The sequence below is a fragment of the Vitiosangium sp. GDMCC 1.1324 genome (assembly GCF_003044305.1).
In the GTDB taxonomy this organism is placed as follows: Bacteria; Myxococcota; Myxococcia; order Myxococcales; family Myxococcaceae; genus Archangium.
In genome coordinates, this window is the sequence record NZ_PZOX01000004.1 from 227261 (window position 1) to 283631 (window position 56371).

Here is a 56371-nt window from a genome sequence, read left to right on the forward strand (position 1 = left end):
GCGAGGCAGCTCCGGGCACACGCGCGAGAGCGGCTCCCAGTCGCCCCGTACCAGCGCGGTGTGGCGGGAGATGAGCGTGGGGTACGAGTCCAGCGGGCCCACGCCCGCGGCGAGCTGGTAGAGGGTGACGCCCAGCGAGAAGAGATCGCTCCTCCCGTCGAGCAGCTTGCCCATGGCCTGCTCCGGGGAGAAATAGCCCGCCTTGCCCTTGGTGGTGCCTGCGCGGGTGAGGTTGCGGTTGGTGGCCGCCTTGGCGATGCCGAAGTCGATGAGCTTCAGCGAGCCCCCCGCGGTCAGCAGCAGGTTCTGCGGCGACACGTCCCGGTGCACCAGGTTGGGCCGGGCGTGCACGGCCTCCAGGGCCGCGCAGGTGGCGATGCCTATCGCCAGCAGCCCCTCGTCCGTGAAGCGCTCGCCCCGGGAACGCAGCGCTTTCTCCACTCCCGCGAGCGACTCACCGGGCACCAGCTCCATGGCCATGTAGAGGAGCCCGTCCGCCTCACCCACCTCGTAGATGTGGACGATGTTGGGGTGGCTCAGCGTGCAGGCGGTGCGCGCCTCGTCGAGGAACATCTCGCGGAAGTCCTCGGACTCGGAGAACTCCGGCCGGATGACCTTCAGCGCGACGGGGCGGGTGATGCCCCCGGTGAGGGCCTGCTCGGCGCGATAGACCTCGGCCATGCCGCCCTGGGCGAGAAGGCGGATGACTCGGTAGCGGCCAACGATGGTCCCAGGCTCGATGGAGGACAAGGCCCCCAGAGCCTATCACCACAGCATGTCTTGATCCTCGGTGACGCCCGGCACCCCGGACAGGGTGTGCGTCCGGCCCTCCACTCGCACCGTGCCCTCGAAGAGGCCGAGCGGCTGGGCGAAGTGGCTCACCACCACCTTGAAGTCGTGGTCCTCGCGGTGGACGTAGAGGGGTTGGAAGCGCAGGTCCACCGCCCCGTCCTCGGTCCGCATGCGCCAGGGGCTCATGAGCTCGCGAGGGTCGTACTCGAAGCGGGCGCGGGCCAGGGGGTAGAGCCGCTCGCCGAGCCAGAGGGCGTTCTCGTTGGCGCCGGCACTCTCGTTGAAGCCCTCGACGAGGTTGAGGCTCACCGGAGTGCCGTCCGCCAGCCGTCCCGCGAGGAAGGCCCAGCGCCAGGTGGTGTGCCGGGCCATGTAGCCCTGGGTGTAGTCCGTGCCGCCCACCCCACCATCCAGCCGGAAACGCTTCCCCCCGGCCTCCAGGCTGCCGAAGGCCAGCATCCCCCCGCGCTTCTGGGTGACGTTGACGAAGCCATCCCCGCCCACGGGCGCAATCACGGTGAGCGCCGGAGGGCCACCGGCCACCAGCAACTCCCCGTTCCACTGGAAGGACTGGAGGCTGCCGGTGCGCAGCCGGCTCACGTCCACCAGCAGGCGGTAGCGCTCGTCGTCCTCGCCGCGGCGCGCCGAGAGCCGTCCGCCCAGGGTGCGGAACGAGGCCGACAGCCCCGCGCCCGGCTTGTCACTCACCTCGGCGAGCGGGCCCGGGGCGCCCAGGAAGCTGACGTCACAGAGGAGCCGCTGCTCCTTGAGGTCGAGCGCCACGGCGAAGGCGTTGGCCGAGTAGCCCACGTCCACCACCGCGAAGAGCGCGAGCACCTCGGGCGTGGCGGCCAGGGTGTAGTGCCAGCGCTTGCGCTTGAGCAACCGTGCAGGAGCTGCCGCGGGAGCCCACCGGCCCTTGAGCCGGGAGAGGTCCACTTCGGGCAGCTCGCCCTGGTAGGTGCCGAATCGGGGTTCACCGGACGCTGTGGCCACGGAGGCCGGCGCCGCAAGGAGACTCACTTCTCGCTCCGGAGTCATTTCATTTCTCAAGGTGGGCCATGTCCTTCCCATACGCCACCCGGCCCTGGGGTGCGACGGATCACTCGAGCACAGAACGATGTCCCCCGTGTGAACGGAAGGACCCTCCTCGAGCGGCACGCGGGGCACCCAGCTGGAGCGCCCCATGAGGCCACCCCCGAGCATCACATCCCGTGAAACGCGATATACCGGGAGTGCAGCAAACTCATGAAACACACACCCAGGAGAGACACGTGCGAGCGAAGTTCATGGGCGGAATGGTGTTGATGGCGGGCCTGCTGTCGGTGGGCTGTGGCGGCGCCGTGGCGAACGTCGAGGAGCAGTCGGACCTCGGCACGCGCGAGGACGCGCTGCCCGCGTGCGGCGGCCAGCAGTACGAGCGCATCTTCTACGCCGAGCCCGAGCACATCACCGAGATTGGCACCTGGCTGTGCTTCTGCGGCGACAGCAGCGCCTACGTGTACGGCCGGTCGAGCGCCTATTACGAGTACACCTACAAGAGCTACTGCGCCGCGGCTCCCGCGGACCCGCGCTAGAGCACGCCTCACGCTGCGCGCGCGAGGCCGTGGACATTCCAGGACGCTTTCATCACGGCCGGGTGTCCACGGACTCGAGGCGGCTCAGGAGCGGCCGAAGATGATGCGCTCGTCGCCCAGCAGCCGAGCCGTGCAGGCCAGGAACACGAGCGCCAGGGTGCCGCAGCTCACCAGTCCCAACAGGAAGGGCAACGCGCCCATCGACTCGCCGCGCATGAGCTCCTGCACGAGCATCTCCTGACCCAGCACCGGCACGGCGAACATCCACGTCTTGCTCTGCACGGGCGAGAGCACCAGGACCATGCCGGGCAACGTGGGGAGGAAGGTGAGCAGCTGCATGTACGTCTGCGCCTCCTTGAAGGAGCGCGCGAAGGTGGACAGCAGCATCTGCGCCGACGAGGCCATCAGCGCCAGGGGCAGCACCGCCGCCCACAAGCCGAGCACCGTCGCCGCGTCCAGCCGCACCTTCACACCCAGGTCCTGCAGCGGCACCCGGTGCATCACCGCCATGAAGCCCATCAGACACACGGTGGCCGCGGCGCAGGCGAACACCACCGTGGCCAGCCACTTGCCCGCCACCAGCGCCTCGCGCTGCACGGGGTTGAGCAGCAGGGACTCCAGCGAGCCGCGCTCGCGCTCGCCAGCCATGGCGTCGATGGCCACGTTCATCCCGCCCGAGAAGGCGGCGAGCACCAGGAAGATGGGGATGATGGTGAGCAGGTTGGCCGCCAGCCGCTCGGGCGTGGACAGGTCCACCTCCTCCACCTTCACGGGCGCGGCCAGCTCCGGAGCCACGCCGCGCGCCAGCAGCCGCTGCGAGCCCAGCATCCCCGAGTACGCGTTGAGCAACTGCTCCACCCGATGAATGGTGGAGCGCGCCTGGTTGCGCGAGTTGTCCATCACCAGGTGGACCGACGCCGTGCGTCCCGCCTCGAAGTCCTTGCCGTAGTCCTCGGGGATGATGAGCACCGCGTCCAGCTTGCCGGCCTGGATGCGGGCCTCGTAGTCGGCGGGCGGCTCGGTCAGCGTGGCGCCGGAGCGCTCCAAGAAGGCGATGAGGCTCGGGGCGTGTGCCCGCCCCACCACTGGCAACTCCAGCGGCTTGTCCTTGCTGAACCAGGACGCCATCACCGTGAACATCACCCCGAAGATGATCGGCCCCATCAGGGTGAAACCCAGCGCGCTCATCACCGAGCGCCGGTCGCGCAGGTGGTCGCGCAGCTCCTTGCGGAACACCGTGGAAAGGAGCGCTCTCACTGCATCAACCCCTGGTCAGTGCCAATGACCGTCACGAATGCCTCCTCGAGGCTGTCCTTGCCCGTGCGAGCGCGCAGCTCGTCCGGAGTTCCCTCCGCCACCACGCGCCCGCGAGCCACCACCACGATGCGGTCGCACAGCGCGGCCACCTCCTGCATCACGTGGCTGGAGAACACGACGCAATGTCCCTGCTCACGCAGCCGGCGGATGAGCGTGCGGACCGCGCGCGTGCTCATCACGTCCAGCCCGTTGGTGGGCTCGTCCAGCAGCACGTTGCGAGGCCCGTGCACGAGCGCCCGCGCCAGTGCCACCTTCATGCGCTCGCCCTGGCTGAAGCCCTCGGTGCGCCGGTCGGCGATGTCCTTCATGTCCAGCAGTTCCACCAGCTCGCCGATGCGCGCATCGAGCGCGGCGCCGGACAGGCCGTGCAGCTCACCGGCGTAGCGCACGTGCTCGCGAGCGGTGAGGCGTGGGTAGAGACCTCGCGCGTCCGGCAGCACGCCGATGGCGCGGCGCACCTCGAGCGGACGCTCGGCCACCTCGAGCCCGTCCACCTTCGCACTGCCCTTGTCCGGCCGGATGAGCGTGTAGAGCATGCGCAGCGTGGTCGTCTTGCCCGCGCCGTTGGGCCCGAGCAGACCGGTCACCACGCCGTCCTCGGCGCGGAAGCTCACGTCCTCCACCGCCGTCACCGCGCCGAAGCGCTTGTGCAGGTTCGTCACTTCAATCATGTCAGGGCACCGGGCCGGCAAAGGAGGTGAAGAAGGGCGGACGCTTGAGACCCTCGCCGCACTTCGACTCGAGCCCCTCCACGCTTCCGCGCGTCACGAAGTCCGCCATCAGCGCGCGGGCACAGCCGATGGAGCTCGTCCCATGTCCCACGCCGGGCAGCACCACGTGCAGGCTGTGCGTCAGCGTGCGCTTGGCGTCCTCGGCCCACGAGGGCGGCGTCACCGGATCCAACTCACCGGACAGCAGCAGCACCGGCACGTCCGACTTCACCGGCTCGCGGTAGTCCTTGGGCAGCTCGCCGCGCGGCCAGAACGCGCACGGCTTCAGCATGTTGCGCACGCCCGCCTCGCCCAGCCAGGTGCCCTTCGTCTCGCGGGCAATCGCCTCGTCCGGCATGTGGGGCGCGTCCTCCGCGCACACCACCGAGAAGAACATGCCCTGGCTCAGGTTGCGGCTGAAACCACCGCTCATGCTCTGCTGGATGGCGACGAGGGGGCGCCAGTCGCCCTGGGTGGCCCGGTCCAGCACCAGCGGCACCAGCGCCGCCGCCTCGGGCATGTAGAGCAGCCCGCGCAGCACCCCGGTGAAACCGCCATGGGTGATGGTGACGTCCTCGGGCACACCGGTGAGGGGGTGCTCCACGCGCGAGTGGGCCGGTGCCTTCTCGAGCTGGGCCAGCAGCGACGTGAAGCGGCCCCGCAGGTCCGGGTAGCGCTTCGTGCATGCCGCGTCCTGCTCGCAGTGGGTGAAGAGCAGGTCCAGGGCGCGCTGGCTGTCGCGAGCCACGTAGAGGGGCAACAGGAGCGACATCGGCGCCACGCCCTCGAGGATGACGGTGCGCACGTGCTCCGGGTGCTGGCGCAGGTACACCAGCGCGGCGCGCGTGCCATAGGAGACGCCGTACAGGTTCAGCTTCTCGTAGCCGAGCGCCTCACGCACCTCGTCCAGGTCGTCCATGGCGATGGGCGTGGTGTACAGGCGCACGTCCGCGTCGTAGCCGGCGAGGCACTTGCGGAACGCCGCCTCGAGGAAGGCGTCGTCGAACTGTTGGGCCAGCGGCGCATCGGGAGGCACCGGGTCGCAATCGAGCGGCCGCGAGTCCCCCGTGCCGCGCTGGTCCACGAAGACCAGGTCCCGGTTGCGCTGGATGCGATCCAACAGGGGCACCACCTGCCGGGCCAGCTTCGCGGCGCCCTGCCCGGGACCACCGGCCAGCAACACCAGCGGATCCAACTCGGGCGAGGACGCGAGCGCCGGCACCACCACCACTTTCAGCGGCACCTTGCGCCCCTGCTTCGCCGCGCGGTCCTCCCACACCTCGTAGGTGCCACACAGGGCCTGCCGGCCCACCCCCTCGAGCCGGCACGGGGAGAGCGCCACCTTCCGCCCCGGCTCCTGGGCCGCACTGCGCGTACAGGCGGGCAGGGACAGCAGGGCGCAAAGGACGGCGGGCAGCAGCCGGGATGCGTTGTGCGTTCTCACGGTGGCGAAGGAGTACCACCCCTGCCCAGGCCCGCGCACGTCCCCGGATGGCAGCCCACCCCTCAAGCGGGTTTGAATTGCTCCGCGGCCCGCGCGTCCGCTGCTAAGCCCATGACCATGAAGAAGAACCGCTCGCTCCTCGTCCTCGCGACCGTCAGCCTGGCCCTGCTCGCCGGCTGCGCCTCGCTGAACAAGTTCCTCAAGAACGCCTTCAAGAAGCCGCAGCTCACCTTCAAGACGGCGCGCTTGTCGAAGGCCTCGCTCGCCGACGCCACCGTCGACCTCGTCTACCAGTTGGACAACCCCAATCCGCTGGGGCTGAGCCTGGCCTCGGTGAGCTACGCCTTCTTCGTCGAGGGCAAGCAGGTGGTGGCGGGCACTCCGGCCAAGGGCCTCAACATCGCCGCCAACGGCAAGTCCGAGCTCGTCTTCCCCGCCAACGTGAAGTTCGCGGACATCGTCCCCGTGGTGCAGACGTTCCTCAACAAGGACTCCGCCCAGTACAAGGCCCAGGGCAGCGTGGGCTTCAACACGCCCATCGGCGTCATCAGCTTCCCCCTGGAGCACGAGGGCACCTTCGAGGTCCCCAAGATTCCCCAGGTGCAGTTCGACTCGCCGCGCATCTCCAACGTCACCCTCCAGGGCGCCACGGTGGAGTTCCCCCTCATGGTGAAGAACCGCAACAGCTTCCCCCTGCCGGTGGCGAGCATCAACGGAGCCCTCAAGGTGGCCGGCGCCAGCGTGGGCAACCTCTCCACGGGCGACCTGGGGACGCTCGAGGCCGGCAGCACCCGCCAGCTCACCCTGCCCCTGAAAATCAACTTCCTCAGCGCCGCCGCCGCCGCCAGTGCCCTGCGCTCGGGCGGCAATGCCCAGGTGAAGATGGACGGCCAGCTCCTCTCGGGCGGGCAGAACGTCCCCCTGGATATCTCGCAACTCCTGAATTTCAAGCGCTAGCGGGGCTGACAGGAGGGTCGCCGGGCGGACGAGCTATTGAAGGTTGTCCCCCGGCGCGCCACCCGTTACGGTTGCGCGGCATTCCTTCGGGCCACCCATGCGCCGCATCTTCTTCAAGTCGAAAATCCACCGCGCGACCGTCACCCAGGCCGACCTCGACTATGAGGGCTCGGTCACGATCGACAGCAACCTGCTGCGCGCCGCCGACATCCTTCCCTACGAGAAGGTAGCGGTGTGGAACGTGACGCGGGGCACGCGGCTGGAGACGTACGCCCTGGAGGGCGAGGCGGGCAGCGGCGTCATCTGCATCAACGGCGCGGCGGCGCACCTCAACAAGCCGGGGGACCTGGTCATCCTGGCCACGTTCGCCGAGGTGGAGGCGCACGAGGCGGCCAACTGGAAGCCCACGGTCGTCTTCGTGGACGAGAAGAACCGCATCGTGCCGGGGAGGACGGAGGAGATTCCGGGCCCGGCGCGGCGCATCGCCTGAACGGCGCCGGACGCTCGCGTTCCGCGCGGCTTTACGCTCTCGCGCGGGCTTGCCATGCTCGTGCTCTCCTGCGAGGGGCGATGGCGCCCCGGAGGCGAGGACGCGATGAAGTGGACGTGGGCATGCGGAGGCCTGCTGCTGGCGCTGGCGGGCTGTATCACCACCAAGGAGGCCTTCCGGCCCAACCCCAACGACGAGGATCCGTTGGTAGGCGCCATGCCGATGGTGCGAGCGCCGCTCAAGGACCGGTGCGTGCAGCACGGCACCTCGGCGGTGCGCAGCCACTGTGACGATGCGAAGTACCTGGGGACCGAGTACACGCGGCGGCTGGCCGTGGGGGACGAGATCTGCCTGGAGGGAGGCTATGGAGATGAGCCGGGGCAGGCGTGCAAGGCCCGGGCGGCGGTCATCGACACGGCGCCCAACCAGGTGAAGATCGAGGTGCGCACGGCGAGGCCGGACTCGCGCTGGTTCAACGCGGAGATGCGTCACGCCTGGTACGAAGAGGGAGCGCTGGTGGACCTTTACCTCGCCGAGCGGGGTTACTGAGGGGAGGAGACACGCATGGCCTTCTATGACCCCATCGCCGACAAGGTGAAGAGGCTCACCCCGGCGGAGCTGAAGAAGCTGGCGGACACGAAGCTGTCGGACCTGGTGCAGCAGGAGGTGCCGCGCGCGCGCAAGCGGGTGCTGGAGCTGGAGCAGCGCTACCCGTCGGCGGGGGTGCGCGAGAAGGCCCAGCGGCTCGTCGACGAGAAGAAGCACGTGGCGAGCATGACGGGAGGCATCAGCGGGGTGTTCGGGCTGGTGGGCCTGCCGGTGGACCTGACGGTGATGGCGTGGCTGCAGCTCACGCTGCTGGTGGACCTGGCCACGCTGTACAAGGTGAACCTGAAGAGCGAGCGGTCGCGCGACGAGCTGTTGGACCTGTACGGCTACACGACGGGCGTGGGGCCGGTGCAGCGCTCGGGGCCCCGGGTGCTGGGGAAGGTGGCGGAGGTGCTGCTGAAGAAGGGCGGCCTGCACACGTTGGGGCGGGCGATGCCGCTGGTGGCGGCGCCGGTGACGGCGTACCTGAACAACCAGCACATCCAGAAGGTGGGAGACCACGCGGTGCGCTTCTACGAGGGCTTCGACAAGGCGCACGCGAAGACGAAAGCGGCCTCGCGCAAGGCGAGCTGAGTGTCCGAGCACGCGCCACAGGTGTGTCCGTTGACGGGGGCGTACCTGCGCCCCCACTTCGAGTCCCTGCTCGCGAAGGCAGTGGCGGACGCGCACCTGGCGAAGATGCCACTGACGGTGCTCTGGGTGGACGTGGACGAGACCCAGGAAGGCAACGACACGCGCGGGCGCGCGGCCATGGACGCGGCGCTGAGCGGACTGGTGGACGAGCTCGCGGCGGAGCTGGACGGGCGAGGGCCCATTGGCCGCATGGAGGGAGACGCCTTCGCGGCGAGCCTCTACGCGGTGACGCAGGACATGGGCGCGCGGCTGGCGGAGGGGCTGCGCCGCCGGCTCTCGGCGAGGCGCTTCCGCTCGGAGTCAGACACGTTCCATCTCACGGTCTCGGTGGGCATCGCGGGGCTTCGGCCCGGAGAGCCCTACGGCAACCTGCTGGACGCGGCGGAGGCCGCGTGCGTGCAGGCGAAGCAGGCGGGACGCAACCAGGTGGTGACGCGTTAGCGGCGTCACTCGATGCCGAGCACCTTCATCCGGGCCTTCAAGGTGTTGAGCGCCACGCCGAGTGACACCGAGGCCCGGGTCTTGTTGCCCTGGTGCTTCTCCAGGGCCCCCCGGATGTCCAGCTCTGTCAGATCGCTGGGGCGCTTGCGCACCACCGGCGGCGGCTCCTCGGAGAGCGGGGAGATCCTCGCGGGAGTCGTGGGCACCGCGCCTCCGAACCCCAGCTCCCGCTGCTCCAGATAGGACTTCACCGCCTCCAGCGTCACGAGGGTCCGCTGGCGCTCGAGTCCCTCCAGTTCCTGCTGAGCCGCCTCGCGCGCCACCACCGTCTTCACCGTCGACTCCAGCTCGCGGATCTGCCCCGGCCAGCTCGACCGCTGAAGGAAGGCGATGGCATCCCGGGTCAGCTCGGCGTCGTACTGCTGCTCGACCTTGAGCCGGTGCAGGAACACTTCCACCAGGTGGGGGATGTCCTCGCTGCGCTCCTCGAGCGTGGGGAGGATGATGAAGTCTCCCGCCGCGAGCCGCTGCGCGAGATCCGGCCTCAACGCCGTCTGCCGCAGCGGCACCTTGGACGCGGAGATGAGTCGGAAGCGGGGCGGTGGCTCGCGGAAGTCCGCGGGAGCCCCCAGTGGCGCCAGGCTGCCCGTGCCCTCCAGCACGTCGATGAGGAAGTCCTGGGCGATGCGGGGCAGGAACTCCACCTCGTCCAGGAAGAGCGTGCCCCCGTTGGCGCTGTAGAGCTTGCCCACCCGCGCGATGGATGCCCCCGTGTACGCGCCCTTCACGTGTCCGAGCAGCTCGCTCTGCAGCGCGGCCGGGTCCTGTGGCAGCCGCCCACAGTTGAGGATGACGAAGTTGCCCTCGAGCCCTCCCCGGCTGTGGATCTCCCTCGCGATGAACGTCTTCCCCGTGCCGGAATCGCCTCGGAGGAACACCGGCAGGTAGTGACGAGCGCAGCGGTCGATGGAGCGCTCCAGCCGCGTCGTGACGGGTGACGTCTCCTGCTTAGCCCGAGGCCCCACTCCCAGGCCCAGCGGCACCTCCGCCAGCAGGGTGATGCGGCTCTTGCTGTTGCCGAGCAGCACCACGTCCCCCACCTCGAGCACCCAGTCGCGCGAGGGGCCCACTCGCTGGAAGTGCAGGCGTGCGTCCACCGGGGCCTGTTCCTCCTCACGCCCCATGAAGCTGCCATTCTTCGAGTTGAGATCCCGGAACACCCACCGGTGATCCTCCCGGAACGACAGCCGCCCGTGCTGCCGCGACACCGCGTCGTGGGGAAAGACCACGGTGCACTCGGGCGCCCGCCCGAAGACATAGGAGCGATCCGGGTACAGCGGCACCGTCAGATCCTCGATGCCCTCTCGCTGCACGAGCAGCGCCTTGGGCTCGCGGTAGGGCGCCGCCTCCCAGTTCCGTCCCACCTCCGCGGCCTCTCGCGCCCGGGGCTCCCGTCTCAACCGCTCGTTGCGCGTGTCGATGGCGGGGTCCTCCTCCTGGGGCCCGCTCGCGGGGACGGCCTGGTGGGTCCTCCGGCGCGAGGGACGGCTCGAAGGGGATGGCCTCTCCTGACCTTCCACTCCGCCCGACGCCTCGTCTTCGCTCGTCATCCACGCTCCCACAAGCAGTTCTGCTGTCACGATTGATAGCAGTTTTGACAGGCTCCCGTCGCCGGAGAGATGATAAGAGGCGGCACCCGTACCCCGAAATACCTGGGAACACGGGGCCCGGCATGGGGGGGCAGCTGCTGGCACGCGGCGTGCTTTGAAATCACGCCGGCAGCCGGATGGACCGGCCCTCCAACCCCAGGAGCACGCGTGTTCAACATCACTGTCGGGCTCATCGGAGAGCGCAACACGAAGACGGGGACCCTGTCGTCGCGAGAGATCGCCATCGGGAGGGACCCCACCAACGACCTCGTTCTCGAGAGCGGGAGCGTGTCGCGCACTCACTGCCGGTTGGTCGCAATTGAAGGAGCCACCATCGTGTTGGACGAAGGCTCGAAGAACGGAACCTGGCTCAACGGCAAGCCCGTGGCCCATCCCTCTGTGTTGAGATTCGAGGACGAACTCGTGATCGGCCCCTATACCCTGCGTGTGCAGTCGCTCGTCGGAAGGGGTACGGCTGGGACGCTGGAGGTCGGGTCCTGGCAACCCCAGCACCCCCCCGACGACGCCAGCGCCGACCAGGAGAGCACGGTGCTGGCCCGGGGCCTGTCGACCCTCGAGGAGCGGCGCCAGGCACTGCGCTGGCTCATGCGCGAGCCGGCCTCCAACCCCCGCTTCGACGAGATGCTGCGCGCCGCCCTGCGCGACTCCGACCTGGAAGTGCGCATGACGGCGGTGCTGGTGGCCGCGCGCCTGCGCGCCCGCGAGGTCCTCCCAGCCATCCAGTCCTCCGACATGCCCTCCCTGCTCCAGGAGGTCGACGAGCCTCGCGAGCGCCGCTACCTCGAGCAGCTCTGCCATGGGGTCATTCGGTACCTCCAGGAGCGCCGTAACCCAGGGGACAGCCTGCCGGGGAGGGACCCGCTCAAGCCGCTGTGGCGCCTGCTGGCCGGAGACCTGGAGGTGACGGACGCGGCATCGTTGCTGCTCCACGCACTCACCACACCGCTGGAGCCGGCGATGAGGCCGACTCGGCTGCCCACGGGGGTGATCGAGCAGGACGGCCGCTTCCTGCTGGAGCGCTCGGGGCTGCCGCTGCGGTGGGTGGCCCCCGTCGAGCACTGGCTGGGCTCCGGCCCCGCCCGCCGGGTGCGCTCCCCGGGCTTCTTCGTGGCCCAGGTCCCCATGGACAGGCCCCTGGCGAAATGGGTGGGTAATCCCCTACCCACTCGTGTCGTGCTTGACCACGAGCAGGTATGGCTCGGTTCCTTCAAGGAGGCCGAGCGGATGTGCGAGGAGCTCTCACAGATTGAAAACGCGCACATCCGCCTCCCAACTGCTGACGAGTGGGAGATGGCGGCGCGGGGAACGGATGGGCGGCGCTACCCATGGGGGAACCTGCCCCAGGAGGACTGGGAAGAGTGCGCCTCGCCCTGGGGAGTGGAGTACCTGGTGGGGGACGTGCCGGAGTGGACGTTCGAGCCCGAGAGCGGCAACCAGCTGCTGCGGGGCGGAGTGGAAGCACGCACGTGGGTGCGCCACCCCGTCTACGAGGGTGAAGAGGAGTTCGCCGCGGCGCTGAGGCCCATCATCCCCGGCGTGTGAGCGGAAGGGTCGGGCCGCCGCGGCTCACGGCTTCAGCTCACGCCTGCCAGGACACAATCCGAGCCCTCGGGCGCGAGCCTGGGTCTCCGGGCCCGCGGTGAGCCACTCGCGCACCGCGTCCACCCGCGCCTGGAGTGTGGCGCTGTCCGCCGCGCGCTCCAGCTGCGTCACGTCGTGCGCCGTCAGCGCCCAGCTCAGGGGCGCCGTCTCGCTGAACTCGAAGATGGCCGTGGTGAAGAAGCACGGCTCGCTGGCGTTCAGCTCGTCCTGCACCAGGCTCAGCAGCTCGTCGTTGCGGAAGGACATGCTGGACTCGCGCGCCCGCAGCACCGCTTCCACCGGAGACATCAGCCCGCCCAGCAGCTCGCCCCCGCTGGCCGCCTGAAGCTTCGTGCGCCGGCCGTTGCCCAGGTGGTCGCGAATCTGGACGAGCACCACGCCCGAAGTGCACTCGTGCACCCACTCGCGATGCGTGTGCAGCCAGAGCACCGCCAGGTCCACCCCGTAGTTGTCGTAGTAGCCCGCGTCCACCACCCGCACGCGCGGCGACGTGGGCAACGCGCTCGCCGGGCTCATGTAGGGGAACGACGCGCTCATCCGCGCCGCCGCCGCCACCGGGAACACCTCCTGCTTGTGGGGGAAGAGTTGGAAGAGCTGTACCCCCGACAGCGACAGCCGGGCGCGCGAGTCCTCGCGGGGCTCGTCGCCGTGCTGCTCCATCACCAGCGAGCTCGCCTCCGACGTGGTCAACACCGACAGGTCCAGGTTGCTCACCAGCAGCCGCCGCCCGTCCTCCACCAGCATCGGCGTGTACACCAGCGACGGCAGCCAGCCCTCCGCCTCGCCCGCGCGCAGCTCCTGGAAGGAGCGCCCCAGGAGGCCGTTCGTGTACTTCACCCAGGCATGCTCCAAGGAGCGCCCGCGGTTCTCACCGAAGGGCAGCAGCAGCGCGATCGCCGCCGCGGAGAGGCTGTCCTGCTGCATCATCGTGGGGAGCGACACGTCCTCCGGCAGGCCCTCGGGCCGGAGTCCCGCCACCCATGCGCCCGCCCCCACCATGCCGCCCGAGGCCCCGGTGACGAGGCGCACGTAGCGGTGGAAGCCCGGCACGCCCTGGGGGCCCTGCAGTTTGGAGAGCACGTGCGCCGTCCACGCCGCCGCGCGGATGCCACCGCCACTGGTGGCCACCAGCGCCAGCCGAGGCCTCGGCCCCGGAGCACAACGCAGCTCCGTCCGCCCCGACGCGGGCTGCGTCTCGCCCTGCGTGGGCCACGTCACCCCCGGAGGAGGCTCCGCCCGCATCCGCGCCAACCACGCATCCAGTGCCGCATCGTCTCCCAGCAGCCCCGCGTCACGTGGGGACACGAGGCTCGTGCTCGCGTACGCGGGGGGCTGGGGCAGGGTCAGCTCGTCATAGAAGGACGTGTCCGAGCACCCCCGCCCGACGAACACCACCCCCACCCCCACGATGATGAGCGCGCCCATGTGGTGCTCGGGGAAGAAGAAGCGGAAGGCCCCGTAGACGGCTCCGCACAGGCCAATCGCCACGCAGATGACCACCGCCGGTGACACCCACCCATGGTCCCCCGTGAGGGCCACGTGCACGGCCACGAGCAGGTAGCCCAGCACGAACAGCGCCAGCAGTCCGGCCTGCAGCACGTGCAGCACCACGACGTGCGTCGAGCGCTTGCGGAAGAACGTCACCTCGATGAGCCGCATCCACCGGTGGCGCTTGCGATCCGACTCGTACCAGCGCTGCAGCCGCTCGGCGCCGCGCGTGAGGAGCAGCGTCACCCCCACCGCGGCCAGCACCCCGAAGAGGAAGGCGAAGTGCCGGTCGATGAAGCTCGGAATGCTGAGCACCACAAGCAATGCCGGATAGATGCCGGTGCGGAAGAGGTACCAACGGATGGTGGGCGGAACCCCCGCCGACTTGCCCTTGCGGGAGGCCAGGCACCAGAGCTCGTCCGCGTCGAGCAGGTAGCCGATGAAGCACAGCTGCCCCAGCAGCATCGCCGCCATGAAGGCCGCGACGAACGTCACCCGCGGCACATCGTGGAAGAAGAGGCTCGGCAGCCCCAGCGCCTCGAACCCGCCCCAGACGATGCTCACCGGTATGGCCTGGAGCACGAGCAGCAGCGGGCAGCGGCCCAGCCACTCCACCAGTGGACGCAGCGGCTGCGCCGTCTTGCCCCGCCACCAGGACCGGACCTGTTGCAACGCCATGACATCAAGCCTGCCTCAGAATGGCCCCGCTCCGGTAGGCGGGGACTCCGAGCTGTTCAGCTTGCCGCACCGGAGGCCGGTCAGGCGGTCAGGCCTTCGTCGCGTGGTTCAGCGACGCCCCTCCCGCGACGAAGCAGGGCCCGCGGTGAAATGCAGCAGCTCGCCCAGACGCTCGATGCGGGCATCACCGTCCAGGCCCAGCCCCACGAAGTGCACGCCAGCAGCCCCGGCCGCGCCCCGATCAAAGCGCGAGTCGCCCACCATCAGCGCCGCTCCCGCTTCCAGGCCCAGCCGGTCGAGCGCATACAGCACCAGGTCCGGCGCCGGCTTCGCGTTCACCACCAGGTCCGAGCACGCCAGCACCTCGAAGAAGTCCAGCAGGCGCGCGGCCCCGAGCAGCGTCCTGGCCAGTGCGGACACCGAGTTGGTCACCACCGCTCGCCGCACGCCCCGCGAGGCCAGGGACTCCAGCAGCTCGCGAGCGTCCGGGTTCACCCACACCTCGCCGGCGTGGCGAGGCAGGTGCTCCACGTAGAAGGCATCCAGCTCGGCGGGGGTGCAGCGCAGACCGAAGACGCGCACGTCCTCGGCTGTGCCCTGCCCGAAGGTGGGCGCGAACTCCTCGCGCGTCACCGGACTGCCCCGGAAGCGCCGTCCCGCGTCCTCCAACACTCGCAGCCAAGCCTCCTCGCTGCGCACGAGGACTCCATCCATGTCGAACAGAACGGCGCTCGGAGTCATCTCAGGCCTGCGGCTCCTGGGCCTTCTTGCGCTTCTCGATCTCCTGGCGCACCTCGTTCATGTCCAGCGCGCGCACCTTGCCGATGAGCTCATCCAGCACCGGAGCCGGCAGCGCCCCGGCCTGCTCGAAGAGCAGGATGCCGTCACGGAAGATCATCAGCGTGGGGATGGAGCGGATCTGGAACATGCCGGAGAGCTCCGGCTGCGCGTCCGTGTCGATCTTCCCGAAGGTGATGTCCGCGTGCTTCTCGGAGGCCTTCTCATAGACGGGCGCGAAGGCCCGGCAGGGGCCGCACCACGTTGCCCACCAATCGAGCATCACGATGCCCTGCTTGGACACCGTGGACTCGAAGTTCTCCTTGCCGATTTCGAGCGTGGCCATGGTGGGCTTCTCCTAACGGACCGCCAGCAGTTCCACTTCGAAGACGAGCGTGGAGTTGGGGGGAATCACGGGGGGAAAGCCGCGAGCGCCATAGCCCAGCTCCGGCGGGATGGTGAGCTTGCGCAGGCCCCCGACCTTCATGCCCGCAACTCCCTGGTCCCAGCCCTGGATGACCCGGCCGGCGCCCAGCGGGAAGGTGAACCCCTCGTTGCGGTCCCGGCTGCTGTCGAACTTCGAGCCGTTGGTGAGCGTGCCCACATAGTGCACCGTCACCGTCTTCCCCGCAGTCGCCTCGGCGCCCGTGCCCACCTTCAGATCTTCCACCTTCAAGCTCATGAACTGTCTCCCGTGAAAGCCCTCACCTTAACGCGCTGGCCTCGCGCGCGCTGCACCGGAACGCGAAAAGCGCGGCGCGGTGCTCGCTCGCCGAGTCACCGCGCCGCCAGACTGTCAGACCGCCATCACATCCGCCGCGTCAGAAGGTGCCGCCGATGTTGAGCGAGCCCATGTACCGGCCGGAGCCCGCGTTGTTGTTCACGCTCGGGAGGAAGTTCTGGCTGAAGAGGAAGTTGTAGTCGCCGCGCAGGTCCGCCGTGAAGGCGCCCACCTGCGTCCTCAAGCCCACGCCCACCGGCACGCTGCCACTGGTGTCATCCTGGAAGCCGGCGTAGAAGCCGTGACGGACGTTGTACCAATCCACGCCGATGCCGCCGAGCACGTAGGGCTGCACGGGAGTGGCAGCGAGACCGACCGTGAGTGCCGCCTGGCCGCCATTGCGCACGATGTCCGTGCCGTTGGTGTTGGGCCCGAAGCGGCTGTCGATCTCATTCACCGCGCCGTTGTAGCCAACCTCGATGCCGAGCACACTGGTGGGCCGGATGGCCACCCTCACGTTCGCCGCCGCGCCGGGGTTGACGTTGGGAGCGAGCCTGCCCGTGTAGCCCTCGACGCCGCCACCGATGCCCACGCTCACGCCGCGCAGGTGCTCGTTCTTCTTCTCCTCGTAGCCAGAGCCGCCAACGGCCTTCTCCGCCTGAACGGGCGCGGGCTCGATCACAGGCGCGGGTGCGGGCACGGGCGCCGGCGCGGGTGCGGCTTGGCCTACGTCGTATTCTCGCTGCAGCGAGGACTGCTCGTTGCCCTGGAGGGAGGAGGGCTGCTGGGGCTGGTTGAACTGGGACTCACCGGCGCCGCCAGTGCCCTGCTGGTTCAACGGAGTGCAGTAGAGGGTCATCCCGCCCTGGCCCTGGATGGTGGCGCCGGGGAGAGGCTTGGCCGCGGGGGGTGGTGGAACGGGGGCGGTCGGGCCCGAGCCGCCCACGCCCTGGTCCTGAGCAGCACCAGGCTCCGCCGGTGCGGGCGCGACATCCTGCTGCTCGAGGGTGTTGATGTCACTCGGGTTGGGCTTCTCCAGCCCGGAACCACCAAGATTGTCTGGCGACTTCTGCTCAGTGTCGCGCTGCGTTTCGTCTACATCCTGAGCCATCGCGGCACCGCCGCAGATGAGCGCCGAGACAACGCCAACCAGAATCTTCGCTTTCATCCGAACCTCCGTACGTCGGGTGGCTGACGGGAAGTTCGTTACCGGGAAGACATCCGGCAAGGCGGAGGTCCAGTGATGGACGAAGCCGGGACCCCGGGCCGAGGAGTACCCGGCCAGGCGGGGCGGATGGTACTGATGGGGGGGTTGACCCCTCGAGGCGCGGACTGGACTACCCGCGCGTCCAGTCGCTGCTGGTGACCACGGGGAGTTGCAGCGCGCGCTCGCGGTCCAGGTCCAGGTTGCCGATGTGCAGCGACAGCGGGGCCTGCACCCACTTGTAGATGGACTGGAGGAAGAGCCGGGTGAACTTCTCCACGTAGCCCTGCAGCCGCGCGCGCTCCACCTCGGGGAACATGGCCTCCAGCGCGACGAGCATCTCCGCGGGCACCAGCTTCTCTCCGGCGAACAGGTAGAAGCAGGCATCGAGGATGGGGAAGGGCATCAGCTCGTCCTCGCCCACCTGGTTGTGCGCCAGCTCCGGCCCGGCGGGCTTGGCCAGCACCTTGCGGATGCCCTCGTAGCCCGTCTTCTCCAGCAGGTAGTCCAAGAGGTACATGACGACCGTCTTGGGCACGTTGGCGATGACGGCCAGGGCGCCCATGAGGTCTCCCCCCGTGGTGGTGTAGCCCACGGCGCGCTCGCTCATGTTGCCCGTCTGCAGGAAGAGGCCGCCGCTGGAGTTGGACCAGTTCCACATGCGCTGGGCACGCAGACGAGCCTGGATGTTCTGCTCGGTGATGGGAGTCACCTCGCCGCCAGCGAGCATGGTGCGGGCGATGTTCAGCTCGCGCTCGAAGGCCTCCTCGATGGGGACGACCTGGAAGGGCACGCCCAGCTCGCGGGCAATGGTCTCCGCGGCCTCGCGGGTGGCATCGCTGGAGTAGCGGCTGGGCATGTAGAAGGCGCGCAGCAGGCTGCCCGGGTTGTCCGGCCGCGCGCGCTTCGCGTAGCGGTGGGCGATGAGCAGGGTGAGCAGCGAGTCGCGCCCGCCGGACAGCGCGATGCCGATGACCTTGAAGGCGCGCGTCTTCTCGAAGTAGTCGCCGATGCCCAGCGCGAGCGCGTCGAGGATGTCCTCGCACAGCACCTCGCGGGAAGAGCGGCGCGTGTCGGGGCCGGGGAGGAAGAAGCTGCGGTGCGCGGGCACCGGGTAGCGAAGCTTCTCGCGGCGGCTGGTGAAGGCGCTGGTGCAGTCGACGGTGGGCACGAGCTGACCGCCCGCGCGCAACCACGCCTCCCGGTCATCGCGCCAGGTGGTGTTCTCCGCGCGCAGACGCAGCGTGCGGTCGAGGTCCACCACGGATGAGGCGAAGCCCTCCTGGAAGCGGGGCTCCTCCGCCATGGGCTTGCCGTTCTGGTTGATGAAGCCGCCGCCGTCGAAGATGAGGCCGTCGTTGCTGCCCAGGGCGTTGGAGTAGGCGATGGTGCACTGGAAGTCGGAGGCGCGGGTGGCGAGCAGCTCGCGGCGGGTGTCCACGCAGCCCAGGCGGAAGGGCGAGGCGGACAGGTTCACCACCAGCTCGGCGCCCGAGTAGGTGCGCCGGCGCATGGGGCCGTCCGGGCTCCAGATGTCCTCGCACACCTCGGGGGCGAGCAGGCCGAAGTCGAAGCGGAAGAGGTAGTCGCCGAAGGGGATGCCCCGGTACTGCTCGCGCATGCCGGGGATGCCGCGGGAGTAGGTGCGCCCCTCGTAGAAGATGTTGTAGGTGGGCAGCTTCTCCTTGGGGACGAGGCCCAGAATCCTGCCACCGGCCACGAGCGCGGCGCAGTTGTAGCGCTGGCCCTGGTGATTGATGGCCACGCCCACGAGGAACAGGGTGTGCAGCGAGGCCGTCTCGCGGGCGAAGCGCTCGAGCTGGGGCCACTGGTGCTCGACGAAGCCCTGCCACTGCACCAGGTCCTCGGTCGGGTAGCCGCCGACGAGCTGCTCCTGGAAGACGGCCACGGTGACATCGTCGGCGGCCATCCGACGCGCCATGTCGAGCGCCTTGTCCACGTTACGAGCGAAGGCGCCCACGGTGACGTTGACGCTGGCGAGCCCAATCTTCACGAGCCGCATGGAAAGTGTTCCTCCCGGAAGTAGAGATGGCGCGCTAGCAGACGCCCCGGCCTAATTCAACGGCCCCACCGGCTTCACGGGGCTGAGGCGGGAGATGAGCTCGCCTACGTCGTCCAGCACCGCCTCGAGCCGCGTGCGTACATCCAGCTCGCACAGCAGCTCCTGGCGGCGCTCGGGCTCGGGGACGACGGCGGCGGCCACCACGTCCGCCAGGGCGCCTCCACTGGAGCGGGCCACCACCGGCAGCAGGTTCTCGGCGAAGGAGGCCGGCACGCGTCCCGCCAGCTCGAAGACGGCCTGCCGGAGCCGCTCCTCCTCGGGTCCCTGGTAGACGGGGTCGGGCAGGAGCTGCACGCGCACCTCGCGGTAGAGCTTGTCGGTGGGCGGCTCGGCGAGGAGGCGGGCCCGGGTGATGCCCTGCAGGAGGATGTTGTAGCGCCCGTCTGGCAGCTCCTCGTGCCAGATGATGAGCCCAGCACACATCATGGGATGCATGGGGGGCCGCTCGCCGTACTGGCCCTCCCACCCGGGCTCCAGCTGGGCGAGCGCCAGCACCTTGTCCCCGGCCAGCGCATCGCGCACGAGGGCGCGGTAGCGGGGCTCGAAGATGTGGAGGGGCAGGGCCGCGTGCGGGAAGAGGACCGCGGAGGGGAGCGGGAAGACCTTCAGCGCCTGGGTAGCGCGCTCGATGCGTTCGAGGGCCGTCGTCATGGGATGGGACACCGTACCCCGGTAATAGCGGCGGGGTGAATGCGGCGCATCCCCAGCCGCCGGGCAGGCGTCGGAGCGGGGACGGAAGGCTGGTAAAGCCGCCACTTTCCGCTAGGGTGCGCGGCCGAGATGACCGACCCCAGCCCCGTGGCCGCTCCTCCTGCGAAGCTCTCCTGGTACCGCAGGCTCTACCTGCGCGTGGAAGCCCTGTCCTCCACGAAGCACGCCCTGGCCGCCATGTTGGTGGTGTCCGTGGTGGACGGCTCGGTGTTCCCCATTCCACCCTTCGCGCTGCTCGTCCCCATGGTGCTCGCGCAGCCGCGCAAGTGGCTCCAGTACGCACTGCTGGGCACGGTGGCCAGCCTCTTCGGTGGCTTCATCGGGTACTACCTGGGCACCCTCATCAACCAGGGCGCCATCGGGTTTTTGCACATCGACCTGAACGCGACCATCAACTCCCCGCGCCTGGGCATCGAGAACGCCACGGTGGGAGACCTGCTGGGGCGCAACTTCTGGGTGCTCTCGCTGCTGTGCTCCATCCTGCCCACGCCCTTCAAGGTGGTGGCCATCGGCAGTGGCATGGTGGGAGTGCCGCTGGACCGCTTCTTCCTGGCCGCGGTGCTGGGACGCTCGGTGCGCTTCTTCCTGGTGTCGGGCGTGATGCGCTTCTTCGGGCCCACCGCGCGCAAGTGGCTGCGCGTCTGAACCGGCCCCCCGAGGCGCTTCAAGCCGCCGACATGGAGGCGAGCGCCTCGTCGATGGTGGCCAGCAACTCGTCGGGCCGCACCGGCTTCTCCAGTATCCGGTTGCGCACCGAGCGCACGAAGTCGCGCGTGGCCTGGGTGTAGGCTCCGCCGGAGATGAAGACGAGCCGCTCGGCCAGCTCCGGCGCGTGCTGGCGCAGGTGCGAGTAGACGTCCATCCCCGTCGTCCCGGGCATCTGCAGGTCGCACAGCACCAGGTCGAAGCGCTGGCCCTCGTCCACCCACGCCAGGGCCTCGGCGCCGCGGGTGGTGACGGACACGTCGTGTGACGGCTCGATGAGCATGCGCATGGACTGCGCCAGGCGGGGCTCGTCGTCGATGATGAGGATGCGGCGGCGCTGGGTGGCCACGGGCGCAGAGGGGGCGGAGGGCACCACGACGGGCACGGGAGTCCTGGAGGGCCTCGCCTCGGCGGAGGGCAGCAGGATGGTGAAGACGGAGCCCTTGCCCTCCTCGCTGCGCACCCGGAGCTCACCGCCATGGGCCTGGACGATCTGCTGACAGATGGCGAGTCCCAATCCGGTACCCTCCGCGGACGACTTGGTGGTGAAGAACGGGTCGAAGATGCGCGCCAGAACGGTGGGTGACATGCCGCAGCCCGTGTCCGAGACCTCCACCAGGGCGCGGCCCGAGTCGTCGCTGCCGGTGCGCACGCGCACCTCGTGGAGCTCGGGACTGCCCTCGGGGATGGCCTGCAACGCGTTGACGAGCAGGTTGAGCATCACCTGCCCGAGCCTCGCCTCACTGCCCATCACCCGGGGCGGACGGCCAAACTCCTCCACCAGCCGGGCGCGCGGGCGTACCGCGGGGGCCGCCATGCGCAGTGCGGGAACCACCACCTCGTTCACGTCCAGCATCGCCCGCTCCTCTCCTTCCTGACGGCTGAACACCTTCAAGTCGCGCACGATGACACGGATGCGCTCGGCGCCCTCGCGGGCGGACTCCAACCGGGCCCGGGCCTCGGCGAGCCCCTGGGGCCCCTTCGCCAGACCCTCCTCCGCCTCGTCCAGATTCAACAAGAGATAGGAGAGCGGGTTGTTGATTTCGTGCCCCACGCCCGCGGCCAGCGTGCCCACCGCGGCGATGCGCTCGGCGGACACCAGCTTCGCCTGGAGCTGCTTCTGCGCGGTGACATCGCGATGGGTGGCCACGAAGTACGACACCCGGCCGTCCGCGCCGCGCACCGGGGACAGTTGCATCTCGCTGTGCACCACCCGCGAGCCGTCCTTGTGCGCCAGCATCACCTCGCCGCGGAAGAAGTCGCCCTCGCGCAAGGCCACCTCCAACCGTTGTTGTGCCTCCGGCTCCAACTCACCGCCAAACAGCTCACACGGCGTGCGGCCCACCAGCTCCTCGTGCCGCCACCCCACCATCTCCCGGAAGGACTCATTGGCGTACACCAGGCGAGGGCCCTCCCCCGGGTGCACCGTGCTGATGAGCACGCCCTCGCGCACGCTGCGCACGGCGGTGGCCAGCAACTCCAGCTGCGAGTGGGCCTTGCCCTGCTCGACGCGCGCCGCCGCCAGGAGCAACCCCGTGAAGGCGACGACGGCCAGGAAGAGCTGCAGCTCCAGCAGGTCCACCGTCCGTCCGTCATTCCTCGAGATGAACGGGCCATGGCCGGCGATGGTGCCCCAGATGGACATGGCCGCGATGAGCAGGGTGGAGAGCGCCGCTCCGTGTGAGCCGAAGCGCAACGCCGCCCAGACTCCCAGGGGAAAGAGGAGGAACACCTGCGCGTAGGCCAGCGGGGAGCCCTGGTGGCCACCGCTGAACGCCCAGAAGCCCACCACGAGGGTGAGTCCCGTCAACACCAGCGCCTCACGCCAGCGCGGCTCCGGGTGCGAACGGGAGAGCAACATCACCGCCGACCCCACCACCAGCGCCCCCATGGCATTGCCCAGCCACCACACCCACCCCATGAGGAGGAGCCCATTCCAGGAATGAGGCCCCCCCACCACCACGAGGCTCAGCGTCCCCATCAGGACGCTGGCCAGGGTGCACGCCCCCGCCGCGGAGGTGAGCGCCAGCACGTCCTGGATGCGGCCCAGCGTGGGAGAGAACCCCAGGCGCCTGAGCAACAGAGCCCCCAGCACCGCCTCCAGCGTGTTGCCAACACCCATGGCCAGGGCGGCCTGCGGGGGCACGATGCCAAAACACAGGATGGAGCCGGCGGAAGCCACGAAGACGGCGGGCCAGCGCGACACCCCGAGGAGGTAGAGGCCCGCCAGGGACACACCCGTCGCGGGCCACACGGGGCTCGCGGCACCCGCAATGGTCGCCTGCGTCAGGCCCAACCAGGAGGTGGCGAAGTACGCGACCGCCAGCACGAGCATTTCGGCGAGACCCCGGAGGCCGTAAGCGGAAGGACGGTCGAGGCGCTGTGGATGCGGCTGCAATGACGGCTTCCCCCCGGATACTGGCCCAGCCAGCGGCGCTGCAGGGTCATGCTATCCCGCCCGGTGCGCGCGGAAAACGTCTTCCCAACTCGCCTGCCCGCTCACCAGACACGCATGCGAGCGGGTCTCTCGAGGCAATGGCCGGGCCCGAGCTGCGTAGGGAAGGACAAGGAGGTTGTCGAGACACATGTCCCGCCCTGGCATTGCCGCCGTGTTGTCATTCTTCATCCCCGGACTGGGTCAGATCTACAACGGGGACATCTTCCGGGGTCTCATCTGGCTCATCATCACGCCGGGCTTCTGGCTGGGCACCGGCGGACTGCTCGGTTGGGTGTGCCACTTCATCTCGGCGGCCACCGCGCACAACCGGGCCGAGGACAAGGAGAGGATGAGGAGCTTCCCCGTCAGGGTCGTGTAGCGGCGCGGAGCGCGCCGAAGAGGGCCTGGAGCAGCTCATCCGAAGTCCGGGCGAGCGCGCGGGCCCCGTGGGTCTGGAGCTCCTCCACATCGCGGAAGCCCCAGGTGACGCCCACGCCATACATGCCGGCGGCACGAGCGGTCTCCATGTCCACCGCCGTGTCTCCGACGAAGGCGCAGTCTCCGGGCCCCACGTTCAACTCGGCCGCCACGCCGAGCGCAGCCGTGGGGTCCGGCTTGCGAGGCACTCCCGCCCGCTCGCCGTAGACGGCGCCGAAGCGCACGTCCGGCAGCAGGGCCGCCACCAGCCGCCGGGTAGCCGCGTCGGGCTTGTTGCTCAACACCGCCAGCTTCACGCCCTCGCCGGCCAACCGGGCGAGCACCTCGGGGATGCCGGGATAGGGCTGGGTGTGGTCCAGCATGTGCTCGGCGTAGAAGGCGCGATAGGCGGCCAGCACCGGCTCGTGCAGCGCTTCCTGGTCCGCGGGCACGGCGCGGGACACCAACACCCGGACGCCCTCGCCCACGAAGTGACGGTAGGCGGCCAGCGGGTGGACGGGCAGGCCGTGGGTGGCGAGCGCGTGGTTCATCGCCGCACCAATGTCGTGCAGCGAGTCCAACAGCGTCCCATCCAGGTCGAAGAGCGCGGCGCGCAGGTGCATGAGCATGGACCCTGGAAACACCAACGCCCCGGCCCGGACAAGTCCGAGGCGCGGGGCGTGGGCTTTTTCCCAGGCGGGCTGCCTGGAGGACGGCCTGCTACGGGGTGGCGGCGGCGGCCGTGGACTCACCCGCGGCACCGGCCTCGCCCTTCTGCAGGGTGGCGAAGTTGATGTTGTTGTAGCCGGCGCTGGCGCAGCTGAACATCACCCGCTTGATGATGGAGAACTCCACGTCCTTGTGGGCCTGGATGTTCACGTCGCCCTTGAAGGCGTTGGTGTTGCCCTCGGCCATGGCGTGGAGGTCCTCGAACTGCTTCTTCATGTCCCGCAGCTTCTCCTCCAGCGCGGGGATGTTGAGGTACTCCTCCTTCACCAGGTCCTGCACCCGGCCCACGACGTTGCCGGAGATGGAGACCTCATCTCCCGACACCATCACCACCGGGTTCATCTCGATCTCCTTGACGTTGACGGCGTCGGGGAGCTGGATGTCCTTGGTCATCATCAGCACCTCGCCCGTCGCCGAGAAGTTGGCGATGAGGAAGAGCACGATGATGACGAACATGTCGACGAGCGGCGTGATGAGCACGTCGGCGTTGCCGCTCTTGTGACCATGCGTGCCGTGGCCGAACACCTTGGAGTGCTGCAGCCGCTTGCAGTAGCGCTTACCGGGAGCCTTGATGGGCATGGTGAAGGCCTTTCCTAACCCATGATGGCGGACACCGAGACCTGGGGCAGGCCGGCGCCAATGCACTGGTCGATGATGCGCACCAGGTCCTCGTACTTGACCTTGTCCTCGGTCTGCAGCGTGATCGCCGACTGATCCGGGAACTGGCCCTTGAGCTCCTTGAACCGGGCCAACAGCGGCGCCAGGTCCAACTTGCCGTTGGAGCCGCGCTTGGCCTCGATGGCCGGGAACTCACTCTGGTCCGCCACCAGCCGCAGCTCGGTGGGCGTGACGAAGAGCGTGAGCTGGACCGTCTTGGTCTGCTCTTCCTGCTTCTGTTCCTCATCGGTCGCGGGGCCACCGGCCTGCGACACCTGGAGACGGCCAATCTGGGTCCAGACCGCCGTCATGATGAGGAAGCTGATGGTCACCGCCATCAGATCGATGAACGGGGTGAGGTTGATGGCAACGTCGAGCGACTTCTTGCCTTTACCTCCCCCGAGGTCCATTCCGCCGGCCATGGAACTCTCCTTCCGCCGCGCCTGATACGACGTTCAAATGAAGAAGGGCGCGCGTCACACCCACCGACAACGCGCCCGGACTCCGGGTTCCAACAGGAGGATTACTCCTCCTCGTGACGACCCGACGCCGCGGAGACCGTGGCGTTCTTGAACTTGTCGCGGTTGTTCACGATCAGGTTGAGGACGGCAACGCTCGTCTCGTTGATGTCGTTGACCAGCGAGGTAGCGCGGCCCGACAGGATGGAGAAGGCGATAACCGACGGGATGGCGGTGAGCAGACCGAAGCCCGTGCAGTTCATGGCTTCGGAGATGCCGTTGGCGAGAATGGTGGCCTTGTCGGCCGGGTTCACGTTGGCCACGGCCTCGAAGCAGGCGATCAGACCGGACACCGTACCGAGCAGACCCGCGAGCATCGCCGCGTTGCCGAGCATGGCGAGGTAACCGGTGCGGGCCTCGATCTTCGGAGTCTCCCGCAGGCTGGCCTCGTCGAGAGCGGCCTGGACCTCCTCCTCGCCCTTGGGAACGTTCATCAGGCCGGCCTTGATGACCTGGGTGAGCGGCGTCTGCTTCTGGCCGGCCACGTAGTTGATGGCCTTGTCCAGGTCACCGGCGTAGATGTGCTTCTTGAGACCGCGCAGGAAGGCGTCCTTGTTGATGGAGGCCTTGCCGAACAGCACGATGCCGCGCTCGATCATGATGGCCAGGGCGAACACCAGGCATGTGGCGATGGGGTACATACCCCACTGGCCCGCCTCCCAGCGCCGGGCAATCTCCTCGAACAGCGTGCGCTCGGCGCCGCCGCCAGCGTTGGCGAGGATGGTCAGATTCGTCAGAAACCCCAGGTTCATTGCTTATGGCCTCCAGAGAGGGGCGGCCCGGCATGGCGGGCCTTGTGCCACCCGGACAGGTCCCCGTGCAACCACCTACACGGCTCCCCATGCCGGGAATGGCATGAATGGACGTCGGACTTTAGGAACGGCTACTTCGGAGTGTCAAGGCACGCCCGGTGCTCTTAGTTGCTGAAATCCCACGGGAATTTTGCGATCGGACATCGGCAGGAGGGCAGGTGTGGTGGCAGGCATACATGGTGTGTCGCGCTGCGTCGCCTGCTTGACGGACCCGGGAGGTGGGGCTAAGGGCGGCCGGATCATGGCCCGAAAGCGGATCGGCGAGCTGCTCCTGGAGAGGGGGGCGATCACCTCGGCCCAGTTGGAAGCAGCGCTCCAGGCGCAACAGCGGACCCATCAGCGGTTGGGTGCCGCGCTGGTGTCGCTTGGCGCCATCACCGAGAAGACCCTGGCGCACGCGCTGAGCGAGGCGCTGGGAGTGCCGGTGATGGACCTGGCGGCGCGGACCCCGGACTGGAGCGCCATCCACCTGCTGCGCACGCGCTTCTGCGAGCAGCACGAGCTGTTCCCCGTGGCCCTGGAGACGGTGGGCGGGCGCCGGCTGCTGGTGGTGGCCATGGCGGACCCGCTCGACTCCGCGGCCGTCCAGGAGATGGAGTTCACCACCGGGTTGAAGGTGAGCCCGCGCGTGGCGCCGCTGTCCGCCGTGCGCGCCGCCATCCAGCGCTACTACCACCGCCCGGCACCGGCCAGCGCTCCGGCCTCCCCCACGCCCGCGCAGCCGTCCGTTCCCGAGGTGCTCGAGGACGACGTCGAGGAGATCATCGTCGGCGAGGAGCTGCCCCCCGGGGAGAACACCCGCCGCGTCTCGCTCGAGCAGCTCATCCAGGAGCGCGAGCAGCAGCGGCGGCGCAAGCGAGATCAGACCCGGCCCACTTCCTCAGCCTCGACGAAGCGCGCCGGGGACATCAGCGCGGAGCTGGACTCGCTCTTCGGCGACGTGCTGCCCGCCGCACCAGCGGCGTTGGACCCGGTGGAGGAGCTGGAGCGCAAGTTCTGGGCCCTCATGCGCATCATGGCGCGCAAGGGACTGCTCACGAAGGAGGAGTTCACCCGCGAGCTGGACGACGAGTCCGGGAGCTGAGCCCCCGGAACTCCGCGTCCGAGCCAGGGGGAGCGTCAGTCCGCGAGCGGCAGGCGCACGGTGAAGGTGGTGCCGTGGCCCAGCTCGCTGTCCACGCTCAGCCGGCCCCCGTGCTTCTCCACGATGCGCTGCACGATGGAGAGCCCCAGCCCCGTCCCCTTCCCCTCGGTCTTCGTGGTGAAGAAGGGCTCGAAGATGCGCGACAGGTTCGCTGGCGCGATGCCGCTGCCCGTGTCCTTCACCCACACCACCGCCTCGCGCCCCTCCCTGCGCGTGCGCAGCAACACCCGCCCGTCCGGCTGCATCGCGTGGCACGCGTTGGTGATGAGGTTGACGAACACCTGCTCCAGGTTCGCCGGCACCGCCGACAGCGACGGCATCTCTCCGTAGTCGCGCTCGACCTTCACCTTCGCCTGCGCCACCACGTGCTCGCAGTAGCCCACCGCTTTGTCCAACAGCGCGTTGAGCTGCACCTGCTCCACCTTGTCCTTCGCCGGCCGCGCGTACGACGTCAGGTCCTTCGTGAAGCGGAGGATGCGCTGGCCGCTCTCCAATATCTTCCGCAGCTTCTCCGAGTCCGACGCGCCCGTGCTGCCCATCATCATCGAGCGCTGCAGCAGCGACTCCGCGCTCATCACCACGGCCGTCATCGGATTGTTGATTTCGTGCGCCACGCTCGCGGCGAGCTGCCCCATCGAGGCCAGCTTCTCCGCGTGAATGACGCGCTGCTCGAGCTGCTCCACCACCGTGACGTCCTGACCGATGGCCATGACGCCCTCCACCTCCCCCTGGGAGGTGAGCGCCGAGGACGTGGCGAACGCGACGCGCGCCTCGCCCGAGCGCGTGCGCAGCCGCAGCTCGAAGTTGGGCACCGGCTCACCCCGCAGGGCCGCCGCCAGCACGGAGGCCAGCCGCAGGTGCTCGTCCTCGGGCACCAGCGAGAAGACGTCCTGCCCCAGAACCTCCTCCTTGCTGAAGCCCGTGAGGCGGCTGATGGCCTGGTTGAAGACGACCACCTTCTTGTCCCGGTTGGCCACCAGGATGAGCGCGTTGGCCTTCTCCAGCAGCTCCTCGAGGTACTTGCGCACGAACGTCAGCTCGTCGATGAGCTTGGCGTTCTTCACCGCCACCGCCACCTGGTTGGCCAGCTGCACCAGCACGCGCTCGTCCTGGAGCAGGTCCGGCTCCTCGCGCAGCGTGACGGGGTACTCCAGGTTGATGACGCCGTAGAGCTGCCCGCTGGCCACCAGGGGCGCGCTCGCCCCGCCCGTGCTGCCCTCGAAGAGCAGCGGCACCTGAGCGGCCACCACCACCTTGCCGGCCGGGATGGCATCCATGGACAGGTGCAGCTTGCCCATCGCGCTGCGCTTGAGCACCAGCGGCTCTCGAGAGCCCTCCTTCAAACGTCCCTCGGCGTAGAGGCTCGTCAGCACGCCGGTGCGCGCGTCGATGATGCGGATGCAGAAGCTCCGCCCGGGGAAGAGTTCCTTCACCCCTCGGGCCACCGCCGCCACCAGCTCCTCCTCGCTGCCCGCCTCGGCCACGCTGCGCCCCAGGTCCAGCAGCACGCCCTCGGTGCGCGCCTGCTCCAGCAGCGCCTGCTCCACCACCACCAGCTGGCCCCGCATCAGCTCCGACTCGCGCCGCCCCACCACCGATACCATCGCGCCCCGCCGCGCCAGCTCCATCACCACCACGCCCCCCTGCGGCAGCGGCACCTCCACCACGCACGAGGCTCCGTCCTCGGGCACCCGCGCCCCCGAGAGCGACTCCATCATCTGCTCCACCGTCAGCCCGTGGTCGAAGCAGAAGCGGGAGAACGCGGCGTTGCCCAACCGCATCCGCAGCTGCGTGTCGCAAAGCGCCGACGGCAGCTCCACCGCTTCAAAAAAGGCACGGAAGTCCTCGGCGGAGGGGACCTCCGGCACGGGCACGCGACGCGACTCAGTCGTCATGGGAGCTGGCTTTGTCGAGGTCCAATATCTGCTGGGACCCCATGTAGGCTTTCGTCTCGTAACGGGTGATGCGGCCAATCTTCCGGACGATCTCCGCCATGCGCTCGGCCTCGCGGTAGATGATGTCCACCGGCTTGTAGGAAGAGTCCTCCTCCTTGAGCCTGCGCTTGAGCAGCTCCGCGTAGCCCATCACCGAGGTGAGCGGCTGGTTGAGCTCGTGGGCGGCGGTGCCGGCCAGCGCGACGATGACCGCGTTCTTCTCACTCTCCTCCAGGCGGTTCTCCACGTCCGACAGCTTGCGCTCCAGTTCCATGCGGTCGCGCAAGTCCGTGAAGATGCCCACGCTGGCCACCTCGCGGCCCCCCTCGTAGACGATGGAGGCCGTCATGTTCACCGGCACGAGCTGCCCCGTGCGGTTCACCACGTCCTGACGGCACACCGACAACCGGCCGCGCCCCCCGTGCTCCGGACTGCGCAGCAGCGTCATGATGCGCTGGGCCACCCCGGCCGGATAGAGCTGGTTCACGTGCATGCCCCCCAGGGCCTGCAGCGCGGTGTAGCCGAAAAGGGCCTCGGCGCCCTTGTTGAAGAGGATGACGCGGCCCTGCATGTCCGCGGCGACGATGGCGTCCACCGACGAGTCGATGAGCCGCTCCAGGAAGTCCTTGGTGTGACGCAGCTCGTCCGCCAGCTGGCGCGCCTGCGTCACGTCCCGGAAGGAGAGGATGATGGCGCGGCGGCCATCCTCCAGCGGGGCCGCGGAGAAGCTCAGCGTGAGGCGCTTGCCCCCCGGCGTGCGCACCATCATGTCCACGTCCGAGCGCGACTCGCCACGCCGGGCCGCCGTCACCAGCTCCATCAGCACCGTCTCGTCCAGCGGCTGCGTCACGTCCACCAGATGGAGACCGTAGGCGGACTCGGAGGTCATCTCCAGGATGGACTCGCCCGCGGGGTTGAGGCTGAGCACCGCCGCCCGGTCATCGAGGATGGCCACGCCCTCGCGCACGTTGGCGAAGAAGAGATGGTACGTCTCCAGCGAGGCGGCCTTGGCCTCCGCGGCGATGCGCGCCGTCATCTCGCGCTCGGTCTGCCCGCGCACCGACTGCAACAGCGAGGCGTTGCGCAGGGCCACCGCCGTGGCATGCGCCACCGTGTTGAGGAACTCGATCTCGTGCCGGGCGAAGGTGCGCCGCTCCCCTCCCGAGGCGCGCAGCAGCAGGACCCCGCGCACCTCGCCCCGGATGTGCAGGGGCAGCGCCGCGAGCGTGTGGATGCCCCGCGCCGCCACCTCGTCCTGCACGCCCTCCAGCAAGGGGTGGTGGGAGGCATCCTCCACGATGACGGGCTGGCCCGTGCGCGCCGCCTCGCGGACCTCCGGGTAGCGCTCCAGGTCGATGCGGACGTCCTCCTGGCCGGGAGCGTCGCTGGCGGCCACCATCCGGGCCCCGTCCCCGTTCCGGTCCAACATCACCAGCGCGGCGCGGCCGATGCCGAGCCGCGCCGCGAGCCTTCGGGTGACGTCGTGCAGGAGCGCCTCCACGTCGAGGCTCTCGGCATAGTCCGCGGTGAGCTCCACCAGGAGCGACAGGTCCTGCTGGCGCCGCATGAGCTCCAGGCGCTCGCGGTGGCGATCGGCGACGCGCCACAACCGCCAGGCGAGCTCGTGGAGCTGGCCCCCGGCGGTCATCACCTCCGCGGGCCTCAGGGACTCCAGGATGGCGAAGGAAGCCTCTCCCGGCTCCACCAGGGCCACCAGGGAGAGCCCGGCCCCCGCGGGCGTGGCGAGCAGCGCCGAGAGCGCGGAGGACCCCTCCGGCAAGGTGAGGTCCACCAGGCCGATGATGGCCTCCTCCGGCGTCTCCACCACCCGCAGTCCGGCCCGGGCCGCGGCGCAAGCGAGCTGCTCACGCGCGGCCGAGGCCGCGGGCACCAGGACGACACCGTGAGCTGACTCGTGGGGAGACACGCCCCGGACTCTACCCCGGCTTCCGCCTCAGGGGCAGTTGAACGCCGGAGTCTCCTTGTCAGGTGCAGAACCGCGGAAGCCCCGCCCGAGGGGCAGGCGCTCGCAGCGCCCAGCCCCCGCGTCCACGAAGCCAGCCCCTTTTCACTGTGCGTGCGGCCCAGCCGGCGGCTTCGCGCCCGAAAATACGAACGCCCCGGCCGGGAAGGCCGAGGCGTCCGAGGAAGAGGCGAGGGTTGGAGGGGGGAAGTGGCGCCTACCAACGGGTGGTGACGACCACGTAGGGGCGATGGGGGGCGGGGACCCAGACCCACTCCTGCACCGGCTGGTAGTACCCCTCCACCCAGCGCTGGTCGTAGTAGCCGCCGCTGCACCTCGTCTCGTGGCGACGCGGCTTGTACCTGCAGTTCTGCTCGACCCAGACCTGCTCGTAGTGGCCCGGCACCCACTTCTGGACCGTCTGGAACTCATAGCGTCCATCCTGGCCTCGCCCGCGCGAGGGCCGGGCGGGAGGAGGCGTCGGCGCCGGGTGGTAGCGGCCACCGTTGTGGGTGTACTGCCCGCCGCGGACATCAACGCCCACCGGCGAGGCATCGTGCCGACCACCCCAGCGGAGGTCATCGGCCTTCGCGGCAACCGGAGCCAGGAGCAGTGCGGAGAGAGCCAGGGTGAAGATTCCGTGCTGGAGCGCCATCGTCGTGTCCTCCCAATCGTTCTTGCTCCTACCGACGCGGCCCCCGCGAATTGATTCAATCCACCCCACCCGCTCCGAGCCACTTGCGGCGCGGGACATACCCGGCGCGGCGCATGCAACACTCCGCGCCCATGAGAACGGGACTCCTCTTGATGGCCTGCGGCGGAGCCTGCGTGACGTTGGCGTGGCTCCCGCGCCACAGCCAGGACGTGCACGGCGCCGAGCAACACCTGCGGCGCGCACGTCCCGGAGTGAAGCTCCACCGCGAGCAGCGGGACGCGCTCACGCGCACGGCCCACAGACTGCGGGAGCTCGGGACGGAGCTCCCTACTTCGCCGCGTCCGGCTTCTGCCCGCTCAGGCTCTGGTAGGCAATCGCCAGCCACTGGTCCTGCCTGATGAACTCGTTCTCCCAGCTCTTGTACTTCTCGGGCATGCCCTCGGCCGTCACCTGCTCGAGCGTCTTGCCCGCGGCGATCTTCCCCTTCACCAGGGCCACCGTGTCGCGCAGCATCCCCGCGAAGTTCTCGAGTCCCTCACGCCCGGAGAGCGCGCCATGGCCCGGGATGATCTTCACCCCCGCGGGCAGCGTCTGCAGCACCTGCTCCACGTTGCGCAGGTAGCCCTCCAAAGAGCCTCCGCTCGCCAGGTCGATGAAGGGGTACTTGTCCCCGGTGTACAGGTCTCCCATGTGCAGCACGTTGGAGCCGGTGAAGTACACGATGCTGTCGCCATCCGTGTGGCCCGCCGGCAGGTGCGTCACCTGGATCTCCTCTCCGTTGAAGAAGATGGAGATTCCCTGGTCGTAGGTGATGACCGGCAGCGCCTCCTTCGGGGCGGGGGGAATCTTGATCTTCAACGCCGCCATGTCCAGCCCGTTGATCAGCCGCGTGCGCACGTGCTTATGCGCCACGATGGTGCTGCCCTCGCGGCCCAGGACCGCGTTGCTTCCCGTGTGGTCGAAGTGCCAGTGCGTGTTCAGCACGTACTCGGGCTTCTTGGTCTTGCCCTTGGTCAGCTTGCCGAGCGCCTCGCGAATCTTCGGCACCAGCGGCTCGAACTGGTCGTCCACGATGAGCACCCCGTCCGGGCCCGCGGAGACGCCGATGTTGCCGCCCGCGCCCTCGAGCAGGGTGACGTTGCCCGCCACCGGAGTGGCCTTCACCGGGACCTTCGCGAGCGAGGCGGGATCGAACTGTGCGAGCGCCGCGCCGGGCAGGAGCAACAGCGCGGAGAGGAGAACCTTCTTCATGTTGGAAACCCCGTTCAAGTCGAAGCGGCGCGAACCATAACCGCCTCGTGGGGCATGCGCTCAGATTCGAGGTCAGTCCCGCTACGGGCACTTGCCTCCTGTCTTGGTGTACCCCGGGCTGCTGATGCTGCCCGAGTCGACGGTGCAGGTAGACACGCCGCGCAGGAGGATACGGCCAGCGGCACCACCCCCTCCGCCGCCTCCCCCATCCGCGCCCTTCCCATCTCCACCATTGACCGGGCCGGAAGCTCCACCCGCCGTCCCGACGCCCCCCGCTCCACCATCACCCCCGTTATCCCCACCACCGGCGCCACCCGCGGCCCGCGCGGCGGTCCCCGTACTTCCGTCGGCCCCATCATTGCCATGGAAGAGCGCACCCAGCTCGCTCGAGCCTTCCCCACCCGCCCCACCGTTCGCGGTGAGCCTGGCGCCAGCCTCGACGACGAGATTGTCGGCCTCGAGCACCAACATCCCACCGCTACCGCCCCCCCCACCACCCGTCGCCGATCCAGTAGCGGCCCGTCCACCCTTGCCACCCGCTCCACTGACAGAGACCACCTCGCGCAAGGTCAAGGTGCCCGCCACGGAGAGTTGGAGGCTCCCGCCTCCGGCTCCACCCGCCCCAGGTGTCGGACCGCTGGCAGGCGTTCCACCCTGACCTCCCGCGCAGCCGCCCACCAACGGCGAGAACCCGGTCGAGGACAACACAGACCCACCCTGGCCCGCCGTACCGCCACCGTGATCGGCATCACCACCATCCCCGCCCTTCGACAACAGGCCACCGCCACCACCCCCACCCCAATCCGCATCACCCGTGCCAGTACCGTTCGCCCCTGCCCCCCCGCCCGAGCCCGTGCCGCACCGCACCCCGCTCCCAGAGCCCACCTGCGTCTCCGTGCGGACGGAATTGGCGCGAATCTCTTGGTTCACCGTGGCGTTGCCGTACACCGCCAGGACGACCGGGCGAGTCCCCACCACCCGCAGAGGCGCGTTCACGGTCAGGTTGCGGATGGGAATCACCACGACATCCCCAGCGGTCACCACGGGCGTGGGCGTGGCGAAGCTGCACCCTCCCGGAAAAGTCCACGTCGGCGTACCCGAGGAATCGAGGGTGGTGGCGCACAAGATGCTCAGGTCATCGATGGTGTTGTTGGTCGCGACGTCCGCCGGGTCGAAGTTGCTCGTGACGGCATACTTGAACGCCAGGCACGTCCCATCCTGCTGACAGGTTCCCGTGCTTCCGGCCTCGTGGCAGACCTTGCCTACCTTCGTGGTGTCCACCACGAACTGGCAGGACCCATCGGCGGCACAGGCCCCGGCTATCTTGCACTCGTTCGGCGGCGGGCAGTTCATCGTGCCGATGCAATTCCCCGAGCCGTCGCACTTGTCCGTGGTGCAGGACTTGCCATCATTGCAGCTCGCCGTATTGGGGAGGGGGCTGTACTCGCATACTCCCGACGTGGTGTTGCAGGTTCCCGGTTTCGCGTAGCAATCCGTCGACGGCGTGTTGCACACCTTCGCGGTGCCCACACACGCCCCACTGCCATTGCACTTGTCATTGTCCGTGCAGGCCTGGCCATCGTTGCAGGCCGTCGTGTTGGGCAGGGGTGGGTAATCGCAATTGCCCGTCGAGCCATTGCACGTGCCCACGTCGGAGTAGCACTGGTCCGGCCGCGTATTGCACGTCTTCGCGGTGCCCGCGCACACCCCGCTGCCATTGCACATGTCATTGTCCGTGCAGCGATTGCCGTCGTTGCAGGTCGTCGTGCCAGGCAGGGGCGGGTACTCGCATGCACCCGTCGAGGCATTGCAGGTGCCCGCGTCCGAGAAGCACTGAGCCGGCCGCGTGTTGCACACCTTCGCGGTGCCCGTGCACACCCCCTGCGCGTTGCACTTGTCGTTGGTGGTGCAGGCGCTCTTGTCATCGCAGGGTGCGTTGGGGGTGGCCTTATACACACAGGTCCCCGTGCCGCACGTTCCCGCGCTCTGGCACTGATTCGGAGCGTCGCAGGCGCTGTCGCAGCAGAAGCCCCCCACGCAGTAGCCCGAGCCGCACATCGCACCGTTCGAGCAGGTCGAGCCGTTGCAATCCACCTTCCCGTCGCAATTGAAGTCGGTGTTGAGGCTGGCCGACCCGTCGCACACGGCCACGGCTCCGGGGTGCACGGTGTCCTTGCCATCGTTGCAGTCCAGGCCATGGATGGCGCTGTCGCTCAAGGTGATGGCGGGATAGCCGTCCTTGTCGACATCCTGGGCCAGCAGCGCGAGTGTCGAGGGCACGCTCCCCTTGGCGGGCAGCGTCACCGCCGAGGGCAGGACGCGCGTCTCGATGGCGTCGCCGGTGCAGTCCGGTGTGGCATAGGAGGCCACCTCGATCTGGAGCTGCGGGCTCCACGTCTTCTCGCGGTACACGGCGAGGATCAGCGTCCTGTCCTCGTCCGCGGCCAGCTTGGACTGCTTGAGGAACTCGGAGCTCTTGCGCTCCGGTGCCGTCGCGTCCATCGCGGTCACCCGGAGGCAGACAGGAGCATAGCCCTGATACTTGACGGTGAGGGCCACCGCGCTGTCCGTCGCCTTGTTCGAACAGGCGGCGAGAAGCAGAAGTCCCCCGATCATCCACGCAAAGCGCATGGGTGCAGAAGATACCCCAGCGTCCCGGCGCGCGTCGCCTTTGCGTCCTCCCCGCTCAACCGCGAGGCGTCTGCGGCGCGGGCTCGCTCGCCGGTTGCTGCGGCGCGGGCTCGCTCGCCGGTTGCTGCGGCGCGGGCTCACTCGCCGGTTGCTGCGGCGCGGGCTCACTCGCCGATTGCTGAGGCACGGGCTCCGGCTTCACCAGCTCAAACGTGTAGCCGTGCACACCCGGGGGCAAGCTCACCTCCACCAGGGGATTCTCCGCGAGCAACCCCGGCGTCACCGGCAGCTTGATGATGCCATTCATGTCGCTCACCACGTTGATGCGCTCCCGGCCCGTCCCGAGAAGCACCCGCGCCCCCGCGATGGGCATGTCTGTCCCCGGCTCCACCACGCGCAACAACACGTCCTCCGACCCCCGGACCTCCTGGGCTTTCGCCCGGGCCACCTCCGGCGGCAGCACCTGCCGGTAGTACGGCCGCAACGTACAGGCCGACAGCAGACCCAGGGACAGCACGGCGAGACACAACAGAGGACGCATCGGGCGCATGGCGGTCTCCATCCAGGCAGGCAGGGGCACGAGAGAGGCTCAGCATACCGGCCGGCCATCGCCCGCCCAATACCGTCCCGCCCGTCCGGACGCCCGGCCTCCGACGGGACAGCCTCCGCTGTCTCCCGCCTCGGGACGCCGCATCTTCAACGGCATCAGCACCCACGGCGGAGCCTTCCGCCTCCACCCACCGGGAGAGCACGCATGTCCGAACCCATCGACCCCAAGAACCCCAAGCCCCTTACCCGCCGCGAAATCCTCGAGAGCGGTGAGTATGAACGCGACTTCATGGGGCGGCCCGAGGTCCGTACCACCGTTGCCGAGCCCCTCCCCGACATCGAGGAGACCAGCTACCACGACGTGCTGGTGCGCGAGGTGCCCACGGAAGGCCTCTCCCTCAAGCACCGCGCCTTCGCCATCGCGGCCTTCACCATGGTGCTGCTCAGTATCAGCACCTACTTCGCGCCGGGCTTCAATGGCCTGCTGGCCGGCGCCTTCGGCGGCTTCTTCGCCAAACGCTGGCGCCCCGCGCTCCAGGCGGCTGTCTTCGCCTCGGTGGCAGTGCCGGCGTTCTTCGCCTTCCTCTATGCCTGGGATACGCCCGACATGCTCTACCTCTTCTACGGACTCGGCTTCTGGGGGTGGAGCGTGCTGCACGCCGTCTGCGTGTTCATCGGCGCGGCGGCTGGCGTGTACTCGCGCCCGGAGGAGGACCGGCTCGGCATCCGGCGCGAGGTCATGGCCGGGTAACGGCCCCGAGGCGTCCCGCTCCCGCGGGGCGCCTCCCATCAACCCCATGCGGGGAATCCCCTAGCCAAGCGCACTGCGCGTATGGTTCTCCACGTCTTCACTGGAGTTCCTTGGCATTCCATTGAATCCGCTGCTTATAGTCGTAACAGCTTGGAACCATTGAATTCGCAGGATCAGCGGCTTCTGGGGGATCTGCGAGCCCTGATCGACACGGTGGACCTGGGGGTGGATGTCCTGCCAACGCTGGTGGGCGCGCTGCGTGAGGCGATGCACGCGGAGCGCGGACTCGCGTACGGCGTGGACATCGGGCCTGAACGCTATCAGGCGAGCTTCACCCATATCTCTGGCTTCCTCATGACCACGGAGGAAGCTCATTCGTATCTGGATGGATTCGTCGGCACCCGGCGCGACCCGTGGGGGTATTTCAACCCCGCCTGTCCCCAGCCGACCCAGCGCAACCGGGTGCTGCACTTCCAGGCACCCGGGACGAACGCCGCGCCCACGGAGCCCACCCAGGACGAGCGGCTCGCGCCCTGGAAGAAGCTCGGCATCGCCTCCGAGGAGCAGGCGCGGATGCACGCCCAGGTCCGCACCGCCATGGGCGGCTTCCTCCAGTCGGTCGGGCTGGATCGCATGGTGTTCCTGCGCATGCTCGTGTGCGACGGCCCGGCCCTGCTGGGATGGGTGGGGACGATCCGCTCGGAGCCCTTCGGGGCGCGGGAGCAGCACCTGATGCGCGAGCTCATCCCGTCGCTCCAGCGGAGGATGAAGTTGGACGCGCGCCTGCGCGAGACGGGAGTGCTCCACGCGGCGCTCGAGGCGACCATGGAGGCCATGAGCCAGCCAGCGTTCGTGGTGACGTCCACCGGCCGCGTGGCGCACGCGAACACCGCGGGGCGGGCGTGGCTCGAGCATGGCGCGGGGCTCGTGGCGGAGGCCCTGAAGAAGTACCTGCGTGGCGAGCCGGGCGGTGAGCAGCTCGCCTTCTCGCCGTTGCGCCTGGCCGGTGTCGCTCCGCATTACCTGGCCACCGTCCAGGGCGAGTCCGCGCAGGCTTTCGCCCGCGTGCACAGCCTGGGCGCCAGCTGGGGGCTCACGGCGCGGGAGACGGAAGTGCTCGGGCGGCTCGTGCGCGGCGAGTCCAACAAGGCCATTGCCCTGCACCTGGGATGCGCGGAGCGCACCGTCGAGGTCCACGTCACCCGGGTCCTGGCCAAGGCCCAGGTGGAGAGCCGCTCGGCGCTCATCGCCCGGTGTTTCCTGGCCACCTGAGCCCGGAGGGCAACCGGGCCACGGCCCGCACCGGCCCGAGAGACGGGTGCGGCGCCCCCGGGCGGGTGGGACTAGGATGCGCTCGTGAGCACACCCCGCATCGAGGCCGCCCTCGCCCGCGCCACCGAGGCCTCCCACCGAGGCCCCCACCCGGCTCCGCCCGGCGGCCATCCCCGTACCCGCCACGTCGCCATCGGAGATCCCCAGGCGGACATCACCCGCTTCTTCGCCGTGCTCGACCGGCATGGGCTGCTCGGTCCGGAGGGGTGGCTGCTCCCGGAGGTCCAGCTCGTCTCGGTGGGAGACCATTTCGACTGGGGCAGGGCCCAGGAGCGCGAGGAGGTGGCCACGAGCGCGGTGAAGCTCATCGCCTGGATGGCCGCGCATCCCGCGGACCAGGCGGTGCTGCTGCTGGGCAACCATGACCTGGGCCGCGTGGGCGAGTTGGTCGACTTCACCGACGCGCGCTTCGCCGCCGCCCAGGTGGAAGCGGACCGCATCTATCAGGGAGACGACACCGACGAGGCCCGGGAGCGCGACTTCCTCACCCGCTACCCGGAGGTGCCCAACGTCGAGCTGGTTGCCCGCGACTTCGGCACCTTCCGCGAGGTGCAGCGGGCCTGGGTCGCGGACCTGCTGCGTGCCAGGCGCTTCCGGGTGGCCCACGCCGCAGCGGAGCACCTGCTCGTGCTGCACGCGGGCGTCACCCGGGAAGACCTGGGTGCGCTGGGGCTGCCCGAATCGCTCTCGGCCCATGCGCCCTCGGTCGCGGACGCGCTCAACCGGGCGCTCGACACCTCGGTGGCGGCGTGGAAGCAGGGACCGTTCTCCATCCCCGGGCTGCACCACCCCGGCAACGCCGCGTATGGCGAGGGCCGGGGCATCTTCTATCAGCGCCCCAGCCTGCGCCCCGAGGACGCGGCCTGGCACGCCATCACGCCCCGCCGCCGCTTCAACCCGCACCGGCTCCCCCTCGGCCTCATCCAGGTGGTGGGCCACACGCGCGACAAGCGCAGCCGCGAGCTGCTCGCACTGACCCACGGGCAGGCCCGGGACGGCGTGCTGCGCTCCCTCGTGACCGATGGCACCACGCTCGACTACCGCCACAGCGCCCCGCCCCCGACCGGCCCCGGTGAGGCTGTGCTCGTCTTCACCGATGGAAGCATGCGCGAGTCGCCCTTGGAGGCATTCGAGCTGTTTGATCTCGACACCCGCGAACCTGCACGGCCGCGGGGGGACGCACTCCAGAAAGGACAGGGATGATGACGACGCGGAGATGGGTGGGACTGACGCTCGTGGGCGCCCTGGGCCTGGGGGGATGTACCGGGCACTCGCGCGCGGGCGCTGGCAATGCACCGGTGGAAGACAAGGAGGCACGAGCCACGCGGGAGGCACGGGCGGCCGAGGCGCGCCTGGCGGAGCACACGGACGCGCAGGAGGAGCCCTCTCCCGAGGAGGAACAGGCGGAGCGGGATGCGTTCGCCCGGCGGGCCATCGAGGCCCTGCGCGCTTCCGGTGAGACGCGCTCCATCCAGTATGACGCCGCGGGCTTCCAGCTCCGGCTCGGTGACAAGGATGGGACCATGGTGTTCCTGTCCAACTTCTACGACGAGTACCGCGCCCTCCCTCCAGAGATGCAGGACGAGGTCTTCACCCGGATCTCCCGCGTGCGGGACATGCCGGAGCTGCCGAAGACGTACGCCGAGGCCCGGCCCAACCTGCTTCCCGTGGTGCGCGGACGCACCTTCTTCGAGCAGCTCCGGCTGGTGGTGAAGGACGGTGCCGCGAAGCCGGTGCCCATCTCCTGGAAGCCCCTGGGCCCCTTCCTCGGCGTGGGGCTGGCCTTCGATGGGCCGGACACCCTGCGCTACCTCGGGCCGGACGATCTGACGCGCTGGAGCGTCTCCTTCGACCAGGCGCTCGGCGTGGGCCTGGAGAACCTGCGCCAGCGCAGCTCCGAGCCGCTCGAGCAACTCTCCCCGGGCGCCTGCCAGGCTCCCTGGGAGGACAACTACGCGGCCTCGCGCCTGTTGCTCGACGAGGTGGTGCGCCGCTGCAAGGTGCGCGGGGCGCCCGTGGTGGTCGTGCCGCACCGGGACCTGTTTCTCATCACCGGCTCCGAGGACGAGGACGGACTGCACCAGGTGGCCACCAAGGCCCTGCGGGCGATGATGGCCCCGCGCGCACTGGACGGCCGCGCCCTGCGCCTCGCGCCCGAGGGGTGGGTGCCCTTCATGCCCGAGCGGCTCAGCAATGCGTGGCCGGACTTCCGCAAGCTGGAGCTCTTCACCCGGGCGCGTGACTACGCCGAACAGACGCAGGGCCTGGAGAAGCTCTACCAGGAGAAGGGCGAGGACGTCTTCGTGGCCGCCTACACGCCGTACCAGGACGAGCGCGGGCGCAGCATCAGCTACGCCGTCTGGTTGAAGGGCGTGGACTCCATCCTCCCCCGGGCCGAGGTCATCTTCTTCATGGACCCGGCGCTCGGTGAAGAGGCCCCGCCGGTGGGAATCGCGCGGTGGGAGGAGGTGGCGAAGGCGGCCGGAGAGCTGCTCGTGCCGGTGGAGGGGCTCTATCCGGAGCGCTACCGGGTGAAGGGCTTCCCTTCCCGGGAGCAGCTCGCCCGGTGGCAGAACGACCCGGGCGAGCTCTTCGACGAGGAGGGCCCCTGAGCTCGGGCCCGTCCCCTTACTTCGACTTCACGTCCGCCAGCTTCTTCTCGAGCGCGGACACCGTGCGCGGAGAGGCCTGCGCACCAGAGAGCGTCTTCGCGTAGGCGAGGGCGTCCTCCAGCGTGCGCACGGCAGCATCCCGCTCGCCCCGGGCGAGGTGGATCTCCGCCCGCTCCGAGAACACGCGCAGCTTGCGGCCCCCCTGCACCTTCGAGAGGGCCCGGGTGCTCGCGGCCAGCGCATCGTCCAGCCGGCCCAGCTTCCGGTAGAGGTTGGCCAGACGCGCGGGCGGGTTGTAGTCGCCGGGCAGGTCCTTCTCGCTCTGCTCGATGGCCGGCACCACGCGCATCGGGTCACCCAGCACCAGCGCCGCGGCCATGCGGTGCGAGTCGAACACAGAGCGCGCATCGGGCGTCGGCGCCTTGGCGGCCTCGCCCTCGAGGAAGGAGAGCCACTGCTCAGCGAGCGCCTTCGCGCCGGGCGCGTCACCCGACTGGTCGCGGGCCTCGACCAGCAGTTCGTACACGCCCGAGCGGTCATCCGCCGGCATGGTGATGTCCGGAGAGAGAGCCTCGCGCCCCTTCGCCTCCAGCGAGGCCGTCAGCTCCTTCGCGCCCTGGGTGCCGGCCGGCACCTGCAGCACGCACGCGAGCCCCAGCCCCGCGGCGTTCGCCCACGAGGCCGAGTGCGGCACCCGGGGTAGCTCCGCCAGCGCCGTCCGGGCGCACGCCTCGTGGCGCTTCGCGCCGTACTGCGCGGTGAGGAGCGACTCCAACGCGCGGCCACGGCGGGACCAGTCGGCTGGCGCCTCGGTCAGCGCCTGAGCGAGCACGTCCGCCGCCTCGGCCGCCTTGCCCTCACCATAGAGCGCGTCGCCCCGGGCCAGTAGGGCCTCGGGACCCGCGGCTCCTCCTCGGAAGGCGCGCTCGCCGTCCTCGAAGATCTTCTCGAGCTGAGGAACCGTGGCGCTACCCGCGAAGCGCACCAGGGCCTTCTCCTCCTTCGGCTCGATGATGAAGAAGGTGGGCCAGCTCTCGATGGGGAACTTCTCCTGGAACGCCGCGCTTTCCGGCAGGTCCGTGTTGATCTCCACCCAGACGAAGCGCCCCGCATGCTTCGCGAGCGCCGCATCCGTGAAGACGTAGGCCCTCATCGAGCGACAGGTGTGACACCAGGGAGCCCAGGTGTCGACGAAGAGGGGCAACCCCTTCGCCTTCGCCTCCGCGAGGGCTCGCGGGTAGTCATTCTCGATGAACGGCAGAGGGGCCTGGGCATGCGCGGCCGGCGGCTCGGAGACGGCCGAGGTACGCGCGGCGGAGCACCCCAACAGACCCACGACGAACAGGCTGGAGATGTGCGATCGCATCGGGCCGGCACCCTACTCCGGGGACGAGCAGGGGAGAAAGCCCATGGGGTCCGGGGTCCGAGGCACGGGGAGTGCGATATGGTAGGGCCCCCTCCTTCTGAGCGACGCCCATGAGCCCCGCGGAGAGTACGCGCCTGCAGGTCCTTCGCCGCTACGCGGCGCTCGACAACCCCACCGAGCAGGAGTTCGACGACCTGGCCACGCTGGCGAGCAACCTCTGTCAGGCACCCGTGGCGTTGGTGAGCCGCGTGGAGCAGGACCAGCAGCGGCTGCTGGCGTGCATCGGTGGGCTCACGGCCGAGCAGCGAGGCCCCTCGCTCGCCTTCTGCGAGCAGACGCTGTTGAGCGGCCGCGAGGTGTTCGTGCTGCAGGACGTGCGGCAGGAGCCGTTCCTCGCCACCCACCCGCTGGTGCTCGGCGAGCCCTACGTCCGGGCCTGCTTCGGCGTGCCCTTGTTCGACGCGGAGGGCACGGCCCTGGGCGCCCTGTGCGTCCTCATGCCCGAGGTGCGCGGAGCCACGCCGTTGCAGGAGCAGGCGCTGCGCACGCTGGGGCGCCAGGTGGTGGCGCAGATCGAGCTGCGGCGGCGGGTGGCGGCGGCGGCGCGCTCCTCGCTGGAGCGGGACCAGGAGCGCCAGGAGATGCTGGACGCGCTCATCCAGCAGACGGGCGATGGCGTGCTGGTGGTGGACACGCAAGGCCGGATGCAGCTCCTCAATCCCGCGGCCCAGGAACAATTCGGCGTGTCCGAGGCGGACGCCTCGATGCTGCTGATGAAGCCGGAGGCCTGGTTGAGCCTGGAGACGCAGAAGCCGATTGAACGGCGCCACCGTCCCCTGGAGCGAGCCCTGCGCGGCGAGGTGGTGCGTGGCATCGGCTGGGGCGTGCGTCACGCGAGCGGCGCGCTGCACGTGCTGACGGGGACGGCCTCGCCGCTGACCCGGGCGGACGGCTCCCGCTGGGGCGCGGTGCTCATCACCCGCGACGAGACCGAGCGCATGCGCGCCGACATGGAGCTGCGCGCCCTGGCGGCCTCGTTGAAGGAGGCCAACCAGAAGCTGGAGTCGGAGATGGCCGCCCGCGTGGCCGCGCTGGAGCAGTTGCGGCACGCGGACCGGCTGAGCACCGTGGGCAAGCTGGGGAGCGGCATCGCGCACGAGCTGGGCACGCCCATGGCCGTCATCTCCGGCCACGCGGCGATGATCGCCGACGCCGAGGTGGAGGGCGAGGCGGCCCGCCAGAGTGCTCGGACCATCATCCTGCAGGCGGACCGGATGGCGCGCATCATCCGTCAGCTGCTGGACTTCTCGCGGCGGCGCCAGCCCCAGAAGTCCGAGGTGGACCTGCGCGCGGTGCTCAAGCAGGTGACGACCCTGCTGGCGCCCCTGAGTGGCCGGCGCATGCAGCGCATCGACTTCGAGGAGCCCTCGGAGCCCCTGCGCGCCCAGGTGGACCCCGCCCAGCTCCAGCAGGCGCTGACGAACCTGGTGGTCAACGCGCTCCAGGCCTCGCCCGACAAGGGCACCGTCACCTTGAAGCTGTCGGCCACCGAGACGCCCAAGCCCTGCGCCCTCATCGAGGTCATCGACCGGGGCAGCGGCATCGACCCGGCGAACCTGCAGAAGATTTTCGAACCCTTCTTCACCACCAAGCCCGTGGGCGAGGGCACCGGGCTGGGCCTGCCGGTATCGATGGAGATCGTCCGCGAGCACGGCGGCTGGCTGGATGTGCAGAGCACACCCGGCCAGGGAACCCACTTCAGCCTCTTCCTCCCCCTCTAAGGACACATGAGCGGCCGAGTCCTCCTCATCGACGACGACCCGAGCATGGTGGAGCTGCTCCAGGCGCGCCTCACGCGCCGCGGCTTCACCATCACCTCCCTGACCGACCCGAACGCGGCCCTGCCACTGGTGATGGAGCAGCCCTTCGACGTGGTGCTCACGGACCTGAACATGCAGGGGTTGAGCGGCACGGAGCTGTGCGAGCGCGTGGTGGCCAACGTGCCGGACCTGCCCGTGGTGGTGGTGACGGCCTTTGGCAGCATGGAGACGGCCGTGGCGGCCATCCGCGCCGGGGCCTACGACTTCATCACCAAGCCGGTGGAGATGGACGCACTGGTGCACACGCTCACCCGCGCCGTGCAGCACCACCACCTCAAGGGCGAGGTGGTGCGTCTGAAGAAGGTCGTCACCGAGTCCCAGCGCCTGGGAGGCCTGCTCGGCTCCAGCCCGCCGATGCGCAAGGTGTACGAGCTCATCACCCGCGTGGCGGACTCGGACGCCACGGTGCTCATCAACGGAGAGAGCGGCACGGGTAAGGAGCTGGTCGCCCGGGCGCTCCACGAGAAGAGCCGGCGCGCCTCGGGGCCTTTCGTGGCCGTCAACTGCGCGGCCATGCCCGAGGCCCTGCTGGAAAGCGAGCTGTTCGGCCACGCCAGGGGCGCCTTCACCGACGCCAAGACGGCGCGCTCGGGCCTGTTCGTGCAGGCGCACGGCGGCACCCTCTTCCTCGACGAGGTGGGGGAGATGCCCCTGGGCCTGCAGCCCAAGCTGCTGCGCGCCCTGCAGGAGCGCGTGGTGCGCCCGGTGGGTGGGGACCACGAGGTGTCCTTCGACGTGCGCGTGGTGGCCGCCACCAACCGCGACCTGGAGGGCATGGTGGAGGAGAACCGCTTCCGTGAGGATCTCTTCTACCGTCTCAACGTGGTGCAGATGGAGCTGCCGCAGCTGCGCTCGCGCGGAGGGGACATTCTCTTGCTGGCCCAGCACTTCATCGAGCACTTCGCCGCCCGCGCCAACAAGCGGGTGACGGGCATCAACGAGACCGTGGCCGAGCGGCTGATGAGCTACAGCTGGCCCGGCAACGTGCGCGAGCTGCGCAACTGCATCGAGCGCGCGGTGGCCGTCACCGTCACCGAGCGCCTGGCGGTGGAGGACCTGCCGGAGAAGATTCGCGCCTACCGCGCCTCGCACGTGGTGGTGGCCAGTGGAGACCCCTCGGAGCTCACCACGCTGGAGGAGGTCGAGCGCCGCTACATCCTCCGGGTGATGGAGGAGGTGAAGGGCAACAAGTCGCTCGCCGCGCAGATTCTGGGGCTGGACCGCAAGACGCTCTATCGCAAGCTCGACCGCATCAAGGGCTCGGGGGAGTAGCGCATGGCGGGCACGGCGGACCCATGGCTGGGACGGGTGGTGGCCGGGCGCTACCAGGTGACGGGGAAGCTCGGGCAGGGCGGCATGGGGACGGTGTACGAGGCCGAGCAACTGGGCCTCGAGCGCTATGTGGCCCTCAAGGTGCTGCACCCGCATGTCGCGAAGACACCCGGCGCCACGGCCCGCTTCCAGCGCGAGGGCCAGCTCATGGCCCGGCTGAAGCACCCGGGCGCGGTGCACGTCTTCGACCACGGCACCGACGGGGAGGACCTCTACCTCGCCATGGAGCGGGTGTTCGGCGTGCCCCTGGACGAGGTGCTGGACACCCACGGCCTGCTGGAGGTGAAGGCCGCGGTGGAGATCGCCGCGCAGGTGCTGGAGGTGCTGGACGCCGCACACGCCCTGGGAACGGTGCACCGCGACCTCAAGCCCTCCAACGTGATGCTGGTGGGCGAACGCTCCGCTCCGAAGGTGAAGGTGCTCGACTTCGGGCTCGCCGCGCTCGTGCACGAGGAGAAACAGGCCCGAATCACCGAGAGCGGACAGGTGCTCGGCACCCCCGCGTACATGTCTCCCGAGCACTGCCGCGGTGAGCCGCTCGATGGGCGCGCGGACCTGTATTCCGTGGGATGCCTGCTGCACGAGCTGCTCGTGGGCCGGCCTCCCTTCGGGGACTCGCCCGCCGTGGAGGTGATGAGCGGCCACCTCTACCGCCCTCCTCCGCCCGTGCGCCAGTTGATGCCGGAGCGCGGCATCCCCCTGGAGTTGGAGACGCTGGTGCTCGCCTGTCTCGCCAAGGCGAAGGCTCAGCGTCCGGCGAGCGCACGCGAGCTGGCCGCCCGGCTCCGTGAGGCGCTGGAGCCCCCTTCTCCCGCACGCGGTGAGGGAAAGAAGCAGGAGCGTGCGCAACCTCCACCCACCGCGCCCGCCTCCCCTCCGGCCGAACTCCTCGCGAAGCCCGTGGCCGTCATCGAGCCGGGTGGCCCCGCCAATCCCCACGGCATCGGAACCGCGCTGGCGGTGGCCGGCTACCGGGTGGTGCCCTGCCGTGAGGATGACTCCCTGGAGGGGATGTTCGCCCTGGTGGTGGTGCCCCGGAGCGACCAGGCCCAGGAGGAGGCCCTGGCGCTGGCGAGCACCCTGGCCACCCGGCCCCACTCGCCCCCCGTACTGCTCTGCGGGAGTGGAGAGGACTTCACGTTGATGTCACGTGCCGTCGCGAGCGGCGTGTACGACTACGTGCCCCTCCCCGTCGACCCCACGGACCTGGCCCGGAAGGTGGGCCGGGCGCTGCGCTCGCGCCGCTGAGCCTTCTCACTTCCTGGCAAACGAGACTGTGGCGGATCGCCCCAGTCCCCAAATGCCGCACCGGCGTCCCCACTCCCGCCATTTCCCTGGGATGCGCCGGCACGACCCCCTCCGGCAACCCATCACTGCGGCGGAACGCCACAGCCGCGCGCCTCCAGACGCCGGGCTCCTTCCGAGGAGGGCGCCGTGGCACGTCCGTCGCAGTACCTGGCCGCGACCCGCTGCAAGGGTTTCAGGAGAACCCCCATGAAGCGCATCGCCCTGGCCGTCCTCATGTCCCTCACCTTCGCCTCGAGCGCCCATGCCTCGCAGGAAGACGAGGCCGCCCGGGAAATCCGCCAGCTCCGCGCCCAGTCCGAGCGCATCCAGAAGCAGCTCGAGCGCGATATGCGGCGCATGGCGAAGACGGGGCCGAAGCAGGAGTCGTCCGCCGCTCCCCTGCCCTCCGCCTCGAAGCAACCCTGACTCCCGGAAGGACCGCCGTCATGGATGACATCGTCCACTACGTCTCCCAGAGGTCCGGGTTGAGCCCCGAGGTGGCCCGGCTGGTCATCGCCCTGGTGATGGATTACGCACGCCGCCTGTCCCCCGAGATGGGGGAAGTGCTCGACATCGGGCTTGGCACCTCCGAGCTCAAGCCGGATGAGGTGACCCGCCTCTTGAGCGGCTTCACGGGGATGCTCGGGACGGCTCCCCTCGCCGGGCAGGAGTGAAACCGTGGGAGCCAGCCTGAGGGCGTCCTGCCGTGCCGCCCGTGACATCCGTCCAGGACCGACAGACGCAGCACATCTTCCGTGGGCATCCGGCCCGTCACGTGCTGTCTTCCGCGCGAACGGATGAACGACCTCGCCCACCTGCGCACCGCACTCGAGTCCGCCCGCGACGCCCTGCCTCCCCCCGACCGGTTCCCGGAGGCCGCCGATGCGGATACCGCCCGCCGCCTCCTGGAGCGACTGCGGCGCGACCTGCTGCCCCGGCTGGGCGGAGCGGACGCGCCCCTGCTGCTGGTGGCCATCGCCGGCCCGAACAACGTGGGCAAGTCCACCCTCTTCAACGCGCTGGTGGGCACGCCCCTCTCCCCGGCCCGTCCCGAAGGAGGCCTCACCAAGCAGTGCCTCGCCGCCGCGCACCCGGACACCTGGACGGGCTCGCTCAAGGACTTCCTCACGCGCCGCTACGACATCGTCCCAGTCACCTCGGGCGAGGCCGCACCGGTGGACCAGGCCGGGCCGGCCGGGCGCCTCTACCTCGTCCTCGCGGAGGCGGTACCGCGGGGCCTGGTGGTGATGGACACGCCGGACTTCGACAGCGTCTACCGCGACAACCGCGAGCGCGCCGAGGCCCTGCTCGTCACCGTGGACGTGCTCGTCTTCGTCGTCAGCCGGCAGACGTACCAGAACGCGGCGCTGGTGGACTTCCTGCGCGCCGCCGTGGGCCATGGGCGCCCCTATCTGCTCGTCTACAACGAGGCCACGCGCGAGGAGGTGGCACGCGGGCACATGGAGAAGCTGGCCTCGGATGTGGGCCACCCTCCCATGTCGCGCTACCTCGCCCCGCACCAGCCGGAGGTGGAGGCCGGAGAGAAGCCGCTCGCCACACACCCACTGGACGGCGCCCCGTCGCTCACCTCGCTCCTGGGTGAGGCCGAGCACGCCCGCTCCCTCAAGGCCCGAGCCCTGGCCGCCTCGCTCCGGGACGCGCGAGCGGAGATGGAGCAACTGGCCCGGGCCGCCGCCACCGCCACCCACGAGCCGGAGCGGTTGCGCCAGCGACTGCGGCACGAGTTGCTCACAGTGGGCCGTCACGCGGCCCTCAAGGCGGTGCCCGCGGACGTGCTGGTGGAGTCCTTCCGCGACGAGCTGGACGCGCGCAGTGCCTTCCACCGCTACGTGCGTCTGCCCTTCCGGGGACTGGCCACCGCCCTCACCTTCCTCTCGCGCCAGGTGCGCCGCTCCTTCACCGGCCCCGAGCCCACGTCCGCCCCGGTGGTGCAGCTGACCGAGGACACCCTCCGTGATGGGGTACGGCGGATGGTGGAGGTGTTCGCCCCGGAGGTGGCCGCCTGGCACGGGGATGCCCGCACACGCGAGCTGCTCTCCGAGTCCTTCGGCCCCGCCCACCTGGCACGCCTGGACGAGCCCCTGGGCTTCGAGGCGCTCCATGCCCACGCCGCGGACCGGGACAGCCTCTACGCCTTCTGCCGGGGGCTGGTGGGCTCGGAGCTCCAGGGCGGCATGCGCGAGGAGCTGCTGCAGACCCTCACCACGCTCGTCTACTCGGTGCCCTCGGGGGCCGCCGCGGTGGTGACGGTGGCCACCGGCGGCCTCGGCCATGACGCCGTCATCTGGGCCGGCACGCTCCTGTCCACCCCCCTGCTGGAGCGCTTCGTGGACCTGCTGGGCGCGGACCTCCGCGAGCGCGTCACCCGGAAGTGGGCCGACGCCCACGGCGCCACCCTCGCCCAGGCCCTGGAACGGCGCTTCTTCGCGGACCTGCTCGGCCACCTCGACACCCAGGTTTCGGACTGGGCCCGCACCGCGTCCACCCTGTCCGAAACAACCTCGCGGATCTCCTCCTGAACACCCGCCGTGTCAGACCCCTCGTGCATGCTGTGTCCATCCGCAACTCGCGGACCACAAGATGCAGGTGGGAGTACTTCGACATGGGTTGTCCCGAGGGAAGAATGGGGTCGGGCGCAGGGGACGAAGGCCGTGTGTTCCGGCCTTGGCGGGAAACAGGAATGACCAGGGTGACTTCTAAAATAGGGTTGCGTTAGTGACCTTTACAGTCCTGTTCCGACAACCTGATGCGTCGTATTCCGCCTTGCCTACACTGTAGGGTGGGTTCTGGAATGGACAAGAAACTGGCGAAGACGATTGGAGAGGCCGCCCGTTCGGCCCGCCTGCGTGCGCAGCTGACCCAGGCAGATGTCGCAGAGATGGTGGATCTGGTGACAGAAGTGTACGGCCGTATCGAGCGCGGTGGAATGGTGCCGAGCGTACCGACGTTGCTGCGGCTGTGCCGCGCGCTGCGGATCTCCGCGGACGAACTGTTGGGGCTGGCGGGTCCGGACGGCACATTGCGCCTCGCCGAGCCGCCGAGCGAGCAGGGTGAGAAGCCGGAGGTGCGTGCGGTGTTGCGCGTGCTGCGTCAGTTGGACTCCGGGCAGATCAAGCTGCTGGGCCGCCTGGCTGTGGCCCTCAAGAAAGAGTAAGCACCCGAAGCTAGAGGCCGAGCCGGGAGCCGGGTACACTTCAGTCCCACCCCACACAGTGTCCCCGGCCTTAACTTGACCGTAGAAGTAGGTCAGGGGATCTTCCAGGCCCCGTGTTCGAGCACCTCTTCCGAAGAATGGCCGCCCTGGCGGCGATGTTGCTGGTAGGGCTGGCCACTTCGGCCGACGCCGAGCAGCTCCCTACGGTGGTCATCAACGGTGATCCGGTGGCCCCCGCCCCCGCGCAGCCTGGAACAGGCTTGTGCGTCGCGTCGAGAGTCTCCACCGACCCAGGCACGGACTTCTCGCAGAGCAGTTCTTTCTTCAGTGGAGGAGTGAACTCCTTCCTGGAGACCCCGCCCAACACCGCCAATCCCAATTCCCGCGTCACATCGGTGCTCCGGACGCTGTTCGATCTGTCGAACAACAACACCTCCGGGCTGAAGCTGAGCTACGGCGATTACGAGAACGTCGTGCCAGGGTGTCCGAGTGGCGGCTGCGACTTCTCCGGCGTCAATCCCTCCGCGTCCTTCGCCAGTCGCCTGCGCGGCTACCTGAACGTCACCTCGGATATGGTGGGCCTGCCGGTCCACTTCGGGTTCTACGCCGACGACGCGGTCGCGCTCACCATCTACGACCGGAGTGGCCTCATCTACCCGGTGCTCAACCGGCCACCACGGATTGGGTATCCGACCTATCGCACAACCAATAGCGTCACCTTCACGAAGTCCGGTCTCTATCCCGTCGAGGTGCTCTACGCCGAGTTTGGTGAGCACGCCGCGTTGGAGATGGCGATCCTGGTTGGAACGTTCACCGATTTCGAGAGGCCAGCGAACGAGGCACCCGTCGTCAAACTGCAGGACTCGGGATTCACCCTGGCCAGACCCACCGCCTTCTACCAGACGGAGAGTGGACGCCCGTCCTACCCGGACCTGGGCCAATGCCAGCAGTGCAATCGGCAGTACGTGAACACCGCCGGCAACAACGGATGTGACTCGGGTTACTACTGCAACGGCGCTGCGCTGTGTGCTCCCTGTGACTCGGCCATCTTCTGCGGTCCCAGCTGCTCACGATGTGGACCGTCCACCCCGCTGTGCCTCGAGCGCAACGGTACGTTCACCTGCGTTCAGTGCTCGGATGACTCGCAGTGCCCCAATGGCCGCTGCGACCTGACCACCAACGAGTGCCGTGGCTGCAGGACCGACGCGAACTGCCCCTCCGGCCAGCACTGCGGCACCGATAACGAGTGCCACCAGTGCACCACCGACGACCAGTGCCCCCGCGGGCAGGTCTGCGCCGACAACACCTGCCAGGCCTGCTCCGCCAAGGACAGCTGCGCGGGCACCTCCTGCAACTGCTGCCCCGGCGGACTCCAGTGCGCCTCGCCCACTCCCGGCGCCTCGCCCACCTGCGTGGAGTGCACCAACGACACCCAATGCGCCGACGGCAAGCGCTGCGATCTCGCCAACGGTCGCTGCGTGGAGAAGATCGCCGAGTGCAACACCTCGGAGCGCTGTGGTGACCAGTGCGTCAAGTGCCCCTCCGACCGGCCCTACTGCCTCGACGGCCAGGTCTGTGTCGCGTGCCGCTCGGACCTCGAGTGCGGTGACGGTCAGTTCTGCCTCAGCGGCGAGTGCGCCTCCTGCACCACCGACAAGCGCTGCGGCGCGCGCTGCGGAGCCTGCCCCACCGAGTCCCCCTTCTGCCTCACCGATGGCACCACCGCGGGCAGCTCGTGCGTGGGCTGCCGCGAGAACGCCGACTGCGGCCCGGGCGGCTCGTGCAACCCCACCACCCACACCTGCTCCGCCTCCACCTGCTCGGTGACCTGCGCCGAGGGCCAGGTGTGCTACGGCAACGCGTGCGTCGAGTGCTTCGCCGATGCCCACTGCCCCTGCGGCGGCACCTGCGACACCGCTCGCAACATCTGCACCACCTCCTGCGACAACAGCGACGACTGCCTCGGCGTCCAGCACTGCTCGGCCGACACCCAGCAATGTGAGCGCGGCCGCCGCAAGCCCGGCACCGAGCCTCAAGGCGGTGCATTCTGCTGCGGCACCACCGCGGACAGCACTCCCGGGGGCATCGGCCTGCTGCTGCTCGTGGCCGCCTTCCTCGCCCTCCGCTCCCGAGGCACTGCATGAAGCGCTCCGTCGTCATCGCGCTCGGCCTCGTCCTGGGACTCGTCACCGCCGGGCTCGCCTCCGCTCAGGACGCCCGCTTCGACATCCAGTCCTTCCGTCCGCTCGGCGCACCCCGGGACCTGGTCCTCGTCAACCAGTCCCGTCCCATCTCCCACCTGTCCATCTCCGGCGGCGCCTACCTCAACTTCTCGTTGGATCCGCTGGTGCTCGTCGCCGCGGGCACCCACTCCAAGGCCGTCAGCGTGGTGGGCAACCGTCTCCAACTCGATGTGATGGCGTCCGTGGGGTTGCTCGACTGGGTGGAGGTGGGCCTGGACATGCCCCTGGTGCTCGCCCAGGGCTCGGACAACCTGGAGGCCATCGGCACCGAGGGCCCCGTCCGGTCCTTCACCCCCGGAGACCTGCGTCTCACCAGCAAGGTCGCCATCCCCGGCCTGCTCCGCGTGGGCGATATGACGCCGGGGTTTGGCGCCGCCCTCACCTTGGGGATGAGCCTGCCCACCGGCATCCAGGACGCCTTCGCCAGTGACGGCACCGTCACCTGGAACCCCGGTCTGGTGGTGGACTACCGCTTCGAGCGGGGCACCCTCCTGTCGCTCAACGCCGGCTTCTGGATACGCCCGGAGCGCCAGTTCGCCGGCGTGCAGTGGGGCAATGCCGGCACCTTCGGGCTCGGCGCCGAGGTGCCCATCATCCGCGGCACCATCACCGCCTTGGGCCTGCTCTCGGGCAGCACCCCCCTGGACAAGCTCCCCGACAGCCCTCGGCAGATTCCCGCCGAGCTGCTGATCGGCCTGCGCTGGTACAGCTCCACCGGCCTCACCTTCACCGTCGGCGGTGGCGGCGGCTGTGGTTGCTCGCTGACGGCCCCCACGCTGCGCATGTTCACCTCCATCATCTGGGTGCCCGCCAAGACGCGCGAGTACGAGATGATCGAGCGCTTCAAGGATCCTCCGGAGCCGCCTCCTCCGCCTCCGCCGCCCGTGGACCCGGATGGAGACTCCGTCATCGGAGAGGGCGACCGCTGCCCCAACGCCGCGGGCCCCGTCGAGAACGGCGGCTGCCCAGACACGGACCAGGACGGCGATGGCGTGGTGGACCGGCTCGACCGCTGCCCCGCGCACCCGACCGGCGCCCGGGGCCGCGATGGCTGCCCGCTCGCGCGCATCGAGGGCAACAAGATCATCATTCTCGACCAGGTCCACTTCGCCACGGACCAGGACGTCATCCTCCCCGAGTCTTTCCCCATCCTCGAGGAGGTGGCCGACGAGCTGCTCAAGCACCTGGAAATCCAGCGCGTGCTCGTCGAGGCCCACACGGATGCGCGCGCCAGCGACTCGTACAACTACGACCTGTCGCGCCGCCGCGCCGCCAGTGTGATGAACTTCCTGCTCGACAGCGGCATCGCCGTGGAGCGCCTGTGCTCGGCGGGCTTCGGCCGCAGCCGTCCGCTGGCCGCGAACGACTCGGAGTCGAACATGGCGCTCAACCGTCGTGTCGAGTTCACCATCCAGCCGCCCGTCGACGGTCCGCTTCCCGCCTGCCCACCGGACCCCGCCGCCGAGCAGGCCCAACCCCCGGCCAGGCAGACCAAGGGCAAGCGGCAGCCGTCCGAGCACTACAAGCCTGCCCCGGACGCTCGCTGACGGCCCCACGGCCCTGAGCAGGGGCGGGTGAATCGCCCCCCCCTTCACACGTCCCGGCCGCCACCTCGACCGGGTCTCCGGCCCTGACCTCGAGCCACTTCCATTGGCGTGACTTCCTGCACACCAATGCAGGAGGTCATGCCGTCTGGGCCGTTCTCAGGAGTCATCCGCGTGCTACCGTCCGGGCCATCTCGAAGCCGGCCCCCGCGTGGCCCGGCCCCATCCATTCCCCCAGCCCCTCGTCCGACCATGCCCCAGGTCTCACCGAAAGATTCCCTGCGCCAGACCATTGGAAGCGCTGCCCGCGAAGCCCGCCTGCACATGGGACTCACCCAGGAGGAGGTGGCGGAGCGCCTCGGCATCGCCACCGAGGTCTACGGCCGGCTGGAGCGCGGCGTCATCGCCCCGAGCATCTCCACCCTGCGCAAGCTGTGTCTGACCCTGTACCTCTCGGCGGACAAGATGCTGGGCACCGCCAACACGGGCGAAGCCATCCCCGCCGCGGAAGCCGCGCATCCTCAGCCGCCAGACTCCAGACACATGCAGCGGATGCTCCAGCGCGCCCGGAAGCTGCCTCCCCAGTCGCTGCGCCTGCTGTCCCAGCTCGCCGTCCTGCTCTCGAAGCAGGCGCCCACCCCGGCGAAGCCTTCCCAGGAGTGATGGCCTCGCGGCTCAGCGGTTGGCCGTCTTGACCTCGAAGACGACCTCGGCGGCGGCCTTGCGCCGGCCCGCGGTGGCCGTCACCACCGTGCGGCCCGGCCCCACCGCCGTCACCTGCCCCGTGGAGGACACCGTCGCCACCGACCAGTCCGAGCTGAACCAGGTGATGGGCACCTCATTGATGACCACCCCGCGGTTGTTGAACGTCTTGGCGCGCAGCTGCAGCATCTGCCCGACCTTCGCGAAGACCAGGTGCGTCGGGTCCACCTCCACCCGCGCGAAGTCCGAGCGCACCACCTGCACCTGCAGGTTGCGGCTCAGCGGCGGCACCGTGGCGGTGATGGTGGCCCGCCCGGGCGCCACACCCACCAGCCGCCCGTTCTCCACGCGCGCCACGGACTCGTCACTGGAGCTCCACTGAGGAGGCACGTCCACCAGCGGCTTGCCCAGCTCGTTCTTCACCGTGGCGGAGATGGCGATGGAGTTGCCTGCCAGCAGGAAGTCCGCCCCATCCACCCGGATGTCCACCTGGCTGGGGATGGACACCTGCACCTCCACCGAGGCCCGCGCCTTGCCGGAGGCCGCGGCGATGGTCGCCCTGCCGGACCGGCGCGCCACCACCACCCCATCCTCCACCGTGGCCACTTCCGGCGCCGAGCTCACCCAGCGCAGCTTGGGGTTCTCCACCGGCTCGCCCTTGGCATCCAGCGCCTTGGCCTGGAGCACCATGGACTCGCCCTGAGCGTGCAGCGGACGGTTCTCCGGCATCTCCAGGGACAGGGTGGCCGGAGCGGAACGGCACGCCCCCAGCACGAGGACGGACAGCACGAGCAGTGAACGGAAGGACGTCGGCATCTTCACGGCGGTAGGAGGGCTTGCGGGCGCACGGCGCGCCTCTCGAACAGAGGCGCCCATCACTGTATTTCGCCAGGGCCCCCGCGCAATCATTTGCAGGCACGCCCGCCAGCCCCTCTGCCTGCTTCTGCCCGATGTTCGACGGTGGAATGCAACTCCAGCAGAGCCGGTTCGCGCGAAGGGCGTAGTCTCGCCCCGCTCGCGGTCCACCGGGGGATCTGTCCGTGATCCACAACGTCTTCTCGCTCCTCTCCCTCCTGCCCAAGCGCCCTCGCCGGGCCGCCGTCCGCAGGTTGATGGACACCGTCTGGGACCTGCGTACCTCCCAGGAAGTCATCGGCCACGAGAACATCCCGGACCCGCCCTGTCTTTTCATCTGCAACCATCTTTCCAACGCGGATGGATTCACGCTCGACCGGGCGTTGCGGCCCCGGAAGGTGTTCTTCCTGGCCGGCATCAAGTTGCAGACCACCGTGATGACCCGGCTGGGCACCGAGGCGGTGGACACCATCTTCATCCGCCCCAACTCGGCGGACATCGAACCGCTCAAGCGCGCGGTGGAGACGCTCAAGGCGGGGCACTCGGTCCTCATCTTCCCCGAGGGCGGCCGCAGCCGGACGGGGGCGCTCATCCAGGCCAAGAAGGGGGCCTCGCTCATCGCCAGGCGGGCGGGAGTGCCCGTCGTCCCCGTGGCCCTCACCGGGACGGAAAAGTTCATGCCCATCGATGATCGAGACATGGGCCGGGAGCAGGTGCGCCGCGCCCACCTCACCGTCCGCTTCGGCACACCGTTCCGCATGGACGAGCTCGAGGCGGAGACGTCCGGGGCCGAGGACCCCCGCCAGGCCCTCACCGACGCGATGATGCGGCGGGTGGCCAAGCTGCTGCCCCCCGAGTACCGCGGCGTCTACGCCCACCCCGCGCCCGAGGCCGACGAGGAACCTTCGGCCGCCCCGGCAGCGCCGCCCTCCGCCCCCGAGCAGCCCGGCCGCTGAGCCGTCACTCCTCGACGTGCCACTGCAGCC

Annotated in this window: 52 protein-coding genes (2 of these 52 cut by a window edge); 25 read left to right on the plus strand and 27 right to left on the minus strand. The window is 69.4% G+C overall.

What is annotated here, in order from left to right:
• Both DAT35_RS13630 and DAT35_RS13635 read right to left on the minus strand, forming a co-directional pair.
• Positions 1 to 750, minus strand: the 5' end (the start) of a protein-coding gene (locus DAT35_RS13630) for a serine/threonine-protein kinase (protein ID WP_108067429.1). It extends 882 nt beyond the left edge of the window; the window shows 750 of its 1632 coding nt (coding positions 1–750); it begins with the start codon at positions 748 to 750; the stop codon falls past the left edge of the window.
• Between the two features lie 15 nt (positions 751 to 765).
• Positions 766 to 1833 carry a DUF2804 domain-containing protein gene (locus tag DAT35_RS13635; protein WP_108067430.1) on the minus strand — a complete coding sequence of 356 codons (1068 nt, stop codon included), beginning with the start codon at positions 1831 to 1833 and terminating at the stop codon, positions 766 to 768.
• Between the two features lie 233 nt (positions 1834 to 2066).
• Between DAT35_RS13635 and DAT35_RS13640 the strand changes: the two genes are divergently transcribed.
• Positions 2067 to 2369, plus strand: coding sequence for a hypothetical protein (locus DAT35_RS13640; protein WP_108067431.1), 303 nt, complete (start codon positions 2067 to 2069; stop codon positions 2367 to 2369).
• An 84-nt stretch (positions 2370 to 2453) separates the two neighbouring features.
• Here the strand turns inward: DAT35_RS13640 and DAT35_RS13645 are convergent, their stop codons facing one another.
• Genes DAT35_RS13645 through DAT35_RS13655 form a run of 3 tightly spaced genes read right to left on the minus strand, consistent with a single transcriptional unit; the run spans position 2454 to position 5840 of the window.
• Positions 2454 to 3626: an ABC transporter permease gene (locus tag DAT35_RS13645; RefSeq protein WP_108067432.1), complete on the minus strand. Its 1173-nt coding sequence runs from the start codon at positions 3624 to 3626 to the stop codon at positions 2454 to 2456.
• Positions 3623 to 4357 carry an ATP-binding cassette domain-containing protein gene (locus DAT35_RS13650; protein WP_108067433.1) on the minus strand — a complete coding sequence of 245 codons (735 nt, stop codon included), beginning with the start codon at positions 4355 to 4357 and terminating at the stop codon, positions 3623 to 3625. The genes DAT35_RS13645 and DAT35_RS13650 overlap by 4 nt, the downstream gene beginning before the upstream one ends.
• A 1-nt stretch (position 4358) precedes the next feature.
• Complete coding sequence (locus DAT35_RS13655) at positions 4359 to 5840, minus strand: alpha/beta hydrolase (protein ID WP_233261463.1); 1482 nt, start codon at positions 5838 to 5840, stop codon at positions 4359 to 4361.
• A gap of 111 nt (positions 5841 to 5951) precedes the next feature.
• Between DAT35_RS13655 and DAT35_RS13660 the strand changes: the two genes are divergently transcribed.
• From DAT35_RS13660 to DAT35_RS13680, 5 genes are all read left to right on the plus strand, one after another.
• A complete protein-coding gene (locus DAT35_RS13660; protein ID WP_108067434.1) occupies positions 5952 to 6797 on the plus strand; it encodes an LEA type 2 family protein in 846 nt (281 codons plus the stop codon).
• Positions 6798 to 6894: 97 nt separating this feature from the next.
• Complete coding sequence (gene panD / locus DAT35_RS13665) at positions 6895 to 7287, plus strand: aspartate 1-decarboxylase (RefSeq protein ID WP_108067435.1); 393 nt, start codon at positions 6895 to 6897, stop codon at positions 7285 to 7287.
• A gap of 105 nt (positions 7288 to 7392) precedes the next feature.
• Positions 7393 to 7836, plus strand: coding sequence for a hypothetical protein (locus DAT35_RS13670; RefSeq protein WP_108067436.1), 444 nt, complete (start codon positions 7393 to 7395; stop codon positions 7834 to 7836).
• Between the two features lie 15 nt (positions 7837 to 7851).
• Positions 7852 to 8469, plus strand: a complete 618-nt coding sequence (locus tag DAT35_RS13675; RefSeq protein WP_108067437.1) for an EcsC family protein — start codon at positions 7852 to 7854, stop codon at positions 8467 to 8469.
• Positions 8470 to 8970 (plus strand): GGDEF domain-containing protein, encoded by a 501-nt coding sequence (locus DAT35_RS13680; protein ID WP_108067438.1) that lies wholly within the window; start codon positions 8470 to 8472, stop codon positions 8968 to 8970.
• Between the two features lie 5 nt (positions 8971 to 8975).
• Here DAT35_RS13680 and DAT35_RS13685 read toward each other — a convergent pair whose 3' ends face one another.
• The gene (locus DAT35_RS13685; RefSeq protein WP_108067439.1) at positions 8976 to 10580 is read right to left on the minus strand and encodes a sigma 54-interacting transcriptional regulator; all 1605 of its coding nucleotides are present in this window, start codon (positions 10578 to 10580) and stop codon (positions 8976 to 8978) included.
• A 207-nt stretch (positions 10581 to 10787) separates the two neighbouring features.
• Here DAT35_RS13685 and DAT35_RS13690 point away from each other — a divergent pair, with 207 nt between their 5' ends.
• Positions 10788 to 12182 (plus strand): FHA domain-containing protein, encoded by a 1395-nt coding sequence (locus DAT35_RS13690; protein ID WP_158501692.1) that lies wholly within the window; start codon positions 10788 to 10790, stop codon positions 12180 to 12182.
• A gap of 24 nt (positions 12183 to 12206) precedes the next feature.
• On the opposite strand, the gene DAT35_RS13695 is transcribed toward DAT35_RS13690, so the two are convergent.
• From DAT35_RS13695 to DAT35_RS13725, 7 genes are all read right to left on the minus strand, one after another.
• The gene (locus tag DAT35_RS13695; protein ID WP_108067441.1) at positions 12207 to 14408 is read right to left on the minus strand and encodes a patatin-like phospholipase family protein; all 2202 of its coding nucleotides are present in this window, start codon (positions 14406 to 14408) and stop codon (positions 12207 to 12209) included.
• Positions 14409 to 14516: 108 nt separating this feature from the next.
• Entirely contained in the window at positions 14517 to 15149 is a 633-nt protein-coding gene (locus tag DAT35_RS13700) for an HAD family hydrolase (RefSeq protein WP_233261464.1), read from the minus strand.
• Position 15150: 1 nt separating this feature from the next.
• The gene (gene trxA / locus DAT35_RS13705) at positions 15151 to 15531 is read right to left on the minus strand and encodes a thioredoxin (protein ID WP_108067442.1); all 381 of its coding nucleotides are present in this window, start codon (positions 15529 to 15531) and stop codon (positions 15151 to 15153) included.
• 12 nt (positions 15532 to 15543) lie between these two features.
• On the minus strand, positions 15544 to 15867 hold the full coding sequence (locus DAT35_RS13710; RefSeq protein WP_108067443.1) for an FKBP-type peptidyl-prolyl cis-trans isomerase: 324 nt from the start codon (positions 15865 to 15867) through the stop codon (positions 15544 to 15546).
• 139 nt (positions 15868 to 16006) lie between these two features.
• The gene (locus tag DAT35_RS13715) at positions 16007 to 17074 is read right to left on the minus strand and encodes a hypothetical protein (RefSeq protein WP_108067444.1); all 1068 of its coding nucleotides are present in this window, start codon (positions 17072 to 17074) and stop codon (positions 16007 to 16009) included.
• Positions 17075 to 17243: 169 nt separating this feature from the next.
• The gene (gene nadE, locus DAT35_RS13720) at positions 17244 to 19133 is read right to left on the minus strand and encodes an NAD(+) synthase (RefSeq protein ID WP_108067445.1); all 1890 of its coding nucleotides are present in this window, start codon (positions 19131 to 19133) and stop codon (positions 17244 to 17246) included.
• Positions 19134 to 19184: 51 nt separating this feature from the next.
• Positions 19185 to 19844, minus strand: coding sequence for an LON peptidase substrate-binding domain-containing protein (locus DAT35_RS13725; protein WP_108067446.1), 660 nt, complete (start codon positions 19842 to 19844; stop codon positions 19185 to 19187).
• Between the two features lie 129 nt (positions 19845 to 19973).
• Here DAT35_RS13725 and DAT35_RS13730 point away from each other — a divergent pair, with 129 nt between their 5' ends.
• Positions 19974 to 20549: a YqaA family protein gene (locus DAT35_RS13730; RefSeq protein ID WP_108067447.1), complete on the plus strand. Its 576-nt coding sequence runs from the start codon at positions 19974 to 19976 to the stop codon at positions 20547 to 20549.
• Positions 20550 to 20568: 19 nt separating this feature from the next.
• Here DAT35_RS13730 and DAT35_RS13735 read toward each other — a convergent pair whose 3' ends face one another.
• The gene (locus DAT35_RS13735; protein WP_108067448.1) at positions 20569 to 22944 is read right to left on the minus strand and encodes an MASE1 domain-containing protein; all 2376 of its coding nucleotides are present in this window, start codon (positions 22942 to 22944) and stop codon (positions 20569 to 20571) included.
• A 250-nt stretch (positions 22945 to 23194) separates the two neighbouring features.
• Here DAT35_RS13735 and DAT35_RS13740 point away from each other — a divergent pair, with 250 nt between their 5' ends.
• A complete protein-coding gene (locus DAT35_RS13740) occupies positions 23195 to 23425 on the plus strand; it encodes a hypothetical protein (RefSeq protein ID WP_108067449.1) in 231 nt (76 codons plus the stop codon).
• Here the strand turns inward: DAT35_RS13740 and DAT35_RS13745 are convergent.
• From DAT35_RS13745 to DAT35_RS13760, 4 genes are all read right to left on the minus strand, one after another.
• Complete coding sequence (locus DAT35_RS13745; RefSeq protein ID WP_233261465.1) at positions 23412 to 24092, minus strand: HAD family hydrolase; 681 nt, start codon at positions 24090 to 24092, stop codon at positions 23412 to 23414. The two genes, DAT35_RS13740 and DAT35_RS13745, sit on opposite strands and share 14 nt — an antisense overlap.
• A gap of 91 nt (positions 24093 to 24183) precedes the next feature.
• Positions 24184 to 24771, minus strand: a complete 588-nt coding sequence (locus DAT35_RS13750) for a biopolymer transporter ExbD (protein ID WP_108067450.1) — start codon at positions 24769 to 24771, stop codon at positions 24184 to 24186.
• A 14-nt stretch (positions 24772 to 24785) separates the two neighbouring features.
• Positions 24786 to 25271 (minus strand): biopolymer transporter ExbD, encoded by a 486-nt coding sequence (locus DAT35_RS13755; RefSeq protein ID WP_108067451.1) that lies wholly within the window; start codon positions 25269 to 25271, stop codon positions 24786 to 24788.
• Between the two features lie 101 nt (positions 25272 to 25372).
• Entirely contained in the window at positions 25373 to 26119 is a 747-nt protein-coding gene (locus tag DAT35_RS13760; RefSeq protein WP_108067452.1) for a MotA/TolQ/ExbB proton channel family protein, read from the minus strand.
• Between the two features lie 301 nt (positions 26120 to 26420).
• Between DAT35_RS13760 and DAT35_RS13765 the strand changes: the two genes are divergently transcribed.
• Positions 26421 to 27263, plus strand: a complete 843-nt coding sequence (locus DAT35_RS13765; protein WP_108067453.1) for a general secretion pathway protein GspE — start codon at positions 26421 to 26423, stop codon at positions 27261 to 27263.
• A 35-nt stretch (positions 27264 to 27298) separates the two neighbouring features.
• Here DAT35_RS13765 and DAT35_RS13770 read toward each other — a convergent pair whose 3' ends face one another.
• The 6 genes from DAT35_RS13770 to DAT35_RS59890 form a co-directional block, all read right to left on the minus strand.
• Positions 27299 to 29218 carry a sensor histidine kinase gene (locus DAT35_RS13770; protein WP_108067454.1) on the minus strand — a complete coding sequence of 640 codons (1920 nt, stop codon included), beginning with the start codon at positions 29216 to 29218 and terminating at the stop codon, positions 27299 to 27301.
• Positions 29208 to 31184, minus strand: a complete 1977-nt coding sequence (locus DAT35_RS13775; RefSeq protein ID WP_108067455.1) for a PAS domain S-box protein — start codon at positions 31182 to 31184, stop codon at positions 29208 to 29210. Before DAT35_RS13775 ends, DAT35_RS13770 begins: the two co-directional genes overlap by 11 nt.
• A gap of 253 nt (positions 31185 to 31437) precedes the next feature.
• Positions 31438 to 31875 (minus strand): hypothetical protein, encoded by a 438-nt coding sequence (locus DAT35_RS13780; protein ID WP_108067456.1) that lies wholly within the window; start codon positions 31873 to 31875, stop codon positions 31438 to 31440.
• A 327-nt stretch (positions 31876 to 32202) separates the two neighbouring features.
• Positions 32203 to 33126, minus strand: coding sequence for an MBL fold metallo-hydrolase (locus tag DAT35_RS13785; protein WP_108067457.1), 924 nt, complete (start codon positions 33124 to 33126; stop codon positions 32203 to 32205).
• A gap of 81 nt (positions 33127 to 33207) precedes the next feature.
• A complete protein-coding gene (locus DAT35_RS58945; RefSeq protein ID WP_158501693.1) occupies positions 33208 to 35742 on the minus strand; it encodes a hypothetical protein in 2535 nt (844 codons plus the stop codon).
• Between the two features lie 70 nt (positions 35743 to 35812).
• A complete protein-coding gene (locus DAT35_RS59890; RefSeq protein ID WP_199242882.1) occupies positions 35813 to 36307 on the minus strand; it encodes a hypothetical protein in 495 nt (164 codons plus the stop codon).
• A 204-nt stretch (positions 36308 to 36511) separates the two neighbouring features.
• Between DAT35_RS59890 and DAT35_RS13800 the strand changes: the two genes are divergently transcribed.
• The 4 genes from DAT35_RS13800 to DAT35_RS13815 all read left to right on the plus strand — a co-directional run bounded on the left by DAT35_RS13800 (position 36512) and on the right by DAT35_RS13815 (position 41001).
• Positions 36512 to 37057 (plus strand): hypothetical protein, encoded by a 546-nt coding sequence (locus DAT35_RS13800; RefSeq protein ID WP_108067458.1) that lies wholly within the window; start codon positions 36512 to 36514, stop codon positions 37055 to 37057.
• A 159-nt stretch (positions 37058 to 37216) separates the two neighbouring features.
• On the plus strand, positions 37217 to 38329 hold the full coding sequence (locus tag DAT35_RS13805; RefSeq protein ID WP_233261466.1) for a helix-turn-helix transcriptional regulator: 1113 nt from the start codon (positions 37217 to 37219) through the stop codon (positions 38327 to 38329).
• Between the two features lie 84 nt (positions 38330 to 38413).
• Complete coding sequence (locus DAT35_RS13810) at positions 38414 to 39592, plus strand: metallophosphoesterase (protein WP_108067460.1); 1179 nt, start codon at positions 38414 to 38416, stop codon at positions 39590 to 39592.
• Positions 39589 to 41001: a hypothetical protein gene (locus DAT35_RS13815; protein ID WP_146209704.1), complete on the plus strand. Its 1413-nt coding sequence runs from the start codon at positions 39589 to 39591 to the stop codon at positions 40999 to 41001. The genes DAT35_RS13810 and DAT35_RS13815 overlap by 4 nt, the downstream gene beginning before the upstream one ends.
• A 16-nt stretch (positions 41002 to 41017) precedes the next feature.
• Here the strand turns inward: DAT35_RS13815 and DAT35_RS13820 are convergent, their stop codons facing one another.
• Positions 41018 to 42367, minus strand: a complete 1350-nt coding sequence (locus DAT35_RS13820) for a thioredoxin family protein (RefSeq protein ID WP_108067462.1) — start codon at positions 42365 to 42367, stop codon at positions 41018 to 41020.
• A gap of 110 nt (positions 42368 to 42477) precedes the next feature.
• Between DAT35_RS13820 and DAT35_RS13825 the strand changes: the two genes are divergently transcribed.
• The 10 genes from DAT35_RS13825 to DAT35_RS13870 all read left to right on the plus strand — a co-directional run bounded on the left by DAT35_RS13825 (position 42478) and on the right by DAT35_RS13870 (position 54491).
• Complete coding sequence (locus DAT35_RS13825) at positions 42478 to 44148, plus strand: ATP-binding protein (RefSeq protein WP_108067463.1); 1671 nt, start codon at positions 42478 to 42480, stop codon at positions 44146 to 44148.
• Positions 44149 to 44154: 6 nt separating this feature from the next.
• Positions 44155 to 45519: a sigma-54 dependent transcriptional regulator gene (locus tag DAT35_RS13830; RefSeq protein WP_108067464.1), complete on the plus strand. Its 1365-nt coding sequence runs from the start codon at positions 44155 to 44157 to the stop codon at positions 45517 to 45519.
• Between the two features lie 3 nt (positions 45520 to 45522).
• On the plus strand, positions 45523 to 46827 hold the full coding sequence (locus DAT35_RS13835; RefSeq protein WP_108067465.1) for a serine/threonine-protein kinase: 1305 nt from the start codon (positions 45523 to 45525) through the stop codon (positions 46825 to 46827).
• 246 nt (positions 46828 to 47073) lie between these two features.
• A complete protein-coding gene (locus DAT35_RS13840; protein WP_108067466.1) occupies positions 47074 to 47292 on the plus strand; it encodes a hypothetical protein in 219 nt (72 codons plus the stop codon).
• 20 nt (positions 47293 to 47312) lie between these two features.
• A complete protein-coding gene (locus tag DAT35_RS13845) occupies positions 47313 to 47540 on the plus strand; it encodes a hypothetical protein (RefSeq protein ID WP_108067467.1) in 228 nt (75 codons plus the stop codon).
• Positions 47541 to 47663: 123 nt separating this feature from the next.
• Positions 47664 to 49406: a GTPase gene (locus DAT35_RS13850; RefSeq protein WP_108067468.1), complete on the plus strand. Its 1743-nt coding sequence runs from the start codon at positions 47664 to 47666 to the stop codon at positions 49404 to 49406.
• Positions 49407 to 49678: 272 nt separating this feature from the next.
• The gene (locus DAT35_RS13855; protein WP_108067469.1) at positions 49679 to 50041 is read left to right on the plus strand and encodes a helix-turn-helix domain-containing protein; all 363 of its coding nucleotides are present in this window, start codon (positions 49679 to 49681) and stop codon (positions 50039 to 50041) included.
• A gap of 113 nt (positions 50042 to 50154) precedes the next feature.
• Positions 50155 to 52185: an outer membrane exchange protein TraA gene (gene traA, locus DAT35_RS13860; RefSeq protein ID WP_369945632.1), complete on the plus strand. Its 2031-nt coding sequence runs from the start codon at positions 50155 to 50157 to the stop codon at positions 52183 to 52185.
• On the plus strand, positions 52182 to 53831 hold the full coding sequence (traB, locus tag DAT35_RS13865; RefSeq protein WP_108067470.1) for an outer membrane exchange protein TraB: 1650 nt from the start codon (positions 52182 to 52184) through the stop codon (positions 53829 to 53831). Before traA ends, traB begins: the two co-directional genes overlap by 4 nt.
• 249 nt (positions 53832 to 54080) lie before the next feature.
• Positions 54081 to 54491 carry a helix-turn-helix domain-containing protein gene (locus DAT35_RS13870; RefSeq protein WP_108067471.1) on the plus strand — a complete coding sequence of 137 codons (411 nt, stop codon included), beginning with the start codon at positions 54081 to 54083 and terminating at the stop codon, positions 54489 to 54491.
• Positions 54492 to 54503: 12 nt separating this feature from the next.
• Here the strand turns inward: DAT35_RS13870 and DAT35_RS13875 are convergent, their stop codons facing one another.
• Positions 54504 to 55346, minus strand: a complete 843-nt coding sequence (locus DAT35_RS13875; protein WP_233261501.1) for an Ig-like domain-containing protein — start codon at positions 55344 to 55346, stop codon at positions 54504 to 54506.
• A 224-nt stretch (positions 55347 to 55570) separates the two neighbouring features.
• On the opposite strand from DAT35_RS13875, the gene DAT35_RS13880 reads away from it, so the two are divergent.
• Entirely contained in the window at positions 55571 to 56341 is a 771-nt protein-coding gene (locus tag DAT35_RS13880; RefSeq protein WP_108067473.1) for a 1-acyl-sn-glycerol-3-phosphate acyltransferase, read from the plus strand.
• A 4-nt stretch (positions 56342 to 56345) separates the two neighbouring features.
• On the opposite strand, the gene DAT35_RS13885 is transcribed toward DAT35_RS13880, so the two are convergent.
• A protein-coding gene (locus DAT35_RS13885; RefSeq protein ID WP_108067474.1) for a lipase maturation factor family protein crosses the window boundary here: on the minus strand, positions 56346 to 56371 show its final stretch. The gene runs 1582 nt beyond the window's last position; only the last 26 of its 1608 coding nucleotides appear in the window; the start codon falls outside the window, past its right edge; the stop codon is at positions 56346 to 56348.

What these genes read in the sequence shown, in the direction of transcription:
- DAT35_RS13675 (WP_108067437.1), top strand. Translation starts at nt 7,852, where the DNA reads ATGGCCTTCTATGACCCCATCGCCGACAAGGTGAAGAGGCTCACCCCG.
- DAT35_RS13780 (WP_108067456.1), bottom strand. Translation starts at nt 31,875, where the DNA reads ATGGCGCTCCAGCACGGAATCTTCACCCTGGCTCTCTCCGCACTGCTC.
- DAT35_RS58945 (WP_158501693.1), bottom strand. Translation starts at nt 35,742, where the DNA reads ATGATCGGGGGACTTCTGCTTCTCGCCGCCTGTTCGAACAAGGCGACG.
- DAT35_RS13735 (WP_108067448.1), bottom strand. Translation starts at nt 22,944, where the DNA reads ATGCTCGTGCTGGCGGTCGCGTACTTCGCCACCTCCTGGTTGGGCCTG.
- DAT35_RS13875 (WP_233261501.1), bottom strand. Translation starts at nt 55,346, where the DNA reads ATGCCGACGTCCTTCCGTTCACTGCTCGTGCTGTCCGTCCTCGTGCTG.
- DAT35_RS59890 (WP_199242882.1), bottom strand. Translation starts at nt 36,307, where the DNA reads ATGCGCCCGATGCGTCCTCTGTTGTGTCTCGCCGTGCTGTCCCTGGGT.
- DAT35_RS13695 (WP_108067441.1), bottom strand. Translation starts at nt 14,408, where the DNA reads ATGGCGTTGCAACAGGTCCGGTCCTGGTGGCGGGGCAAGACGGCGCAG.
- DAT35_RS13715 (WP_108067444.1), bottom strand. Translation starts at nt 17,074, where the DNA reads ATGAAAGCGAAGATTCTGGTTGGCGTTGTCTCGGCGCTCATCTGCGGC.
- DAT35_RS13785 (WP_108067457.1), bottom strand. Translation starts at nt 33,126, where the DNA reads ATGAAGAAGGTTCTCCTCTCCGCGCTGTTGCTCCTGCCCGGCGCGGCG.
- panD (WP_108067435.1), top strand. Translation starts at nt 6,895, where the DNA reads ATGCGCCGCATCTTCTTCAAGTCGAAAATCCACCGCGCGACCGTCACC.
- DAT35_RS13770 (WP_108067454.1), bottom strand. Translation starts at nt 29,218, where the DNA reads ATGACGACTGAGTCGCGTCGCGTGCCCGTGCCGGAGGTCCCCTCCGCC.
- DAT35_RS13725 (WP_108067446.1), bottom strand. Translation starts at nt 19,844, where the DNA reads ATGACGACGGCCCTCGAACGCATCGAGCGCGCTACCCAGGCGCTGAAG.
- DAT35_RS13730 (WP_108067447.1), top strand. Translation starts at nt 19,974, where the DNA reads ATGACCGACCCCAGCCCCGTGGCCGCTCCTCCTGCGAAGCTCTCCTGG.
- DAT35_RS13670 (WP_108067436.1), top strand. Translation starts at nt 7,393, where the DNA reads ATGAAGTGGACGTGGGCATGCGGAGGCCTGCTGCTGGCGCTGGCGGGC.
- DAT35_RS13710 (WP_108067443.1), bottom strand. Translation starts at nt 15,867, where the DNA reads ATGAGCTTGAAGGTGGAAGATCTGAAGGTGGGCACGGGCGCCGAGGCG.
- DAT35_RS13750 (WP_108067450.1), bottom strand. Translation starts at nt 24,771, where the DNA reads ATGCCCATCAAGGCTCCCGGTAAGCGCTACTGCAAGCGGCTGCAGCAC.
- DAT35_RS13700 (WP_233261464.1), bottom strand. Translation starts at nt 15,149, where the DNA reads ATGACTCCGAGCGCCGTTCTGTTCGACATGGATGGAGTCCTCGTGCGC.
- DAT35_RS13660 (WP_108067434.1), top strand. Translation starts at nt 5,952, where the DNA reads ATGACCATGAAGAAGAACCGCTCGCTCCTCGTCCTCGCGACCGTCAGC.
- DAT35_RS13740 (WP_108067449.1), top strand. Translation starts at nt 23,195, where the DNA reads ATGTCCCGCCCTGGCATTGCCGCCGTGTTGTCATTCTTCATCCCCGGA.
- traB (WP_108067470.1), top strand. Translation starts at nt 52,182, where the DNA reads ATGAAGCGCTCCGTCGTCATCGCGCTCGGCCTCGTCCTGGGACTCGTC.
- DAT35_RS13635 (WP_108067430.1), bottom strand. Translation starts at nt 1,833, where the DNA reads ATGACTCCGGAGCGAGAAGTGAGTCTCCTTGCGGCGCCGGCCTCCGTG.
- DAT35_RS13825 (WP_108067463.1), top strand. Translation starts at nt 42,478, where the DNA reads ATGAGCCCCGCGGAGAGTACGCGCCTGCAGGTCCTTCGCCGCTACGCG.
- DAT35_RS13815 (WP_146209704.1), top strand. Translation starts at nt 39,589, where the DNA reads ATGATGACGACGCGGAGATGGGTGGGACTGACGCTCGTGGGCGCCCTG.
- DAT35_RS13760 (WP_108067452.1), bottom strand. Translation starts at nt 26,119, where the DNA reads ATGAACCTGGGGTTTCTGACGAATCTGACCATCCTCGCCAACGCTGGC.
- DAT35_RS13830 (WP_108067464.1), top strand. Translation starts at nt 44,155, where the DNA reads ATGAGCGGCCGAGTCCTCCTCATCGACGACGACCCGAGCATGGTGGAG.
- DAT35_RS13845 (WP_108067467.1), top strand. Translation starts at nt 47,313, where the DNA reads ATGGATGACATCGTCCACTACGTCTCCCAGAGGTCCGGGTTGAGCCCC.
- DAT35_RS13855 (WP_108067469.1), top strand. Translation starts at nt 49,679, where the DNA reads ATGGACAAGAAACTGGCGAAGACGATTGGAGAGGCCGCCCGTTCGGCC.
- DAT35_RS13755 (WP_108067451.1), bottom strand. Translation starts at nt 25,271, where the DNA reads ATGGCCGGCGGAATGGACCTCGGGGGAGGTAAAGGCAAGAAGTCGCTC.
- DAT35_RS13840 (WP_108067466.1), top strand. Translation starts at nt 47,074, where the DNA reads ATGAAGCGCATCGCCCTGGCCGTCCTCATGTCCCTCACCTTCGCCTCG.
- DAT35_RS13870 (WP_108067471.1), top strand. Translation starts at nt 54,081, where the DNA reads ATGCCCCAGGTCTCACCGAAAGATTCCCTGCGCCAGACCATTGGAAGC.
- DAT35_RS13820 (WP_108067462.1), bottom strand. Translation starts at nt 42,367, where the DNA reads ATGCGATCGCACATCTCCAGCCTGTTCGTCGTGGGTCTGTTGGGGTGC.
- nadE (WP_108067445.1), bottom strand. Translation starts at nt 19,133, where the DNA reads ATGCGGCTCGTGAAGATTGGGCTCGCCAGCGTCAACGTCACCGTGGGC.
- DAT35_RS13745 (WP_233261465.1), bottom strand. Translation starts at nt 24,092, where the DNA reads ATGCTCATGCACCTGCGCGCCGCGCTCTTCGACCTGGATGGGACGCTG.
- DAT35_RS13765 (WP_108067453.1), top strand. Translation starts at nt 26,421, where the DNA reads ATGGCCCGAAAGCGGATCGGCGAGCTGCTCCTGGAGAGGGGGGCGATC.
- DAT35_RS13835 (WP_108067465.1), top strand. Translation starts at nt 45,523, where the DNA reads ATGGCGGGCACGGCGGACCCATGGCTGGGACGGGTGGTGGCCGGGCGC.
- DAT35_RS13800 (WP_108067458.1), top strand. Translation starts at nt 36,512, where the DNA reads ATGTCCGAACCCATCGACCCCAAGAACCCCAAGCCCCTTACCCGCCGC.
- DAT35_RS13650 (WP_108067433.1), bottom strand. Translation starts at nt 4,357, where the DNA reads ATGATTGAAGTGACGAACCTGCACAAGCGCTTCGGCGCGGTGACGGCG.
- trxA (WP_108067442.1), bottom strand. Translation starts at nt 15,531, where the DNA reads ATGGCCACGCTCGAAATCGGCAAGGAGAACTTCGAGTCCACGGTGTCC.
- DAT35_RS13685 (WP_108067439.1), bottom strand. Translation starts at nt 10,580, where the DNA reads ATGACGAGCGAAGACGAGGCGTCGGGCGGAGTGGAAGGTCAGGAGAGG.
- DAT35_RS13850 (WP_108067468.1), top strand. Translation starts at nt 47,664, where the DNA reads ATGAACGACCTCGCCCACCTGCGCACCGCACTCGAGTCCGCCCGCGAC.